The sequence below is a fragment of the Brachybacterium sp. Marseille-Q7125 genome (assembly GCF_023062615.1).
GTDB lineage: Bacteria > Actinomycetota > Actinomycetes > Actinomycetales > Dermabacteraceae > Brachybacterium.
This window is the reverse complement of record NZ_JALLAL010000008.1, coordinates 1-56,298: the sequence shown is the minus strand read 5'-3', so window position 1 is coordinate 56,298 and position 56,298 is coordinate 1. Positions and strand designations below refer to the sequence as shown.

Here is a 56,298-nt window from a genome sequence, read left to right as displayed (position 1 = left end):
TGGTGAACTCCTCGGAGTTGACGTACCGCACCACGATGTCCGGGTACAGCGACTTGGCGTAGTGGCCTACGGCGTGCAGCAGGTGGGTCTTGCCCAGTCCCGAGCCGCCGTAGATGAACAGCGGGTTGTACGCCTTCGCGGGGGTCTCGGCGACGGCGGAAGCCGCGGCCTGTGCGAAGCGGTTCGAGGAGCCGATGACGAAGGTGTCGAAGGTGTACTTGAAGTTCAGGCGCGAATCCTCACCCACCGGCGCGGGGGCGGGGGATGGCACCGGGGCAGAGGCCGCGGAGAAGGAGCGTGGCGGCAGCACCGGGGCGGTGGAGGGGACTGACGGGGCCGGTGCACCGGATTCGGCCGCTCTGTGGATATCCCGTTCCACTTTGTCCACAGGGTTGTCCACATCCTGTGCACGTGGCGCAGGTGGGGCCGCGGATACAGTCGGCGGGGCAGCATCTTCCTCATCATCGAACAGCAGCGATTCATCGACCGTCACCGCGAAGCGCATATCCTGGCCGGTCGCCTCGGACAGCGCCCCCTTCAGGGCGCCCGCATAGCGGTTCTCCAGCAGCTCCTTCAACGAGGTGGAAGGCACTGCGACCAGCGCGGTATCCGCCACCACGGCCATCAGCTCGGAGAGGGTCAGCAGGGCGTTCACGCGCTGGGAGACAGACTCGTCCTGGCGCAGGATCTGCAGGGCGCTGTCCCAGATCTCGGCGGCGCTCGGCTCGGCCATGAGGTCACTCCCTACGGGTCTGAGGTGGTCGGGATAGTTTTCCACAATCTTCCACAGAACAGCCAGTGATGTGGACCGCGGCTGTGGATGACCGGTCACACCAGCGCACCGCACCCCCCGGGGCACGATGAGAAACTGGCCACAACCGGCCGTTGAGCGCGCGGATCCGTTGACCCCTTGCGACCACCCCACCTAGACTCGGGCGGTCAGCGCTGCGGGTCATGTCCCTGATTCCCGTTCCCTCATTCCCGTTCCGGGGAACCTCGGCAGCCGCCCCGCCTCGGCGGGTGCGCCCGGACGTCCCGTTCGTGCAGCAGACCACAGACCACCGCGAGGGCACACCCGTGCCCACGACCGAGGAGAACCATGAGCAAGCGCACGTTCCAGCCGAACAACCGCCGCCGCGCCAAGAAGCACGGCTTCCGCGCCCGCATGCGCACCCGCGCCGGCCGCGCCATCCTGAACGCCCGCCGCGCCAAGGGCCGCTCCGAGCTCTCCGCCTGAGCCGGCCTGAGCCGCCGGGTCGTGGTGCGCCCATGAGTTGGTCCGCCCACCGGCTGCGCAGCAGCGAGCAGTTCCGCGCCGTCACCCGCGGTGGCGTGCGCAGCGCCCGATCCCACGTGGTTGTGCACCTCGGCCCCCTCCCAGAGGGGGACGGGCAGGCACCCCGCGTGGGATTCGTCGTGTCCAAGAAGATCGGCAACGCCGTGATCCGCAACCGCGTCACCCGTCGGCTGCGTGAGATCATCCGGCCACTGCTGGACGAGCTACCCGCCGGCACCGGCGTGGTGGCCCGGGCCCTGCCCGGCATCGACCAGCAGCCTTTCGATCAGCTGCGGGAGGACGTCCAGGGGGCCCTCGCCTCCGCGGAGCGCAAGCTGCAGCGCCGCACCGTCGGCCGCCGCTCCCCCCGAGCGGGCACTGCGTCCAGAGCGGGCACTGCCGCGGGGGCACCTCGCCCTGCCGCGGGGTCGGAGGCCACCCCCGGGACCACCCCGGCGCGGAAGGGGAGCCGATGAGCCTGCTGCGCACCCTGCTGCGCCTGCCGCGGCGGATCCTCATGCTGCCCGTGCGGGCCTACCAGGTGGGGATCAGCCCCTACACGCCGCCCGCCTGCCGCTATGACCCGGTGTGCTCCCAGTACGGGATGGATGCCCTGCGGATCCACGGCGCGCTCAAGGGCACGCTCCTGACCAGCTGGAGGATCCTGCGCTGCAACCCCTTCACCCGCGGCGGACTGGATCCCGTGCCCGCCCCGGGAATGTGGAGCAATCCACGCCGACTGCGTCATCCGGCGCACTAGCCCTACCCTTGTCCGAGACCCCGATGCTGAGCCGACACCTCGCATGAACGTCATGCGCATCCGTGCGGCAGGAAGACCAGGCCGATGAACCCCCTGTATCCGATCGAGTGGGCCGTGGCATGGCTCATGGTGAAGTTCCATGCGCTGCTGTCCGTGTTCATGGACCCCAATGCTGGCATCACCTGGGTGCTGTCCATCGTGGGCCTTACCGCCGTGGTGCGCACCCTGATCATCCCGCTGTTCGTGCGGCAGATCCGCGCCTCCCGGGCCATGCAGATGGTCTCCCCGGAGCTGCAGGCCGTGCAGAAGAAGTACAAGGGCAAGACGGACCAGGATTCCCGGCAGAAGATGGCCGAGGAGACCATGGCCATCTACAAGGAGGCCGGTGCTTCGCCGTTCTCCTCCTGCCTGCCGGTGCTGCTGCAGATGCCGATCTTCTTCGGCCTGTTCCGGGTGCTGTTCACCAAGCTCCCGCAGGCCGCGGGCGGTGACCCCTTCGGACCGCTCACCGTGGAGCTGGCCCGCAGCGCCAACACCTCCACGTTCTTCGGGAACGTCACCATCGCCGACAGCTTCCTGAGCCCCGGGGACGGCGGGATCTCCGCCCGCATCGTCGCCGGCATCATCATCGCCCTGATGTGCGCGGTCACCTTCATCACCCAGAAGGAGCTGACCATGCGGAACATGCCGCAGGCAGCCCTCGAGGGACCGATGGCCGGCACCCAGAAGATGATGCTGTACATGCTCCCGTTCATCTACGTGATCACGGGACCGGGCATGCCGATCGGTGTGCTCGTCTACTGGCTCACCACCAACGTGTGGACCTTCGTGCAGCAGTGGATCGTCATCCGGGCCACCCCCACCCCGGGCTCGGACGCCGAGAAGGCCCGCCACGAGCGGATCAACGCCAAGCGCGCCAAGAAGGGTCTGGAGCCGCTGGACTTCACCCCGCCCAAGAAGGTCGTGACCGAGCCGGTGGAGGACAAGCCCATCCGCATCCAGCCCCCGGCCAAGAACAAGGGCGGCAAGAAGCTCACCGACCAGGAGAAGCTCGAGCGCGCCCGCGCCGCCCGCGCCAAGGCGGTCGAAGAGCGTCGGGCAGCCCGCGAGGCCGCCGGCGAAGCCGATCCGCGTCCGCAGCGCGGCAGCAACGCCCTGAACAAGAGCGCACGGAAGAAGAAGCGCAAGAAGTGATCCCCGTGCCCGCCGGGAGCACAGTCGCCCCGGGGGCACACCCCGCACCCCGTAAGGACCTGCCATGAACGACACCACCATCGACAATCCCGAGGTCGACGAGCGCGACCAGGAGCAGCCCGCCGAGCTCGCTGACTCCGCAGCCTCTGCAGCGTCTGCTGAGCCAGCGGCGCCCGTTGAGTCCGCGCAGGAGCGCATGCGGCGTCTCGAGGAGGAGGGCGACATCGCCGCCGACTACCTCGAGGAGCTGCTGGACATCGCGGACCTCGACGGCGACATCGATATCGACGTGGACGGCGACCGCGCCTCCGTGGAGATCGCCAGCGCGGACCAGCTGGCCCGCCTGAACCGCCCCAAGGGCGAGCTGCTGGACGCCCTGCAGGAGCTGACGCGCCTGGCGGTCCAGACCCGCACCGGCAACCGCTCCCGCCTCATGCTGGACATCGGCGGATTCCGCGCCGAGCACAAGAAGTCGCTCGAGTCCCTCGCGGATGACGCGATCGCGGAGGCGAAGGAGACCGGGCAGCCGGTGCCGCTGAAGCCCATGAACCCCTTCGAGCGCAAGGTGGTCCACGACGTCGCCAAGCGCGAGGGGCTGCGCTCGGAGTCCGACGGCGACGGCAAGGGCCGTCACGTAGTCATCTACCCCTCCGCCTGATCGTGCAGATCGAGCTCCCCGAGAACCTGCAGCAGGTTGCCGAGCGTCTGCTCGGCGACCGCCTGCCGCTGGCCGAGCGTTTCGTCCACCTGCTCGCGCAGCAGGGGGTCGAGCGCGGATTGATCGGCCCGCGGGAGGTGGACCGGCTGTGGGAGCGCCACCTGGTCAACTGCGCGCTGCTGGCCGATGCGATCGGCCCTGAGGTGCGCACGCTGGCGGACGTCGGCTCCGGGGCGGGCCTACCCGGCGTGGTCATCGCGATCGCGAGGCCGGAGCTTGAGATCACTCTGATCGAGACGATGCAGCGGCGCACCACCTGGCTCGATGAGGTCAATGGCGAGCTGGGCCTGGGCTTGGAGGTGGTGCGCGCCCGCGCCGAGGAGCTGCACGGGATAAGGCAGTTCGATGCGGTGACCGCACGGGCCGTGGCGGCGCTGGACAAGCTGGTGCGCTGGACCCTGCCACTGGTGGCCCCCGGCGGCGAGCTGCTGGCCATGAAGGGCTCCTCCGCGGCGCAGGAGATCGAGAAGGCGCACAAGGTTCTCACGAAGCTCGGCGGTGAGGATCCGCGCATCACGACCCACGGGGACGGCGAGGTGGAGGTTCCCACTACAGTGGTCCACGTGCGTCGCCGTGCCGAGGCGACCCGGAAGGGAGATGGACGTGGCTGAGAAGCGCGACGACTCCTCCACCAGCCCCGGCGCGATGGAGGACACCCCGCTGATGCGGGAGCTGACGCGCGATCATGCCCGTCGGCGACAGCTCGAGGGACTGGACTTCGAGGCGCCGCAGCGGACCCGCATCATCACGGTCGCGAACCAGAAGGGCGGGGTCGGCAAGACGTCATCGGCCGTGAACATCGCGGCGGCGCTCGCGATGGGCGGGCTGCAGGTGCTGGTCATCGACGCAGACCCGCAGGGCAACGCCTCGACGGCGCTGAGCATTGAGCATCACGCCGAGGTTCCGGGAATGTACGAGGTCCTCGTGGACTCCACCCCGATCGCCGAGATCATGCAGGAGGTCCCGGACATGCCGGGCCTGCTGTGCGCTCCGGCCACGATCAACCTCTCCGGGGCGGAGATCGAGCTGGTCTCCCTCGTGGCGCGGGAGAACCGCCTGAAGAACGCGATCACCGAACTGCTCGAGCAGTGCGAGCATGAGGGACTGCCACGCCTGGACTACGTGATCGTGGACTGCCCGCCGTCCCTTGGCCTGCTGACGGTCAACGCGCTCGTCGCAGCCCGCGAAGTGCTGATTCCGATCCAGGCGGAGTACTACGCGCTGGAGGGCCTGTCCCTGCTGCTGAACAACATCGAGCTGATCCGTCGGCACCTGAACCCGGATCTGGTGGTCTCCACCATCATGCTCACCATGTACGACGCCCGCACGCGACTGGCGGCGCAGGTGGCGCAGGATGTGCGCGACCATTTCCCCGAGCAGACCCTGGAGACGACGATCCCGCGGTCGGTGCGGATCTCCGAGGCCCCCAGCTACGGGCAGACCGTGCTCACGTACGATCCGAGCTCAAGCGGTGCCCTCGCCTATCGCGCCGCTGCTCATGAGCTGAACTCCCGCACCGCCCCCTGAACCCCCTCGGCGATGCCGCGCACCGTCGCGCGGCTGCCGCTCACCCCGTCGGAAGGACATCGGCATGACGCAGAAGCGCGGACTCGGACGCGGCTTGGGCGCCCTCATCCCGGGTGCGGGCTCTCCCGCCCCGGCTCCGGAGCCGGAGCTGCGCACGCGCACGCGCCCGGCCGGGGAGAACTCCAGCTCCTCGCGCCCGGTGGACATGTTCTTCTCCGGTGAACAGGTCGAACGCTCCGAGGAGCGAGCTCAGCGGCGTTCCAGCAGCCGAGACCTCGCCAATGACATGGCGCGGGCCGCCGCCGAGCGACGAGGGCGGGGCACCGCGAAGACCACCGCGAAGGGGCGCCGCAGCAGCGGGGACACGGAGACGGCCGACGGGGCCGAGGACACGGCGAAGGCCAGCACCCGGGCGCCGCGCACGAGTGGCGGGACAAAGCGCACGACGACCACGAGCGCGGGGACGGGCACGGCTGCGAAGAGCGCGGCAGCGAAGAGCACTTCGGCAAAGAGCACGGGCAAGAGTGCGGCATCGAAGAGCGCCGGGACGAAGCGCTCCGGCACAACGACCTCAGCGGCGAAGGCCTCGGCCGGGGGGACGACCGACGACGCTCCCTCGACCAGCACGAAGACTGCTGCGCAGAAGACGGCCCCGCAGAAGCCTGCCGCGAGGAAGACCACCGCGAGGAAGCCCGCGGCGAAGAGCTCCCCGGGCAACTCCTCGACCCGGAAGCCCTCGAGCGCCAAGACGAGTGACGCGACCGCTGACCAGCAGGTGGATGAGCCGATGCCCGAGAGCATCGAGACTGTCGATCAGGTGCCGGAGACGGATCTCGCGGAGACCATCGGCGCAGCGCAGAGCCCCACTGACCCGGCGGTGACGGATGAGGGCACCGCGACCGCGGGCGCGTCAAGCGCTGTCACCGCAGAGCAGACCGATGAGGTACCCAGCGAGGCCCCGGCAGTTGATGAGCCGCGGGAACTGGTCAGTGTGCCGGGTGCGGAGTTCGCCGAGATCCCGATCCACGAGATCCGCGAGAACCCCCGTAACCCTCGCACCCTCTTCGATGAGGACGAGCTGGATGAGCTCGCCTACTCGCTGCGCGAAGTCGGGGTGCTGCAGCCTGTCGTGGTGCGCCCCATCCCCGTCACCGCGGATGGTGAATCCTTCGAGCTGGTGATGGGTGAGCGCCGCTGGCGGGCCGCCCGCCGGGCCGGTCTGCCCGCGATCCCCGCGATCATCCGCGAGACCAGCGATGATGACCTGCTGCGCGATGCGCTGCTGGAGAACCTGCACCGCAGCCAGCTGAACCCGCTGGAGGAAGCGAACGCCTACCAGCAGCTCCTGGATGACTTCGGCTGCACCCAGGACGAGCTCGGTGAACGCATCGGCCGCTCCCGTCCCCAGATCACCAACACGCTTCGCCTGCTGCGCCTGCCTGCACTGGTGCAGCGCCGGCTGGCCAGCGGAGCGATCAGCGCCGGGCACGCCCGTGCCCTGCTCTCGCTCGACAGCCCCGCGCTCATGGAAGAGCTCGCCCAGCGGATCGTCAGCGAGGGCCTGTCTGTGCGGGCCGTGGAACGCCTCGTGGCCCGCGGCGGCCGCGACACCACCTCCCGTCCCGTGCGACGCAGCACCTATGACCCGCACGTTGTGGATCTGACGAGCCGGCTGTCCAACCGCCTCGAGACCCCGGTGCGGATCGATGTGGGCAAGCGCAAGGGCCGGATCACGCTCGAGTTCACGAACCTCGACGACCTCGATCGTCTGGTGGAGAGCATGGGACTGGATATCCCGCTCCCCCAGGGGAGTGCTGACGACGACGCCGCCGCGCAGGAGTGAGACGCGTCCACGGGTGAGGACCCGTGACGTCATGACGTGACACGCGGTGTCGGTACGTCGTGTGGCACTGCAGGGGCTGCGGAGTGTTGGTGAACTGAGCCCGGTGATCCGAGGATCATCGGCGGTGGAAACCCATCACGTGATCTGACATTATCGTCAAAATATGTCAGGTAAATGTGTAGGCCCGGACCTCGTCGCAGCGGTGGTTTTCGTTTGACGCTGCTGTCTGCCTGAAGCTATACCCCGTGATGTGCTTATCCACTGATGTGCACAACACTGTGGATAAATCGATGCAGGCTACGGCGCCGACTCAGCTCTCGGCTCCCGACCTGGACCTGGATGAGGGTGGAGTCCTCCTCCGCTGGCCGCTGGTGAGCCTCTCGGACCTCGTGTGGGTCTGCTGTCAGATAGTTCTCTGCCGCGTGACAAAATGCCCGTGCGGGTGCGTGGGTGAGACCGCTGAATGCACGCGGCTCTGTCGACCTCGTGGGGTCGTGATCTGTACGGGGCGGTGTGTAGGGGAAGGTTCGAGCAACAGTTTCCCGTGAAACTCCGGCCGCTAGATGCGACGTAGAGCGGTGCATAAGGGGCTGAGCTGCAGGGAGCGCGTGCCCACTGTTTCCCGTGAAACCTAGAAGATCGCCGGCGGCCGCGCCTCAAGGCGCACCCCGATCACGGTTGTCGGGCGTTTTCGTATGCGGAGCCATCACCATGTTTCGCGTGAAACGATGCGTTGAAGACGAACGACCATGGAGGATGGGGCCGAACTCATAGCGACAATCCGCGCTCTCGCCTGGAGCTCCAGGCTGACTGAGTACGCGAAATGTTTCCCGTGAAACGCGGGAGTCGGAGGGCGTGCGCTCGTGGGCGAATGCTCTGCCGGGAAGGGGTTCATGGGCTGCCGGTGCGTGGCTTTGGCTATTCATGTTGGCGTTGACGATGGGTGATGACGCCACGTGGACATGTTCCACGGGAAACGTGCACCGTTCGGCATGCTGTACGCACTCCCCGGGGACCGCGGCGAACTGTTCAGCGTGACGATCCTCGGTCGCAAGTTGGAGCCGCTGAGCCCCGGTGCGTCATCTGCTCCTCCTGCGAAGCGAACCCAGGAGCAGCTCATGTTCCTGGTCCGTCTATCTGGCGTCACACGATCTCCATTTCACGCACCCTGTGAATTATCGACTCGCATGTACGCCCCATCCCCCGTGATGGCGGTGATGTATCGGTGCGTCAGCCGAAGAGCCCCTGCCCTATGTCGAGCGCATCTCGCGGATCCAACAGTTCACGCGTGTCACCCGTCCGATAGGTTTCACGGGAAACTCAGCGATTGGGCGGCTCGACGATCACTCCACGGACTGCATGCATGAGAGTGGTGCATCAGCAGCCCAGGCGTCGTCTGCACGTCGCCATTGTGTGAGGAAGCAGTCCCGGCCCGAGCCTCAAGTCTCCGCAGTCAATACGGTCTCGGTCGGGATGGGTTTCCACAGTGTTTCCCGTGAAACCCAGCAGCGGGAACAGTCGGCGACGCGGTACTGATGCGAGGGGCCATGAGGGTTCACACTGCGTGTCGGGTTCCCGCGCAAGAGGTCTGCGAGCGGGTTTGTCAGCGCTGTTTCATGTGAAACTGCGCCCCGAGGCCCTCGAGAGGATGATCCCCGCTCATCCCGTAGTGGCACGGACAGGAGTGCGCCGTAGCACAGACTCAACGGTGATCCGATATGGAGTACATGGTGCACGTGATTGGCACGAAGCCTCCAAGTCACGGAGCTTCACGGGAAACGTGCCGTGCGACGTGGCTTAACGGGTGGTCACGCCTCACTCGCGCGCTCAGTGAGGTGTGAGAAGCGTGGGCATGTGTAGACATCCTTGAGGGGCACGCGACGGGCACCGCGTGATGTGTGTGCCTGAGAGGTTGATCCACGAGAATGCCTTCTTGGCTGCGGCGATGTCAGGTGCTAGGAGGCTGTGAGTGTTTCCCGTGAAACGCCGTGCTGTGTAGCGAGACACGGCTGCGCATGCCCTGGGCGTTGGGCGGACGGGTATGTGCCTCTCACTCTCCTTGCGCTCTGAGGCGCTGAGAGGACGCCGTCGATGCAATGTTTCGCGTAAACTCACTGTGGAGTATGCCGCATCGGCCCTTTCTCGGGTTCCGAGAGTCGCGCAAGACATTGGCACTGCCGGTGATCGAGCGCCCGACGCCGCATACTGTGCTGCATGGCATGGTTTCGCGTGAAACCAGAAGAACCGCAAGGAGCCAGAGGGAATGTCGGCCCCTGGGCGTCACCCTTGGAACCGGCCTGCAGGTAGGCTCGCGCGGTGTTCATGCCTGACTGTCACCGGTCTCCGTGATGACTAAGAGCACCTGAAAGAGGGCAGGGGCGATGGGAGCCCCCGAGGAGAAAAGCCCGCAGCCTTCATTGATACAGAAATTGTTGGACCGTCAGGAAGATGTCTAGCCTCGGGTTTCACGGGGAACCGACCTCCTTATCACTCCCCAGACATGGGTCCTCTATGGACCACCGGCGGGTTGAGAGAGTCGGATCTCGAGCGCCGAGCCCTCTGCGGACAGCCCCGCTCGATAGTCCATAGCATCAGAGCAGGCGCCGGGCGAATACGGTGTCGCCCTCGGTGCACCTACCGATCCGGTGTCTCAGGCTCAAGGATGCCGACAGATCACCTCTATGCCACGATGACCTGCACTGATGATCGGTGTGAACGGGAGATGGACTGCGGGTGTACAACGAAACCCTGCGCCAGGCAGGTTTCCTGTGGAACGTGGTGAGACCGCAACAGGGTCGCGTTTCGTGTGAAACTTCTCCTCCCCCGGAGAGGGGAGATCGCGGTGCAGCTCTGGCTCCCGGCACCCGGCATGTGTGCGGTGACAGATGCTCACTCGGCGCATGCAACGATCGATACACCTGAGCGGCTGGCCGGCCGGACGTCTGGTGGTTCAGAGTTCTCGGACTCTCGGGAGCTGTCATGCACACTGTGTGCGCAGCAGTGTGGATAAGTGGCTCTCGTGTGCCCGTACCGACCACGTGAAACTGTGTATGAGCGAAGGACTTCCGCGTCACCAGATCGGCAGCACAGTATCCACACCTGTTCATCAGCACTGGTCAGGGTATTTGTGCGAGAGGTTCTTAGAACGAAACATCTCTCGCACTATCCACACCCGATTGTGGATAGCTGTGTGGACAGGCCCGTCCAGCACTGTGGATAACAGTGTGGAAGACGCTGTGGATGGAGCATCGCAGCACGTCGCAGGGACACGCGCTGTGGATTTGACAGCAGCCTCGCGCCCCGTCTGCCCGGGGCCCACAAAATCTCACCGCAGCGCTCAGGGCTGCAGTGCTAGGAGGGTGGCCTTACCCGGGCACGAACCGTGACGCGCCGTCGGCGCGGCACCGCGTGCGCCCCCCGCGCGATACCGCGGCCCCCCTCCGCGCGATACCGCGTGCGCCCATGACGGCCCCGGTGCGGACATCGGCCCCGGGGCTGCGCACCGTCTCATGACGAGCCCGGACCGAACTCCGCATCCACCGCATGCTTCGGCAGCGCCCCATCCCGTCGGTGGAGGACCTGCCAGGGTCCCTCCCACACGGCGTCCTCCCCGTTCCTCGCCGTGCCGGAAAGTTTGGGAATCGTCTGCGGACCTTCTCCCGCGGCGCACAGCAGCCACGTCGGCAGCACCTTGACCTGCAGCTGGTCGAGCACGGCGTCATCGGGATCCTCGATGAGTAGAGTGCGTCGGCCCTCTCCCCATCGCCGCGCAAGCTCCCGCAGCACCGTCGGGGCCGGACGTGACGGGCCCGCCCAGTCGGCGGAGACCAGAACGACGACCCGGTCGTCGGCCTCGGTTTCCGCCACAGACGCACTCACGCCTGCGGGGCCGCGGTCCCCTGAGCTTCCGCGGAATCCTCAGCATCCTGGTCCGCGAGCCACCGTTCCGCGTCGAGAGCGGCCTGGCAGCCGGTGCCCGCCGCGGTGATCGCCTGGCGGTACGTGTGATCCACGACGTCACCGGCCGCGAACACGCCCGGCACCGAGGTGTAGGTGCCCCGCCCCTGGCACACGATGTATCCCTCATCGTCGAGCTCGAGCTTTCCGCGCACCAGATCGGTGCGCGGCAGATGCCCGATCGCCTCGAAGACCGCGGAGGTGGGATGCTCGCGTTCCTCACCGGTCACGGTGTCCCGCAGCGTCACCGACTGCACCGACTCCGTGCCGTTGATCCGCGCGATCTCCGTGTTCCACAGGATCTGCAGCTTCGGATCGGCCTCCGCGCGGCGCGCCATGATCTTCGAAGCCCGCAGTTCATCCCGACGATGCACGAGCGTCACGGACTTCCCGAAGCGGGTCAGGAACGTCGCCTCCTCCACAGCGCTGTCACCGCCGCCCACCACGATGATGTCCTGATCCTTGAAGAAGAACCCGTCGCAGGTCGCGCACCAGCTCACCCCCTTGCCGGAGAGCTCCTCCTCGCCGTCCACTCCGAGCTTGCGGTACGCCGAGCCGGTGGTGAGGATCAGCGCCCGAGCCCGATGCACCGTGCCATCGGCCAGCGCCACCTGCTTGACCTCTCCCTCGAGCTCGAGCTCGACGGCATCGTCGTAGATCACCTCCGCACCGAAGCGCTCGGCCTGCTCCTGCATCTGGGTCATGAGCTCCGGGCCCTGAATCCCGCTCGGGAAACCCGGGAAGTTCTCCACATCGGTGGTGGTCATGAGCGCCCCACCCGCATCCAGAGCCCCGGCGATCACCAGCGGCTTCATCTCCGCCCGGGCTGTGTAGATGGCGGCGGTGTACCCGGCCGGACCGGAGCCGACGATGATCACCTCATGGATGGGGCCTGCCTGCTCCCCGGCGGCGACCGGCGCGGTCTGCGGCTCGGCGGGAGTCGCCGAGGTGCCGAGGATGTTCAGGGCCTGGATGGGCTGGGTCATGGAGGGATTGTCCTTCCGGGTCTAAGAACGATGGGTGGGTTCGGTGGGGGCGAGTGGTCAGACGCAGTAGGTGCTCACGGGATGGGAGGGCCAGAGGCTCGGGTGCCGAAGGTACGAATGCCACAGGATACGAGCGGTCAGGGGCGGGGGTCAGAGTGAGCCGATCATGACGTCACCGGACCAGATCAGGTCCTCGGTCGCTGGAGCATCGGCCCCAAAGGTGGTCTCTCCGCAGCCCGGCAGCACCACGGTGGCGGAGATGATGCCGCCCGCGGCCTGCAGGGTCTCGCGGTCGGTGGGGCCATGCACCAGCAGCCAGCTGGGTGTCTCGTCCCCACCCCAGGCGACCTCCTCCATGATCAGGATCGAATCATGCACGCCCAGCCGTTGCAGGCATCCGGGCGCATCGAACGTGGTCAGCGGCTGGATGGAGCCGGAATCCACCAGCCGCTGCACCTCCGTGCCCAGCGTTGTCTCAGTGACAACGGGCAGACCGGCCGAATTCTTCCCCGCGCCGTCCACGGAATCCACCGACGCTGCTGCCGAGCGTCCGGAGCCGGCCGTGGACTCCTGAAGCGCCCCGGCCAGCTGCACTCCCAGCAGCCCGGAGATCACCAGGGCCGCGAGCACCACGGGCAGTGGCACGCCCAGCAGCGTGCCCGGCCGGTGGCGCGGCGGACGCACCCCGCTCATTCGACGCGAATCTCCGCGATACGGGCGCGGAAGTTCCCCGCCTGGTCGCTGTCCGGCGGCAGCTCAGGAATCCACAGCGCGACCTGCTCGGTCTCGAGCGGCTCGGGCAGATCTAGTCGCACCTCGCCGTCACCGGCGAAGCTTCCGCTGGTCAGCACGTCACCGAGGCTGCCATCGTCGTTCACCGCCCGCAGCTCGAGGGTGCCGCCGGTGTTCTTGGCCGTCGTGACCGTGACCGCCTTCAGCTCGGAGGGCTCGGCCAGGTGGACGCGCACCCCCACTCCATCCTTGAGACCGCCGTAGTCCGGAGTCGCGTAGTACTTCGTGGACCAGAACGAGGCGGGATCCCCGTCGTGGATCCGATCCTGCTGGTCCGCATTGTCGACCTCGTCACCGCCCGGGGTGAACAGCTCGACGCTCGCCAGCTGTGCCGCGGGCAGCTCCTCCTCGGTCTCCTCGGCCGTGGGCTCAACCGGAGCCTCCCCGGTCTCCTCATCTGCCGTCGGCTCCTCACTGGGGGCTTCCGAGGTGGCTAGTGGATCCTCGATGATCGAGGGCAGGTCGCGGGTGACCGTCGTGATGGCGAGTACCAGCGCGAGCATCACGAGGATGACGCCACCGGCGATGATCCACTGCGACTGCAGCGACCGGCGCTCCTGATCCTGCGGGCCCAGCGCAAAGGTGTCCGGGTCATCCGCATCGGTGGCGACCCCCACGACGTCGCGCAGCAGGGACGAGCGACCGCCCGCCCACGCGGCTGACGGTGCCGTCTCCTCCAGCACCGACCGATCGCGTCCGTGCACCACGATCGGGCCCGACGGCTCCGGTGCGGCGGCCGGGGTGGGGCCATCCTCGTCCTCAGTGGGCGGCGTCGTCGGAGATGCCGTCGGCGTGGCGGCCGGGGAGGGCACGGCGGCGGCCGCGGCTGCCCCGTCTGCGGCGAGAGGGGTGGCCGATGGTGGCTGCTCGGGGGAAGGCTCTGGTGAGGTGGCCGACGGGGGCTCGTCGGTGGGAGCCGTGGCGACGGACGTCCCGGTGGTCTGCGCCGGGGCAGCCCCCGCGTCCGCTGTCGCATCCGGCTCCGCGTCCGTCGCCGGAGCGGGGTCCATGGCGGGAGCGGGCTGCTGCGGAGAGATCGACATCTGCCCCGGGAACGGGCTGCTGCTGCGCTTCTGTGTCAGATGCAGCTCCTGGACCAGGGCATTCGCGGCGCGAGAGGACTCTGCGGCGGCTGCCGCATCGGCCCCCTCCGCGGCCGGGCTCGGCGCAGCATCGGGCTCTGTTGCTGCTGCAGTCGGCGGAGCTGTGGCAGCCGTATCCTCTGCCGGATCCTGATCTGGCGGCGCCGCGTCGGTGGAGTGCTCGGCCACGGTCCCAGGCGCCGCGGTGCTGTCCGTCGATTTCTCCTGGGGGGAGCCGGTCGCATCTGGTGCGCCAGGCAATGCCGCAGCAGCGGCCGCGGCCCCGGCGAGCGTGGCTGCGCCAGCTGCCGCAGCGGGCACAGCGGGCGGCGGACCCGTCGGTGCCGAAGCGGGTCCCTGCGGCGCCGCGGCCTGCGGCGCTTCAGCTTCCTGCGGGGCCGTGGGCTCCTGGGGGGCCTCGGGCCCCTGCTCAGCCGGGGGCTCCGGCGGCGCCTCGGCAGCCGGCTGCGCTCCTGCCGCCGGCTCCGTGGGTCCCGCCACCGGCTGTGCCGCCGTCTCTTGCCGCGACCCGTAGGCCTCGAGCGTCACCGGGATCGACTGCCACGGCCGCAGCTCCTCGATGAGAGACCGCGTGGTCACCGGCATGTCATCAGAGGACTCATTGAGCACGGCATCGCACAGCAGATCCAGATCCGGCGGGATCTCCTGCGCGGTCACCGCAGAGGGCCGCGGCACCGTCCCGCCCTCCCCGCGGCGCGGGCTGCGGCCCGTCAGCGCCCGGTACAGGAGCGCCGCAAGCGCCGCCGTGTCCTGGAACGACGCCACCTCCCGGGACCGATCCAGACCCGGATGCGAGGCCGCCTCGGCCCCCACCCCCAGAACGACGACCTCCCCGGAGGCGGTGTCCACGAACACGCGATTGGAATCCAGGAACTGGTGACGCACCCCGCGTCGGCGAGCGACCTCGAGCCCCGCGGCCGCCTCGCCGATGATCGCGCGAGCCGTCTCCGGATGCAGCGCCCCCTTGCTCAGCAGCGCAGCCAGCGGCGGTGCCGGAGGCAACGGGTACTCCACCACCGTCAGCTCATCATCCGGTGCCTCGATCTCCCGCACCGGCAGCAGCCGCGCATCCTCCACCAGGTAGGCGCGCCGCACCGCGTCGGCTGTCTCCGCGGCGGCCTGGCCGCGCACGATGAACAGCACCACCGATTCGTCGGTATCCACCACCCGGGCCCGGCGCCACTCGGCACCCTCGGCCACCCGGGACAGGGGGATGCGGCCCTCCAGCGTCCATCGCGTAGACAGGGCATCCTGCTGCGAGTTCGTGTTCACCGACCATCCTTCTGTGCTGTGGCCGTCGAGGGTGGGAGTCGACGTCCGCCCATGCTACGAGGTCACCGTGGATCAGCGGCGCAGAAGCGCCCTGCCCCGTCGGCCCACCATGTTCACCAGGCGCCGCGCATCCGGCACCCGCAGCATCCACGCCACGAGGGTGAACACCGCCGTCATCACCACGGCCACCATTGCTCCCAGCACGACGGCGAGGATGCGGTGCTGCCACATCGGCCCCTCCAGCAGTCGCACCAGAACGGCCCCGACGGCCCAGGCCAGGACCGCGGCGCCACCCAGCTTCACGAACACCAGCGCACTCTGCGCCGTCCCGGAGGTGCCGGCGCCATGCCGGGCGGCCAGACGCCGCAGCAGCCACAGGCCCATGACCCAGGCGGCGATGTTCCCGAGCGTGGTGGCGCCCGCCGCGGCCATCGCGGCATGCCGGGGATCCACCAGGGTCAGGATCAGTGGAACCGAGAGCAGCGTGATCGCGGTGATCGGCACCTGGCACAGGAACGGCGTGCGCGCATCCTCGTAGGCGTAGAACACCCGCTTGACCAGGTACAGCCCCGCGAACGGTACGAGCCCCAGCATGTACGCCACCAACACGGTCCCGTTGGCGCGGGCCGCGATCTCCCCGGTGCCACCGCCGATCACCCACATGATCGGCGCGGCCAGCGCGACGAACACGGCTGTGGACAGCATCATCGGCACCGCCAGCAGACGATTCGTCTCGCGGTAGCGAGCCAGAGCGGCGCTGTGGTCGGCCTCCGCCGCGCTGCGGGAGATCGCCGGGAACGCGGCGGTCACCACGGCCACGGCGATGATCCCCTGCGGAATCATGAACGCCATGAACGCCCATTCCATCGTCAGCAGCGCCGGATAGTTCGCCGCCTGCTCCGGGGAATCCTGCAGACGCTCGGCAGCGGCCACCGCCCCTCCCGTCGCCCAGCGGGACGCCCAGACCCCCAGCTGCCCCAGGCCCAGCATGGCCAGGGCCCACAGGCCGATCCGGCCCAGCTTCCCCAGGCCCAGCCCGCGGAAGCCCCAGCGCGGCCGCAGCCGCAGATCCAGCTTCTTGACGTACCAGAACAGGAACAGCACCTGCGCGGCCGATCCCCCCACATTGATCGCCGCCATCGCCAGGACCATCGGTAGCGTCCACTGCGTCGGATCGCCCACCGTCCCCCAGGCGGCCAGGAACATGCCCGCCCCCAGGATGCCCACGAGATTGTTGAGCACCGGAGCCCACTGGTAAGGGCCGAAGGAATCATGCGCGTTCAGCAGCTGACCGCACATGACATACAGCGCCGAGAAGAAGATCTGCGGCATCATCCAGTAGCCCAGCTGCACGGCCAGCGCATACGTCACCGGGGGCAGCAGGCCGCTGGTGAGCGTCAGCAGCAGCGGCACCGCCAGCAGGCACACCAGCGTCAGCCCCAGCGACACCGCCGCCACGAGCGTCATCAGGCGCGAGATGTAGTCGCTGCCGCGGTCCGGCCGCTTCACCGCCCGCACGATCGCCGGCACCAGGATGGCGTTCAGGGTGCCGCCGCCCACCAGCAGCCAGATCGTGTTCGGCAGGGTGTTGGCGGCGCTGAAGGCATTGGCCGCCGCCGACATCGAGCCGCCCAGGATCGCACCGAACAGGAATGTCCGCACGAAGCCCAGCAGGCGTGAGACGAGCGAACCGGCCGCCATCAGGGCGCTGGCCCGCAGCAGCGTGGAGCGGCTGGAGGGTGTGCCCTGTCGCCGGTGGCGCGGCACATGCTGCACGCGGATCGTCCGGCTCATCGAGTCTCCTTCGAGTGGGTGTCAGGGGTGGAGCGGCCGGAGCGGGCCAGTTCCTCGGGATCCTCGGGTCCGGCCACCCCCGGCGCCCGGGTGGTCGACCCGACGCGGCGGGCTCGCAGCACCCCCACCACCACGAGCACCCCCATCGCGATGACCAGCAGCAACGTGGTCCAGTTCTCCCAGGAGGGATTCACGGTCAGCGGCGTGCTCACGGGCTCGCTGAGCGGCCGCCCATCGGCCGTGGCCACCACCGTGGTGAGGGTGACCGATCCGTTGGCGATCGCGTCGACCTCCACCATCACATCCACCTGACCGCCGGCGGGCACCACCACGGGATCCGGCGGGGCGATGCGCACGAGCGGTTTGTCCGAGGTCACCAGCGGGCGCACGGTGATGGGCGTGTCCAGCCGGTTTGTGATCGTGATCGGTACCCCGGCGGTATCGGAGATGACGTTGTAGCCGGACGCCGGAACGACCGCGATCTCCCCGCGCAGCGCGGCAACCTGCTCCGTCACGTCCTCGATGTGCTGGGCATGCCCCTGCGGATCGGTGCGCCATCGGCGGGCCAGGCCCTCCAGGATCTTCCGCCGCGGCTCCTCCAGGGCGGTCTGGTCCTCCATCACCTCGCCCAGCGCCACCAGCTCTTCCTCGGTCCGCGACAGGGTCTGCAGGCGCTGCGGATCCAGCGGGCTCGGATGAGATCGCTGATCGATGTGCTGCCAGCGCCCCTCAGGGGCGGGAGACGCGGCCGAAACATCGATGGGGCCCACATTGCCCAGAGCCAGCAGATTTTCCTCATCACCCAGCGGGCTCGTGGTCCAGGTCTCCTGCTGGGCTGCTTCCAGCAGGGCGTCGGTGCGCCCGGCGCGGATCCAGGGGGCCTCCTGCATCGCCTCGAGCACCTGCTCGGCTGCCTGCGTATCCAGGCCCGCCTCAGCGCTGGGGGCGATGACCAGGTGACGCGGGGAATCGGTGTACTCCGAGGCGATCGTCGCCGTCTCCGCCAGCAGCCGCTGGCGGATCTGCTCGGTGTCCGCCTCAGCGGTCAGTAGGGTGAACTCGGTGGACAGCTCGGGATCCGGGGCGATCACCGGGACGGACCCGGCCTCGGAGGTGTACTGGCCGATCGAGCTCGGGGTCGTGTTGCTCGCCGGATCCGCCCGCAGCGCCGCCGAAGGCAGCACGAGGGCCTTCGCGCCCGCACGAATCTGGGCATCGATCAGATCCGCCGTGGCGCTCGCGGCCGGCAGGCCGGTCGTCGGCCCCGTCAGATCTGCCTCCAGTTGGTCCCGGACTCGGGCATCAGCCTGCTGCACCGCCGCGGTGAGCGGGCCGGTTCCCGCCTGCTGCAACGACACGAGATCCGCCTGGGCGTAGGGCCGGGCGAGAATGGTGCGCCCCGGGGCTGCAGCGGTGAGCTCTTCGGCGGCCGTGACGGCAGCGGGATCCGGGGCGTAGGTCACGGTGCCGAGGGGGTCCGCGGTCTCCTGCGCGCCGCCGCCATCGCTGGGGGGCGTCGGATCCATCGCCCGGGCGGGAGCCTCCAGCAGCGCGGGATCCAGCCACCAGTCCACCTCGGGACGGATCGCCAGGGGGACATCATCGGCGCTGGTCACGGGCAGCAGCACCGACTGGGTGATCTCCTCTTCGGCGTCCGCGGGCCGCCACACCACGAAGCTGCGCAGCGCCGCGAGTGGACGGTCCTCGCTGACCACCGTGAGCGACACCCGGCGGGTGCCCCAGAAGTACGGTTCAGGGGAATAGCCCAGTTTCTTCGCCGACGTGCGCACCGTCAGCACCGTGGATTCGCCCGGCTGGATGGTGTGCGCCGCGGAGGTGGACACCGGCGCCCCCACCGCATCGGGCTGGGTGTCCTCCTGCCACTGCGCCAGCAGCGCCCGATCCGTCACCCGCGGGGTGCGGGTGCGCAGCTCAAGATCCACGTCGGTGAGCGGCTTCGAGGAGGTGTTCGTCACCTCCACCTGCGCCTCGAGCACCCCATCGGGGGCGAGTGACGTGGGAGAGAGCTCCACCAGGTCCAGGTGCACCGGGGCGCCCGGCTCCTGCCGGGGAGGTGCCGCCTGAGCTGTGCCGACCAGGCTCACCGGCAGGCCCGTCGGCACCGCCAGAACGAGCAGCAGGGCCGTCAGCAGCGCCGCGAGCACCGGGCGTACGGACGGCGTAGGGGACGGCATGGGGCCACTCTAAGCGGCGGCTACCGTAGGAGGCCGGAGGCCACACGAGACCTCCGCCTCCCCACCGCAGTCTCTCCCCGCAGCACCCCATCGGCCCCGACCTGAACGAGGACCCCGCATGACCGACCTGGCCACCGCCCGCACCCGTGCGGCCTCCATGTTCCAGGCCCTGCCGGAGGAGATCCATGCGCTGGGCCGGGAGTTCGAGGCCGCCGGGCATGAGCTGGCGCTCGTGGGCGGGCCCGTGCGCGATGCGGTGCTGGGGCGCAGCAGCGCCGACCTGGACTTCACCACCTCCGCGCGTCCCGATGACACCGAGGCGATCCTGCGGCGCTGGAACCGCGGCGGCGCGATCTGGGACATGGGCCGGGAGTTCGGCACCCTGGGCGCGTCCCGCGACGGCGTGAAGGTGGAGGTCACCACCTACCGCACCGAGAGCTACGACCCCGCCTCCCGCAAACCCGCCGTCCAGTACGGCGACACGCTCGAGGGGGACCTGTCCCGCCGCGACTTCACCGTCAACGCGATGGCGGTGCGCCTGCCATCCCTGCAGCTCGTGGATCCCTTCCATGGCCTCGAGGACCTCTCGCGCACCCTTCTGCGCACCCCCGTGGACCCCCGGCAGTCCTTCGATGACGACCCGCTGCGCATGATGCGCGCGGTGCGCTTCGTCTCCCAGCTGGGCTTTCGCATCGAGGACGCCACGGCCGATGCGATCGAGGAGCTCGCCGAACGGATCACCATCGTCTCCGCCGAACGGGTGCGCGAGGAGCTGGTGCGCCTCATGCTGGGCGCCCACCCCCGCGGCGGACTCGAGCTCATGACCGAGCTGGGGCTGGCCGCGCACGTGCTGCCCGAGCTGCCGGCCCTGCAGCTCGAGATCGACGAGCACCACCACCACAAAGACGTCTACGAGCACTCCCTGACGGTGCTGGACCAGGCGATCGACCTCGAATCCCCGGTCGGCTCCGGCGGGCCGTGCGAGCGCCCCGACCTGGTGCTGCGCCTGGCCGCGCTCATGCATGACATCGGCAAGCCCGCTACGCGGCGCTTCGAGCCCGGCGGGGTGGTGACCTTCCGCTTCCATGAGACCGTCGGTGCGAAGATGACCGCCAAGCGTATGAAGGCCCTGACCTTCGACAAGGACACCACCAAGAAGGTGGCGCGCCTGGTGGAGCTGCACCTGCGCTTCCATGGCTACGCCGATAACCCCTGGACCGACTCCGCGGTGCGCCGCTACGTCACCGACGCCGGGGACCTCCTGCAGCACCTGCACCGGCTCACCCGCGCCGACGTCACCACGCGCAACCGCCGCAAGGCCCGCATGCTCTCGCGTGCCTACGACGAGCTCGAAGCCCGGATCGACCACCTGGCCGAGCAGGAGGAGATCGGAAAGATCCGTCCCGACCTGGACGGCAACACCATCATGGAGCTGCTGGGGATCCCCCCGGGCCGCGAAGTGGGCGAGGCCTACAAGCATCTGCTCGAGCTGCGGATGGAGCATGGGCCGCTGGGCGCAGAGCGCGCCGAGCAGGAGCTGCGTGCCTGGTGGGAGGCCCGCTCCGCGCAGTGAGGACACTGCGCGAAATCTGCGCGGGACCAGGCAGGCGGCGGTGCCCTCGGCCCGGCGTGGCCCGATGTGAGCGGGGCCGCATGGAACGTGCACACCCTGTGTGTTTCGCCGCCCTAGCATTCCGCCCGTGTGCACAGCGTGCGCATACTGAGGGACTGGGCACCGCCGTGCCCGCCTCTCACCGACCCGTAGGAGCACAGCTGACATGAGCGATTCCCGCCGCTCGTCCGGAAGCGCGCGACGCGCCGCCGGCGTGCGCCGTGCCTCCGCACAGCGCTCCGGACAGTCCTCCCGCCCACGGGCCGCGCAGAGCCCCAAGGGGAGCAGCCGTACAGGCAAGCGCGCCGCCTCGGCCGGCGGCGCCGCCCGCGGAACCCGCGCCCAGAGCACCGGCAAACGCGCCGCGAGCACACGCTCCGCAGCGGCTCGCCGACAGAAGAAGAACTTCCTGAACTACCCGCGCGCCGGGGCGAAGAACCCCTGGCGCTGGATCCCCTCCCTGCGGATGATCGCCGGGGCGCTCGCGCTCATGGTCCTGGCGGGCCTGGGCTTCGCCGTGTGGCTGTACAACGACACCGATGTGCCCGCTCCGAGCGACTTCGCCCTCGCCCAGTCCAGCCGCGTCTACTACGCCGACGGCGAGACGGAGATGGGGCGCTTCAGCGAGATCAACCGCACCGAGATCCCCGCCGACGAGATCCCCGAGAACATCAAGCAGGCGGTCGTGGCCAGCGAGGACTCGACCTTCTACGAGAACCGCGGGATCTCCCCGCGCGGCATCGTGCGAGCCCTGATCAACAACCTCTCCGGCGGCGCCCGGCAGGGCGGCTCCACGATCACCCAGCAGTACGTGGAGCGGTACCACACCGGCACCAACACCTCCTACCTGGGCAAGATGCGCGAGATGGTGATGGCGCTGAAGATCGATCAGGAGCTGAGCAAGGAAGAGATCCTCGCCCGCTACCTGAACACGATCTACTTCGGCCGCGGCGCCTACGGTGTGCAGGAAGCCGCCCAGGCCTACTTCAACAAGGACGCGAAGGACCTCTCCGACGCCGAAGCCGCACTGCTGGTGGCCGTGATCCCGGCCCCGTCGGCCTATGACCCCGCCAACGATCAGGACAAGGCGGTCTCCCTGTGGGATCGCGTGATCACCCGCCAGGTGAACCTCGAGCAGATGACCCCCGCCGAGGGCGATGCCCTCGAATTCCCCGAGACCGCCAAGCCCAGCAGCGAGAACGAGCTGGGCGGCACCAAGGGCTACCTGCTCGTGGAGGTCCGCAAGGAGCTGCTGGAGCAGGGCTTCACCGAGGAGGAGATCGACACCGGCGGCTTCACCATTATCTCCACGATCGACAAGGAGATGCAGAAGCACAGCGTGGACGCCGTCAAGGATCTCCCGGATGACCGCCCCAAGAACAATCGCGTCGGCACCATGACCCTAGATCCCGCGACGGGGGCGATCCGGGCGATGTACGGCGGGCCGGACTACGTGAAGCAGGCGCAGAACGACGCCACGCAGTCGCGGATGCAGGCCGGGTCGATCTTCAAGACCTTCACCCTGATCGCCGCGCTGCAGGACGGCTACCCGCTGGACTCGCTCTGGCAGGGCAACTCCCCGCAGACCTTCGATGGCGGCTGGGAGGTCAACAACTTCGCCAACGCCTCCTACGGCACCGTCACCCTGGAGCGTGCGACCGCCAGCTCGATCAACACCGCTTACGCGCAGCTGAACCTCGAGATCGGCCCGCAGCGCACGCGGGATGTCGCCGTCGAGCTGGGTCTGCCCGAGGACACCCCGGGCCTGACCGAGGACGCGGCCAATGTGCTGGGCTCCGCCTCACCGACGGTCGGGGAGATGGCGGAGGTCTACGCCACCCTCGCCGCCGGAGGCGTGCACCGCGAGCGCTACATCGTCGAGTCGGTGACCCGGCCCGACGGCTCCTCCCGCTACGAGCACGAGAAGGAGGAGAAGCGCGCGATGGACCAGGACGTGGCGACGAATGCGACTGTGGCCCTGCAGGGGCCGCCGACCGTCGGCTCGGCCCGCAAGCTCGAGGGGATCATGGGCGGGCGTCCGGTGGCCGGCAAGACCGGCACCTCCGAGAAGATGCGCTCGGCCTGGTTCGTCGGCTTCACCCCGCAGCTGGTGACCGCCGTGGCCATGTTCCAGCCCGGCGAGGACGGCTCGGAGCAGTCGCTGACCCCCTTCGGCGGCGAGCAGTACATCACCGGCTCCACCTGGCCCACCAGCGTCTGGGGCCAGATCATGTCGCGCTCGCTCGAGGGCCAGGAGTTCATCGACTTTGCGCCCGCGGTCCCGCTGGACAACGAAATCCGCAGCCGCAGCCAGCCCTCCCCGCAGCCCCAGCCGGCCCAGGCTCCGCCTCCCGAGGAGGAGGAACCGAGCGAGGAGCCGACGGAGGAGCCCACCGAGGAGGAGCCGACCGAGGAGGAGCCGACCGAGGAGGAGCCCACGGAGGAGCCGGAGCCCACCGACGAGCCGGAGCCGGAGCCCACGGAGGAGCCCGAACCGGAGCCCACGGAGGAGCAGCCCTCCGATCCGCCGGGCAATGGCGATAAACCCGGCCGCGGCGGTGGCGGGCGGGGTAAGCCCACGGAGAAGCCGACGGCCGAGGAGCAGGCTGCCGGCATCGGCTGAGAGGACACAGAGACATGGCCGCCATGTGTGAGCAGTGCAAGGGCCGCATCCGCGGCCGCATCCACACCTCGATCACGGGGCGCTACCTGTGCGAGCGCTGCCATACGCAGCTGCAGGGCCGCACCGCCGGTGTGGTGGCCGGCGGCGGGGTGCGCGGCGGTATCGCCACCGGCGGCTGGTACGCCCGGGTCAAGCAGGCGATGAGCGGACGCGGCCGACGCCGCTGAGCTCCCGGTCAGAGCTCCTCGTCGAAGCCGACGTGCCCCTGCGCTGTCGCGTCGGCGCCCGTTTCGTCCCCGCGCCCGGCGGCCCACGCGCGCTGCCGTGTGATCCCGCCCGCCCGCCGTGGCCGATGTCCCACCGGCCCGGTAGGCTGAGCCGGTCCGTTCCGCACGTCGCCGACGCCGCGGGGCGGATGGCATGAACCCTCCTGCCACGGAGAGACCGTGGCCGCGAAAGACCACAGGAGGTGGGTACCAGAACATGCGCAAGTACGAAATGGTCGTCATCCTCGACCCGTCCGTCGATGAGCGGACCGTCGCAGGGACCTTCGAGAAGCTCGTCCAGGTGATCCCGAACGAGGGCGGCACCATCGACGAGGTCGACGTGTGGGGCAAGCGGAAGTTCGCCTACGAGATCGACAAGAAGTCCGAGGGCCTCTACATCGTCCTGCAGTTCACCGCGAAGTCGAGCACCGCCCAGGAGCTCGACCGTCAGCTGGGTCTGAACGAGTCCGTGATGCGCACCAAGCTGATGCGCCTGGACGACAAGTGACGTCAGGCCGCTGCTGACACCCCCACCTTCTGAGGAGCATTCATGGCGAACGACACCGTGATCACCGTGATCGGCAACCTGACCGCTGACCCCGAGCTGCGCTTCACGCAGTCCGGCATTGCGGTCGCGTCCTTCACCATCGCGTCCACCCCGCGCACCTTTGACCGCCAGTCCGGTGAGTGGAAGGACGGCGAGGCGCTGTTCCTGCGCTGCTCCATCTGGCGCGATGCCGCGGAGAACGTGGCCGAGTCGCTTGAGAAGGGGTCCCGCGTCGTCGCGCAGGGCCGCCTCAAGCAGCGCTCGTTCACCGACCGTGACGGCAACAACCGCACCACCATCGAACTGGACGTCGATGAGATCGGCCCGTCCCTGCGCTACGCCACCGCGAAGCCCAATAAGGTGCAGCGTGGCGGTGGCGGCGGTCGCGGCGGCTTCGGCGGCGGCCAGGGCGGTTACGGCGGCGGGAACGCCGGCGGTGGCCAGGGAGGCTACGGCGGTGGCGCCGGCGGCTACCAGAACAGCGGCCCGCAGGGCCAGCCCGACGCCGACCCGTGGGCCGGCGGCGGCAACCAGGGCGGATACGACGACCCGCCCTTCTGATCCCCCATTCCATTCCATCCCGGGTGCATGCCCGGGCTCCCCGTAGAAAGAAGGAGCACCACGATGGCCAAGCCTGTTCTTCGCAAGCCGAAGAAGAAGCAGAACCCGCTGAAGGCCGCCGGTCTGGAGACCGTCGACTACAAGGACGCCGCGCTGCTGCGCAAGTTCATTTCCGACCGCGGCAAGATCCGCGCCCGTCGGGTCACCGGCGTCACCGTCCAGGAGCAGCGCAAGATCGCGAAGGCCGTGAAGAACGCCCGCGAGATCGCCCTGCTGCCGTACTCGACCTCCGGTCGCTGAGCGAGGAAGGGAAGCACATGACCACCAAGCTCATCCTCACCCACGAGGTCACCGGCCTTGGCACCGCCGGTGATGTCGTCGACGTCAAGGACGGCTACGCGCGCAACTTCCTGCTGCCCCGCGGTCTCGCCACCCCGTGGACCAAGGGCGGCCAGCGCCAGCTGGACCAGATGCGCGCCGCCCGCGGCAAGCGTGCGATCGCGAGCCTCGAGGAGGCTCAGGCGCTCAAGGTGACCCTGGAGTCCAAGCCCCTCGTCATCGCTGAGCGCGCCGGCCTGAACGGCCGCCTGTTTGGTGCGGTCTCCTCCAAGGAGGTCGCCGAGGGTGTGAAGGAGATGTTCGACAAGGACATCGACCGTCGCACCGTGGAGTTCGCCAGCCCGATCCGCTCGCTGGGCGAGCACAAGGCGACCGTGCGCCTGCACGAGGACATCTTCGCGAACCTCGTGGTCCAGGTCGTGGCCGCCAAGGGCGCCGCGAAGGCCTGATCCGCCTTCCACGTGACGATGCGGGAGCATCCACCTCCGGGTGGGTGCTCCCGCGTCGTCCGTCGTGCCGTCAGCGGTGCTCGAGCGCCGGGAGGGCGGGTATGGTGCGCGGGGCCTCCTGATAGGCTCAGACCATGTTCGGACCACGCAGTGAGCAGGACCAGAAGCAGATCAGGGCGCTCCAGGCCCAGGTGCGGGACCTCGAGTCCCTCGTCCTCGAGCTCGGTGAGCGCGCCGGCCTCGATCGGATCGAGCTCGCACGGCTCCGCGAGGACCGTGCCGGCAGCATACGGTCCGAGTGCAAGCGTCTCGTCGCGGACGGCAAGTACATCGAGGCCATCAAGGTCTACCGCGAGCACACCGGCGCGGGCCTCAAGGACGCCAAGAACGCGATCGACGCGTACCGCGATCAGATCTGACGCGAGGGGCTGCGGCCTGCACGCGAACGCGCCGGCACCCCCGCCGCGCCGCGACCTCGTATCCTCGAGCGGGTGAACACCCCCGCTCCCACCTCCTCGACCCCCGCCACCGCCGGCCGATTCGGCCTGGCCCGGTCCCTGGGCCACGGCCAGATGGCGATGATCGCCATGGGCTCGGCGCTGGGCACCGGGCTGTTCCTCGGCTCCGGGGAAGCGATCGGCATCGCCGGCCCGGCCGTCATCGTGTCCTTCGCGATCGGCTCCCTCATCGCCGCGACGATCGCCCTGGCCATGGGAGAGATGGCGTCCCGGCACCCCGTCCGCGGCGGCTTCGGCACCCTCGCCGCGCACTACCTCTCCCCGTTCTGGGGCTACCTCTCGCGCTGGCTGTACTGGATCGTCACCGTGTGCGTGACCGGCGCGGAGGTCGTCGCCTGCGCGGCGTACCTGGCCTACTGGGTGCCCGGAGTACCGCTGTGGGCCGGGATCCTGCTGTTCGCCGCGGTGATCATCGGGATCAACCTGTCCTCCGTCGGCTCCTTCGGGATCGTGGAGTTCGTGCTGTCCTCGGTGAAGGTCATCGCCGTGGTCGTGTTCATCCTGGTGGGCGCGCTGCTGGTGCTCACCGGACTGCCCGGCACCCCCGCCGCCGGGTTCACCCACCTCACGGCCGACGGGGGCTTCGCCCCGATGGGCTGGTCCGCCGTGTGGGTCGCGCTGTCGGTGGTGATGTTCTCCTTCGGCGGCATCGAACTGCTGTCCATCACCGCGGCGGAGGCGAAGGACCCGGCCCGCTCCATCCGCACCGCCGCCCGGACCACCGTGGTGCGCCTGGCCATCTTCTACGTCGCCTGCATCACGATCGTGCTGTGCCTGGTGCCCTGGCGGACCGCCGCGACCACCGGCGAGGACCTTGCCACGAGCCCCTTCGTCATGGTGTTCGACCAACTGGGGGTGCCCGGCGCGGCGCACTTGACCAATGCCGTGGTGCTCATCGCCGCCCTGAGCGCCGCGAACGCGAACCTCTATGCCGGCAGCCGCATCATGCACTCCCTGGCCTCCGATGGCCTCGCGCCGCGGCCGATGGCCCTGACCACCCTGCGCGGGGTGCCGCTGGTGGGCATCGCCATCAGCTCGCTGGGTCTGTTGCTGGCCGCGACCCTCGCCTTCAGCGGCGTCGGCGGCGTGTTCGGCTACATGATGAGCCTCGTGGTGTTCTCAGTGCTGACGGTGTGGGCGCTGATCCTCATCACCTTCATCGCCTACCGCCGCCGCGGCACCGAGGGGGCCACGTTCCGCATGCCCGGCGGGGTTATCACCGCCGGGGTGGGGCTGCTGGGTCTCGCGGCGATCCTCGGCACCATCTTCGTGCGCCCCAGCATGATGATCGCCGCCGCCGTGGGGATCCCCGCGATCGCCGTGGCGACGCTGCTGTACGTGCTGGTGGTGCGCCACCGCATCGACCCGGCGGACATCGAGGCGGCCTTCGCCGAGGCCGACGGGATGCGCTGAGGCCGCGTCCGCCGGTCAGAGGCGGGCGATCGCGCGGAAGCTCGCGTCCAGCGCCTCGTCGGTAGCCTGCGGATCGATCGCGGTGATCGCGGCGAACAGGCAGTCCACCGCCATCAGCTGCGCGGTGCGGGAGGCCATGGCGCTGGGCCGCAGCGCGGACTCCCGCGAGGCCGTCACCAGCACCACCTCGGCCAGGTCGGCGAGCATCGAGGCGGGATGGTTGGTGATCGCGATGACCGTCGCACCGCGCTCGGCGGCGAGCTTCGCCGGCTCGATGACATCCACCGTCCCCCCGGAATCCGAGATTGCGATGACCACATCCGAGGGCCGCTCGAGGGCCAGCACGGTCAGGGCCTCATGCCGCTCACTCACCCGCGCAGCCGGCAGCCCCAGGCGCGTGAGCTTCTGGTACAGGTCCAGGCTCGCCACCCCACTGCCACCGATGCCCAGTAGCGTGATCCGCCGCGCCTCCACCACCGCCGCAGCCGCCCGCTGCAGCGCCGCCAGGTCGAGCGTCCCCGCGGTCTCCTGCACCGCCTGCACGTTCGCGCTGCGGATGCGGGCCACCACGCCCAGCAGCGGCTGCTCGGGATCCTCCGGGATCTCCTCCTCCTGCTGCGCCTCCATCATCCCGACGTCCTTGGCCAGCTGCAGCCTCAGCTGCGGGTAGCCGGAGAAGCCCAGGCGGCGGGAGAAGCGCACCACCGTCGGCGCCGATGTAGAGCAGCGATCGGCCAGCGCCGTGATCGTGTCGCGGGCCACCGCCCCGGGATCGGCCAAGATCGCATCGGCCACCCGACGCTCAGCCGGCCGCAGCTCCGGCAGCAGCCCGTTGATGCGGGTCAGGATGTTCATCCCGGCCTCCTCTCAGCCGTCGATGACCTCGCCCAGGCGACCACCGGCCGCCTCCAGCAGCTTCTCCGCCCCGGCCCGATCAGTGTCGCGCTCGAGCATCACCACGGCCGTCTTGACCCGGTCATCCGCGGCGCGCAGGGCCGCAGCGGCAGCGGACGCATCGGCTCCCGTGATCGTCGCGACCAGACGTTCCGCGCGCGCCCGCAGCTTCTCATTGGTCACCGACACGTCCACCATGAGATTGCCATGCACTCGGCCCAGGCGCACCATCACCGCGGTGGACAGCATGTTCAGCACCTGCTTGGTCGCCGAACCGGCTTTCAGACGGGTCGACCCGGTGAGCACCTCCGGACCGACCACGGCCTCGATCGCAATATCCACTTCGGTGGCTAGCACGCTGTCGGCATTGCACACCACGGCGGCGGTCAGCGCCCCGGCCTCCCGGGCCGCCCGCACCGCGCCGCGCACATACGGGGTGCGCCCGCTCGCGGTGATCCCGACGACGACATCCCGCGGGCCCACCGCCACCGCGGCGAGATCGGCCGCGCCGAGCTCAGGGTCATCCTCCGCCCCCTCGACGGCTACGAACATCGCCCCCTGGCCGCCGGCCATGAGGCCCTGCACCAGCTCGGGGTCGGTATGGAAGGTGGGCGGACATTCGGCGGCGTCGATCACGCCCAGCCGGCCCGAGGTGCCGGCGCCCACGTACAGCAGGCGCCCACCGGCCTGCAGCCGCTCCGCCGTCGCATCCACCAGGGCAGTGAGCTGCGGCAGCGCGCGGCGCACCGCGGCGGGAACCTCCGCCTCGGCGTCGTTCAGGGCCTCCAGCACGCCGATGGTGGAGCGGCGGTCCAGGTCTGCGAGCCGCTCATCCTGGCTCTCGGTGGACAGCTCCGCGAGCCGTTCATCCTCACGCGCCGTCTGACGCTCCCCGTCGGGTGCCCCCGTACGACCCGGGCCGCCGTCGACGTCGATCCGTGCCACCATCACGCGTGCCTCCCGCCGGCCGCACCCTCCCGGCGGCGCCGCGGGTTCGGGGCGGCGGCCAGCAGGCGCTGCGTGTACTCATGCTGCGGATCATCGATCACCGCGGCGCTCGTGCCACGCTCGACCACCACACCGCGGTGCATCACCAGGGTGTCGTCGGAGTAAGTGCGGGCCGAGCCCAGATCGTGCGTGATGTACAGGATCGCGAGGTCCTCGGTGCGGCGCAGGCCGTCCATGAGGTCCAGGATCTCCTTGCGGATCGTCACATCGAGCATCGACACCGGCTCATCGGCCACCAGCACCTCCGGCTCCGCCGCCAGAGCACGGGCGAAGGAGATGCGCTGGCGCTCGCCGCCGGAAAGCTCATGCGGGTAGCGGTGCAGATACCGTTCCGGCGGATCGAGGTTCACCTTGCGCAGCAGGTCGAGGGACTTCTCCTCCACCTCATCGGCGCCCTTGGCCTTGCCGTGGATGGTCAGGGCCCGGCCCAGCGTGTAGGAGATCCGATGCACCGGGTTCAGGGAGGAGAAGGGGTCCTGCAGGGTCATCTGCACGGTCTTCGTGTACTGCCGGAACCGGGCGCCCTTCATGCCGGTGACGTCCTTGCCGTGCAGCAGGATCTGCCCGGAGGTGACCGGGATGAGCTGCGCGATCATGCGGCCCATGGTGGACTTGCCGGAGCCGGATTGGCCCACCAGGGCGGTGACCCGGCCCTGATGCAGATCCACCGAGACGTCGTCCACGGCACGGAAGGTGGTGCGGGCGAGGCCCTTCCGGGGACCGCGGAAGTCCTTGACGATGTTCTGCGCCCGCAGGATCGGAGTGGCCGACGGGGTGGTGTCCGGCGCGGAGGTCGGGACGTTCACAGCTGTGCTCCTAGGTTGGACAGCGACTGCAGCAGCATCCGCGTGTAGGGGTGGCCCGGGGCGGTGTACACGTCCATCGCCGGCCCGTACTCCACGAGCTTCCCGCGCTGCATGATGGCGATCGAATCGGAGATCTCCAGCAGCAGCGACAGGTCGTGCGTGGTGAAGATGATTGCGAAGCCGAAGGTCTCCCGCAGGGCCATGATCTGGTCCAGCACCTCGCGCTGCACCAGCAGGTCCAGGGCCGTCGTCGGCTCATCCATGATGATCACGTCCGGGTCCAGCACCAGGGCGATCGCGATCGCCACCCGCTGCTTCATTCCGCCGGAGAGCTCATGCGGGTAGGAGGTGATGCGGTCGGGGTCGATCCCCACCTTCACCAGCCGGTCCCGGGCGATCGCCCGGCGCTCGGAGGCGCTGAGATCGGGACGATGCTTGGCGATCACGTCATCGAACTGGGCGCCGACGGTGATCACCGGGTTCAGGGCGTTCATGGCGCTCTGGAACACGATGGCAATCTCGGTCCAGCGCATGGCCCGCAGCGACTCGGGGTCCAGGGCCAGCATGTCCACGTCCCCGCCGCCGGACTCCTCATCGCGGTGGTAGGTCACCGAGCCGCTGACCACCTTCGCGGGATTGCGCAGCAGGCGGGTGATGGCGTTGGTGAGGGTGGATTTGCCGGAGCCGGACTCACCGGCCAGGCCCAGCAGCTCCCCGCGATGCAGGGTGATGGACACATCGTCCACCGCGCGAGTGGTGCCCTCCGCGGAGGGGTAGTCCACCACGAGGTTCTCCACCGTGATGATCGGCTCGCCGGGCACCTGCACCGGGCGGATCGACGGAGCGATGTGCTGGTCGACCTCCTCGGCGTCCACGGGAGCCTCCCCGGCCGGGGCGGTCTCCACCGAGATCTCGGCGCCGCCGGCGGTGCTGGAGACCTCGGTGCTGCCGCCGCCCGCCGCGGCCAGCAGACCGGGCCGGGCGGACTTCGCCCGGGAGCGCTCGGTGCGCAGGCGCGGGTTGGCGTACTCGTCGATGCCGAAGTTGATCAGCGCCAGCCCGGCGCCGATCGCGGAGATCGCGAAGCCCGGCGGGATGAACCACCACCAGGCGCCGATGCGCAGTGCCTGCGCATTCTGCGCGAAGTACAGCATGGAGCCCCAGCTGGTGGTGGTCAGCGAGCCGATGCCCAGGAAGGACAGCCCGGCCTCGGCGAGGATCGCGCCGATCACCGAGAAGATGAAGCCGCTGACGGCGATGGGCAGGGCATTGGGCAGGATCTCCGCGAAGATGATCCGCAGCCGCGATTCGCCGGTGGCACGCGCCGCCTCGACGAAGTCGCGGTTGCGCAGCGAGAGGGTCTGAGCGCGCAGCACACGGGCCGCACCCGCCCACGACGTGATGGTGATGACGATCGCGACGGAGACCATGCCCTGGGTGGGCAGCCAGCCGGTGAGCACCACCAGCAGCGGCAGCCCCGGGATCACCAGGAACACCGAGGTGAGGATGTACAGGATGTCATCCACGGTGCCGCGCAGGTAGCCGCCGATCAGGCCGACCACCACGGAGATGATCTGCGAGAACACCCCGGCGAACAGGCCCACCAGCAGGGAGACCCGGGCGCCGTGCACGAACTGGGAGAAGACGTCCTGCCCCAGCTGGGTGGTGCCGAACCAGTGCTTGGCGGATGGGCCGGAGAGGATCTCGGGACCGGAGGCGCGCGGACCGTAGGGGGTGATCATCGGCCCGAAGATCGCGATCAGCACGAAGATGATGACGATCACGAGCCCGGCCCGGACCTTGCCCGAGGTGGGGATGAAACGGGAGATACGGCTCATCTCAGGCCTCCACTCGAGTGCGCGGATCCAGGAACACGTACACCACGTCCGCGAGGAGGTTCGCGAGGATCACGGTGAAGGAGATCATGAGGAACAGGCCCTGCATGAGGGGGAAGTCCTGGCCCTGCACAGCCTGGAACAGGATGTACCCGATCCCGGGGTAGTTGAAGATGACCTCGGTGAGCATCGAGCCGCTCACCACGGCGCCCAGCGACATGGCGAAACCGGTGATGGACGGCAGGATCGCGTTGCGCGCCCCGTAGGTGAACAGCACCGTGCGCGGGCGCAGGCCCTTCGCCTCGGCCATCGTCACGTAGTCCTCGCCCAGCACGGTCACGGTCATGTTGCGCATGCCGATGACGCTGCCGGCGAAGGAGCTGAGGATGATCGTGATCGCCGGCAGCAGCGAGTGGTAGAGCACCGAGAGGATGTACTCCGGGTACCAGCCGCGCACCAGGAAGCGGTCCGCGCCGCCCGCCACCGGGAACCAGCCCAGGTTCACGGAGAACACGAGCACCAGCAGCAGCGCCATCCAGAAGTACGGCACGGCGTTGAGGAAGGTCAGGGCCGGCAGGGTGTAGTCCGAGAGCCGGCCGCGCCGCCAGGCGAGGATGACGCCCAGGCCCGTGCCCAGCAGGAAGCTCAGCACAGTGGTGGTGCCCACCAGGCCCAGGGTCCACGGCAGGGCGCTCAGCGCGATCTCGCTGACCGGCACCGGGAAGTACGTGATGGAGCGCCCGAAGTCACCGGTGAGGATCTGTCCCATGTACTGGATGTACTGCACCAGCAGCGGTTCGTCGGAGATGCCGTAGGCGGCGGTGAGAGCCGCGACGGCGTCGGGGGAGATCTGTCCCTCCATCCGCTCCATGAGCAGGGTGACGGGGTCACCGGGCATGAGGCGCGGGATGAGGAAGTTCAAGGTGATCGCTGCCCACAGGATGAACGTGTAGAGCAGGACCTTCCGCAACAGATACTTCACTGCGGGTCCTCCGGGTGCGGGAGTCGGAATGGGGCGTTTCGAAGAAAGCGGTGACAGCGGGGACGGGGGCCGACGGGTCGGGAGCCCCGCGGGGAGGCTCCCGACCCGTCGGCTGTGATCAGCCCTCGTTCGGGGTGAGCTTCTGGACGATCAGCAGCCGGTCCGGGGTCTGGAACGGTGCGCCCAGGGCGTAGGGGTCATCGTCGTTCGGGAAGCCGGTCCAGTTCTCGGTGTTGTAGTGGAACCAGTTCGGCGCCGGGTAGAGCGGAATGTTCGGCATCTGCTCGACCATGATCTGCTGCAGGTCGCCGATGGCCTCGGCGCGGGCGTCCTCATCGGCGGCGACCGAGTACGCCTCGAAGGCGGCGTCGGCGTCCTCGTCGTAGTACCGGCCGAAGTTCTGGGTGACCGCGCCGGAGTCCACCTTGTACTCCGAGCTCATCATGTAGCGGTACATGTCGAAGGGGGTGTTCCCGGCGCCGAAGGCACCCAGGTTGAGCACGAACTGGCCGGTGCCGCGCTTTTCGATGTACGACTCGAGGGACACACCCTGCGGGGTGAGCTTGACGCCCACCTTCTCGAACTGCTCGCCCAGGAGCGTGGCGACGTCGATGAGGTCCACCCAGTCCGAGGGCAGCTCGACGGTGAAGTCGAGCTTGTCACCGTTCGGGGCCACGCGGATCCCGTCGGAACCCTTTTCGTAGCCGGCCTCATCGAGGATGCGGTTGGCCTCTTCGGGGTCGTAGGTGAACTCCGCATCCGTGTACTCCGCGGAGATCGCGTCCTCAAAGGTGGGCTTGGGCAGCGCGGTGGGATGCGCGGGCTTGACGTAGTCCTGCATCGCGACCTCGCAGATCTGCTGGCGGTTGATCGCGTAGGACAGGCCCTTCTTGAGCTCCACGTCATCCCACAGCTCGTTCTCGCTGTTGGGGATCAGAGAGACGACACCGGCACCGGGCAGCCAGGTGCCGCGGTTCTCGGGATCGGCCTTGTGGTAGATGTCCTCGACATTGGCGACGAAGCCGCCAGCCCAGTCGATATCGCCCGCGGCGAGGGTGTTGACGAAGGTCTCACCGGTGATGGCGGGGAACTGCAGCTCGGGGACCTGGAAGCCCTCCTCGTTCCAGTAGTCCTCGCGCTTGGTGAGGGTGTACAGCTGCTCGCCGAACTGGCCCAGCACGTAGGGGCCGGTGCCGATGGGCTCCTCGATGACCGCCTCGATGGGGTCGAGGTCCTTCCAGATGTGCTCGGGCAGCATCTGGATATTGCCGATGGCCTCGCGGTAGGCCAGCTGCGGGGTCTCGAAGGTGACCTCGGCGGTGAGCTCGTCCACGGCCTTAGCGTCCTTGATGGGGCGGGCGGTGGTATTGGTAGCGGGCTCGTCGCGCATCATCAGGAAGTTGAACACGACGTCATCGGCATCGAAGGCCTCGCCGTCGCTCCAGGTGACACCCTCGCGCAGGGTGAAGGTGATGACGGTGCCGTCCTCGTTGTACTCCATGGACTCCGCGAGCCACGGCATCTGGTTGCCCAGCTGGATCGGGGTGGAGATCATGAGCGGCTCGTAGACGAAGGAGCGCGAGCCGTTCAGCGAGGTGGGGCTGAAGGGGTTGAAGTTCTGCTGGAAGGTGTTGGCGCCGACGGGGTAGAGCGTCAGCGGCGGCAGCTGGCGGTTGTCGCCGCCGCCCCCGGTGCCGCCCCCGCCGCCACCGGATCCGCCGCTGCAGGCGGCGAGACCCGCGGTGGTCACTGCGCCGGCGGCTCCGGCGGCGATCGCACGTCGTCGTGAGATGAGCATGGTGGTCCTTTCCGAGGGGCTGGTCCCCGGGGCGGGGACGGAAGTGGGGAACTGCGGTGGTCCGCCGACGTCGCCGTGCTGCGGTGCACGGCCGGGTGCTGAGGTGTCACCCATCACAGCGTGGGCTCGATAGTAATTTTCTTACGCGACGGGTAGTGCCGTAAAACACTTACTGAGACCGCTTCGTGACCTGCAGTACCGACGGTGCCGGCCGACGGTTCCGGTCAGCGCCGTGGTCACAGGGCGCGACGCATGGTGGTGAAGCGCCGATACACCTCGAAACCAACTTTCCTGTAGAGGATCCCGGCGGGGGAGTGCTCCCCGGTCCAGAGGAACCACGAGGTGTGCGCGCCCTCGGCCTGCTGGGCGCGCAGGGTGGCGTTGAGCAGGGTGCGCCCGAGCCCTCGGCCGCGCTGCTCCTCATCCACCCCGTAGGGACCGAACCGCTCGATCGAATCCCGATACGAGCCGTAGGTGGACACCCCCACCACGTGACCGTCGGGCGCGCGGATGATCAGCACGTGGCGGCCGTCGTCCTGCTCGGGGGCGGCTGCGCGCAGGATCGTCGCCCAGTCCGGGGCCAGACGCGTCGCGGCGAAGGCGATCGTCTCGGGCATATCGTCGGCGCTTGCGAGGCTGAGGCGGTATCCCGCGGCCTCCTGCTGCGCGCGCAGCTCCCGGTCCTGCTCGGGGATCTGCCAGCCATCCAGGCTGATGCGCATCGCCACGGACTCGCCCTGCGCGGTGAAGCCGTGGGCGAGCAGCAGCTCATGCATCTGGGGCCAGGCGGTGCGGTCTACCCCGGGCCAGAAGTACCCCTGCGGATACCCGCCGATGGTCACCTGCCGGGCGCCCCGCTCCCGCAGATGCTCGAGCGCTCCATCCACCAGGCGACCGGCGAGGTCCCCGGCATCGGGCAGAGCGGGATCCACTGCCCCCACCGTGAGGTACCCCTGCTCCGGCTGAGCGGGAATGCCGCCCTCGGCGCAGGTCGCGTAGAGGAACCCCAAAAGCGTGCCATCCCCGGACTCGGCCAGCTGGAGTCCGCCGGGCCGATGGTTGGGCTCCAGCAGCACGCGGTCGCGCAGCAGACGCGGCGAGACGGGATCGGTGGGCAGGCAGCGGCCCAGCAGCTCTGCCATCGCCTCCAGATCACCGGGGCGCAGCGGGCGGGACGAGATCCTCGGGGTGGTCATGGCAGCGTCTCCAGCATCGGGGTGGGGTCGGCGGCGAGGGCCACGGCGCGCGGCAGGCCCGCGAGACAGCCCCGCAGGGTCATCTGCGCCGTGTAGTAGTCGATGTAGCGGAAGCCGTAGGTCTCCCCGCGCGCGAAGGCCTGCCCGGAGATCGCCGCGGACCAGGCCTGGAACGCGTCCTCGGAGATCTCCGCCGCGCAGGTGGGGGTGAAGCCCTCGGCGTCCTCCCAGTTCTCGGTGAACAGCAGCTCGGCGATGCCGTGGCGCTCCCCGAGCTCTGGCGCGAAGCCCGGCAGGCCGCTCAGCAGTCGAGCCCGCTGGGCGGCGTGGGAGGCGCAGGTGTGATCGGTGTGGATGCTGCGCGGCCAATGCGCGATCAGCAGCTCCGGACGGATCTCGCGCAGCAGCGGCACGAGCTCGCGGGCCGCCTGCTCCACGTCGGTCAGCTCCCCATCGGCCACCTCTCCCACCAGGTGGAACTCGGCGCCGATGCCGCGGGCGAATTCCTGCGCTTCTGCGATCTTCTGCGCCCGGTACTCCTGCTGCCCCAGGCGCGGATGGCCGCGCTCCCCGGCCGTGAGGGCCACGAGCACGGACCGCCCGCCGTCCAGGACGTTCTGGGCCAGCAGCGGTCCCGCCGCGAGGTCCATGTCCCCGATATGACCGCCGACGGCGAGGATCGTGCGCGCCCTCACCGCAGATCCTCCTGCGGGGACGGAGCGGGCGGCGAGTCGGCGAGGACCTGGGCGAGGTCCTTCCCGGCGTCGATGCCGTGGCGCAGGGCCGGCGAGCCCCACAGCAGGTCGATGAAGGGCGGATGCCCCTCGGGCCGGGGCGGCACCAGATCGGTCTGCTCGCGCCAAATGGGCTGCTCGGGGTACAGGCGATGCGCCGCATCGATCACCGCGAAGCCCACGGCGAGAGGATCCAGCGCCGCGGGATCGATGACGTGGATCTGCACGCCGTGCAGCGTGAGCCCGGAGTGTTTGGAGAACATCGGCCGCAGCATCGCCTTGCGGATCTCCACCCCGGGCAGCTGGCGTTCCCGCAGGGCGGCGGCCAGGCGGGCATCGGTCCAGGGGGCGCCGATCAGCTCGAAAGGACGCGTGGTGCCGCGGCCCTCCGAGAGCGAGGTCCCCTCGATGAGGCCGAGCCCCGGGTACAGGACCGCGGTGGTGGGGGTGGGGATGTTCGGCGAGGGCATCACCCAGCGCTCTGGCGCGAGCGGATCATCGTCGGCCCCGGGGCGGGCCTCGAGCACGCTCACGAGGTCTGCGCATGCGCGGCGGCGGGCGAACCAGGTGCCGAGCTCCCCGATGGTCAGGCCGTGACGCAGCGGGATGTCCACCCGGCCGATGAAGCTCGAGCAGCTCTCCTCCAGGCCCGGGCCCTGGACCGTGGGGCCCAGGGGGTTGGGACGGTCGGCGATGATCAGCGGGATGCCGACGTCCTGCGCGGCGCACAGCACGTCGTGCATCGTCCACATGTAGGTGTAGAAGCGGGTGCCGATGTCCTGCAGGTCCAGCAGGATCTGCTCGGCCGCGGAGCGGCGGATCAGCTCGGCGATCGCGGGGGGATCCAGGCGGTAGGTGTCCAGCAGCGGCACGCCGGTGCGCTCATCGCGGCCATCGCCGTCGCTGTCCCCGGCCTGGGCGGCACCCCAGTAGCCGTGCTCCGGGGTCAGCACGCCCACCAGCGGGATCCCGGCGGCGACCAGGCCGTCGAGGCCGCGCGTGAGATCGGCGGCCACCGAGGTGTAGTTCGCGCACAGCAGGGTGGGGCGGTCCGGGATCAGGGCGGGATCGGCCAGCAGGCGATCCAGGCCGGTCCCCTTGGTGACAACCACGGGCAGACTCCTCATCGAGATGCGGATCACAATGTGTGGATACAATTTACATACCCGCCATCGTGGATGCAAAGGATTGTCGTCCGGGTGGGTTGAGGTCGAGAGGAGCCCTGCATGAACGACCCCCGACGCCGCGCCGAGCATCGCGCGCTCGCGTTGTCCGTCCTGGTGCCCGGCATGAATGGCACCACCGTCCCCACCTGGCTGCGCACCGCGATCGCCGACGGGCTGGCCGGTGTGCTGCTGTTCGCCCCCAACACCCCGGACCTGGAGACCACCCGCGCGCTCAGCGCCGAGCTGCATGCGGCCGGTCCCGTCCTCGTGATGGCCGATGAGGAGAGCGGTGACGTCTCCCGCCTGCAGGCCGCCGGCGGCTCCTCCCTGGCCGGTGCCGCGGCGCTCGGCGCGGCCGATGATGTGGAGCTCACGCGTGAGAGCGGTCGGATGCTGGGGCGCCTGCAGCGGGCCGTCGGCATCGACATGGACCTCGCCCCCGTGCTCGATGTGGCCTCCGAGCCGCACAACCCCGTCATCGGGGTGCGCTCCTTCGGACCCAGCGCCGAGGTGGTCTCCCGGCACGGCGCCGCCATGGTGCAGGGGCTCGCCGAGGGCGGGGTGCTCACCTGCGGCAAGCACTTCCCCGGCCACGGGGACACCCTCGTGGACAGCCACCTGTCCCTGCCCACCCTGGATATCCCCGTCGACACCCTGCGTGAGCGCGACCTGCCGCCGTTCGCTGCCGCCGCAGCAGCGGGCATGGACTCCGTGATGACCGGGCATCTGCTGATCCCCGCGCTCGGCTCCCGGCCCGGGACCCTTGAGCCCGCGGTCACTGCGCTCGTACGGGAGCTGCCGGGCGGGGAAGACCTCGCGATCATCACCGATGCTCTGGACATGGGGGCGGTGTCCGCCGCGGGTCTCGGGGAGGTGTGCATCCAGGCGCTCGAGGCGGGCGCGGACCTGCTGTGCCTGGGGCACACGATGGGCCGGGATGATGAGGCGCAGTTCGAGCTCGCCGTCGCGGGGATCGTCCAGGCCCTCGATGCCGGCCGGCTCAGCCCGGAACAGCTGGCGGAGCCGCAGCGCCGCATCGCCCGACTGCGGGAACGGGCCGCCGCGCACCGCGAGCAGGCGCCGCGCGAGGATCTCCAGGAGATCGTCACGGAGCTTGAGCAGCTCGGGGCGCGGGCCGCGCGCGCCGCGGTGATCGCGCGCGGTGCGGTGCAGCGCACCGGGCAGCCCGTGCTGCTGGATGTGCGGCGCCGCGTCAACCAGGCCGCCGGGCGCTTCACCCGCAGCTTCGAGCTCGCTGTGCAGAGCCGGGACGAGCAGGCCCTCATCGGCCCTGACCTGGATCTTGCCGAGCTGCCGGAGGGTGCCGCTGTGATGGTGGTGTGCCGCGCTCCGGTAACCGATGCGGAGGAGGGGGAGCGGCTGCGCGCCGTGCTCGCCGCGAGGCCCGATGCCGTCGTGATTCACACCGGCACCCGCGACAGCGCCCCCGCGCATGATGCGCTCGTGCTCACCAGCGGCGCCGGGCGGGCGAACGCTGAGGCGGCGATCGCCCTGATCCTCGATGGGCCGCGCGAAGAGGGCGCAGCATGAACCGCCGCCCTATCCGGGACGCTGACGGTGCCACCGTCGGCACCCTCTACCTTCCGCCGGAGACCTCGGCCGACGGGGTGCTCGTCATCGCCTCGCATGGGCACAGTGCGGACCACGACTTCCTCGAGCATGAGCGGCACCGTCAGGACCTCGAGCTGTGGCTCGCGCAGGGCTGGCATGCGGCCACGCATCGGCAGGGCGGGGAGGCTTCCTGGGGCAATGCACAGGCCCTCGAGGGTGCGCGCGAGGCCTATACGGCGGCGGCAGCTCTCACTCCGGTGCGGCGTGTCGTGGCCTTCGGGTTCTCCATGGGCGGGCTCGCATCGTTGAACATCGCCGCGCACCGGGTGCTGCCGGATCTGCTGGGCGTCGTGACCGTCAACGGCGTGGTGGATACGCACACGTTCACGCCCGAGCACGGGGTGTGGGAGGCATACGGTGCGAGCTCCTGGGACGACCTCGCGGAGCGGCAGAGCGGATCTGACCCCGCGCGCGATGACCCGCAGCGCCTGGCCGGGATCCCGATCCTGCAGCTCGCGGGCCGGGCGGATCTCTCGGTGGAGCCTGCCCGGCACACCGAGGTGCTGGCTGCGCGGGCGGCGACACCCGAGCTGCTGACCACGGTGCTCGGAGCCTGGGGCCACGTGGACGGGCCGTTCAGCCCGGAGCTCATCGTGGCGTGGATCCGGGCGCGGCTGTGAGGGGGCCCAGATGACGTGGTGTTCGTTACTGTCCTCGGATCTGGTTTGGGCCAGTGCTCATCGCGGAGTACTCTGAGGGAACCTTCGGCCTCGGCGCCTATGACCCGGTGCCGGAGATACGCGCAAGTGGCGGAATTGGTAGACGCGCACGGTTCAGGTCCGTGTGCCTTCGCGGGCGTGGGGGTTCAAGTCCCCCCTTGCGCACCCGGTGAAATCCCCTGTGACCAGCACGGTCGCAGGGGATTTCGCATGAGCGGACTGCTCAGAACTCGATGACGAGCTTCACGAGCAGCCACAGCAGCGACGGCCCGAGCCCGAACACGCCCATGAACGCGGACCACACGGGCCGGTGCGTGTCCCGCGCAATGTTGCGCATCGCCACCAGCGCCACCAGGCCCGCCGCGCCCAGCACGATGTTGCCGAGCTGGAGAACGGCCGCCCATTCCGGCAGCAGCGAGGTCGACTTGGCCTGCCAGCGACGGCTCATAGGAACTCCAGCGGGTCGAACTCGTCGATGTCGATGATCCGCACCCGCGGCAGGCGGCTGGTGAAGGCCTGCACGTCGTACTCGAGGTCATGCACCTCGATGCCGGGCACGTCCTTGAGCTCGTTCGCCATGAACTCCTTGAAGCCCACGAGCGCGAGACGCCGCGCGGGCGCCTCGGCCAGGCGCTGCATTTGCGGCACAAAATCCTTGTCGTGGCTGACGAGCATCACGTCGGCGTCCATGTCGACGATCGCCTCGGCGGTCCGCTGGATCGCGATGTCCACCACCTTGCCGGCGCCGCGCAGCGGCACGGGCTTGTACCCGATCGCCAGCAGCGCCTGCACGAAGTTCGAGGGCAGTGACTCGTCCACAGCCAGGAAGAACAGGCCCTTTGTGGGCTGGCCCCAGGCCTGCTGCGCGTGATCCAGCAGCTTGTTCCAGCGCGGGCGCTCCTCCGGCTGCGGGCGGCGGCCCAGCACCGAGATGCCGAGCGTCGCATCGATGTTCTCGCCGTCGACCAGGAGGTACGTGGTGCGTTCCGTCATGGGGTGAGCTTACGGGTCGACGGGGTGCCATCGGCCTGCACCGTCATCGTCGTCGCGCCAGCGCCAATGCTGAGAGGGGCCGATGGGTTTGCCGGGCGCTTCTCGCAGCCAGAGCGTGGACCCCGGATTCCAGCCGGCGATGACGCTGGCGACCCCGTCGGCCACGTCGATCAGCGTCGTGGCGGCGGTGAGATAGCCGAGCACCGTGAGGTGTACGGCGCCCCATCGCCGCGAGACAGCCTCCCAGTCGGGAATCACCCAGGTGCCGTCGCGGCCGGTCACCCGGTACCAGTCGTGCCGACGTGAGGCGGTGACCTCGAGCGGATGCTCGCGGCACAGCTTCGCCCAGTCCTCAGCGCCGGTGATCTCGAGGACCTCCGTCGGCCCCTGCACGGGCGTGGTCGTGCACTTCTCCCAGCCCAGTTCATCTTCGATGAGGTCGAGCGCGCGCGGCACCTCGTCATAGGTGACTGGCTGGTCGAGCGGAATCGACCACCAGGAGCCGCTCCACGCGGCCGTAGGGTCCTGGGGCCGCTCCCTGCGCGCCTGCTGCTCCGCATCACGGGTGGAGCGCACCCAGGCGGCGAGATCAGTCCGCGCCGCGGGGATGGGCGGCTCCCACTCCAGCAGATGCTGCACTGAGGGGGCCGGAGCGGTCCACGCGATCGTCGACACCCGCTCGGCGAGAGGGGCGAGCGCCTCCTGCACGCTGGGCATGCTTGCGACCACGTCCTCTCCGTCGGGCTCCTGCCAGTACATCGCGGAGTCCACGGAAGCCCCCAGCGCCTCGTGCACGAGATCCGGGGAGAGCGGATCCTCCGGCAGGGCGCGGAGCAGCGCGGTGAGCTCCTCGATGCTCGCCGCCTTCCGCGGCTCCACATCGCCCCAGGTCACGAGCACGCAGGACGTGTCGCGGCCGGGATTGTGCGCGTACGCGAGGTCGAACAGGGCCTCTCTCACCGCATCGGAGAGTCGGACGGCGAGCTCGAGCAGAAGCCGTCGGCCGCGCGGACCGGTCAGCAGCGCCTTCATGTCCACCCCCTCTCGATCGGTCGACCACCGCGCTCAGCGGGCGCAGCGCCTTCTCGGGTCCCGCCCCACGCTTTCTCGGGTCCCGCCCCACGCCTTCTCGGGTGCTGCCCCACGCCTTCTCGGGTCCTGCGTACCAGTATCGGTACGCAGGACCCGAGAACGCGATGTGAGGATGGGCGCGAATACGGGGATGAGGGCCGACGCGCTCAGTCCAGCCGCACCTCGCGCCCCAGTTCCGCGGACTCGTACACGGCGGCAAGGATGCGGGTGATCTCCACGCCGTGCTCGAGCGGGGCGATGCTCTCCTCGCGGCCCTGTGCGGCGGCGACGAAGTTCGCCACCTGGTTGCGGAAGCCGAGCCCGAAGTCGAAGGTCGGCGAGGCGATCTGCGGGTCGATGTTCACCACGGAGTCGTGCATCTCGGTGGCCAGGCGCAGTCGCGGCTCCACCTCCGCCCCGCCCTTGTCCCCGTACACGGACACGGCGATCGAATCCTCGAGCGCGTGCAGCGAGTACGAGCAGTCCAGCAGCATGCTCGCTCCGTTCTCGAAGCGGATCATGGCGCTCGCGAGGTCCTCGACCGTGTTCTTCGTGGGGTCGTAGTCCGCGGCGGTGTACCGCGGCATGGAGGTGATGTTCGCGCGGTTGCCGAGCTTCTCAACGGTGCTGCCGGAGACCGCCACCGCCTTCGGCGCGCCCATCAGATACCAGGCGAGGTCCAGCACGTGGATGCCGATGTCCAGCAGCGGGCCGCCGCCAGCGATCTCCTTGTCCGCGAACCAGCCGCCGGGGTTGCCCATGCGGCGGATCAGCGAGGCCTTGGCGTAGTACAGCTCGCCCAGATCCCCCGCGTCGATGAAGGACTTCAGCACCTGGCAGTTCGGGGCGTGGCGGCGCACGAACCCCACCTGCACCAGTCGGTCCGTGCCCTCGGCGGCCCGCTGGATCGCCTCCGCTTCCTCCACGGTGCGGGCCAGCGGTTTCTCCACCAGCACGTGCTTGCCGGCCTCGATCGCGGCGATCGCCCAGGAGGCGTGCGAGTCGTTCCACGTGCACACCGAGACGCCTTCCACCTCAGGATCGGCGAGCAGCTGATGCGGATCGGCGTAGGCGCGCGCGGCCCCGTACTCGTCGGCCACCTGCTGGGCGCGCTCGAGGTTCATGTCCGCGACCGCGGTGATCTGCACGCCCGGGGTGTCGCGGTAGGCGCCCAGGTGCGCGCCGGCGATGGTGCCGGCGCCGATGACGCCCACCCGGAACGGGGCGTCGGGCGGGAGGTTCGGGGCGTCGGACGCGGTGTCAGGGGTGGTGGTCATGGCGGTCAGTTCCTTTCCAGAAGATCTGTGGCGGCCGCGAGGGACCGCTCGCAGGCCAGCAGGCAGTCCTCCCAGCCTTCGAATTCGATGGTCACCGGGCCGCTAAAGCCCGCGTCGCGGATCGCCCGGGCGATGCTGCGCAGGTCCAGATCCCCGCAGCCCAGCACGGCGCCGCGCAGCTTCCGTCCGGCGCGGGAGGAGAACCAGCCGGCGCCGACGGGCGCATCGGCCGGGCGGATGTAGAAGTCCTTGAGGTGCACCGTCATCGCGTACGGCAGGTTCTCCTGCACCGAGGCGAGCGGGTCCGCGTCCACGCACACGAAGTTCCCCACATCCAACGTTGTGCGGAAATTCGGTTCGCCCACCGCGTGGATGATCCGACGCACCCGGTCCGCGGACTGCACGAAGAACCCGTGGTTCTCCAGGCTGGTCGTGATGCCCTTCGCGGCCGCGTACTGCGCGATCTCCTGGGCCCCGGCGACGATGTGCGGCAGTACTCGCTCGAACTGGACCGTGTCGTCGCCCTCGACGACGCCGTGGGGGACGACGTCATGCCGCATCCGAGTGATCCCGAGCGTCGCAGCGAGGTCCACGTAGCGCTGTACCCGCTCCACCTGGGCTGCGTCCCCGGTGGAGAGGTCCGCGCCCACGGCCAGACTGCTGAGGGGCACACCGGCGGCCTCGGCCTTGGCGCGCAGCGCCGCCAGGCGCTCATCGGACCACCCGAGCGACGGGATGGGCGAATCCGCAGCGTCGGAGAGAACAGCGAGCTCGAGGTGCTCGCCCGCGCTGGCTGCCACCCAGTCGATGACGTCCTCGAGGGTCATCGCCCCGGTGGAGAGTCTTTGGTGGAAGCTATAGGAGCTGAAACCGATGCTGATATCGCTGCTCATGCGGTGATCCCTTCTGACCAGGGGGCGGGAAGGTTCCTGACCCCCAGCGTGTGCTCGGAGAACTGGGTGTAGGCGGAGTTCAGGGCGCCGACGAGCGCACCGTCGGCCGTGAGCCGTGCGGCCACCACCTCGGGCGCACGGTCGGTGACCAGCAGGCGCGCGAGAGCCTCGCGCAGCGGATGAAGCAGCGTCTCCCCGGCGCGGGAGAGCCCGCCGCCGATGACGAGCCGATCCGGGTCCACAGTCAGCAGCACGGTCGCGAGCCGCGGCGCGATCTGCGCACAGAACTCCGCGATCTCCTGCTGCGCGGCCGTATCCCCGCGGGCGGCTGCCTCGAGCAGGGGCTGTGCCTCATCGCCCGTGGACCAGGTGAGCCGCCCCCGCTCGGAGGTCGCGGTCCAGCGCATGCCCCGCTGGGAACCGAGCTCGCCGGCCAGGCGGTGCGCGCCCTGCAGGATCTGCCCCTCGAGCACGACAGCGACCGAGATGCGGTGGCCGATCTGCACCAGCACCAGGCTGCCGGCGGCCTCACCCCGGTGATGCTCCGCGAGCGCCGCGAGCTTGATGTCGTTCTCCACCAGGGCGGGGACCGCGAACTCGGCGGCGAGGTCACGGCCCTGCAGGGTGGGCAGCACGATGCTGCGCGCCACCGTCCCATCGGGGTGCATGATCCCCGGCACGGCGATGCCCACGGCGCCCGGGGAGAGCCCGGTCCGCGCGACCACCTCGGGCAGTGGCACGTCAGCGCTCTCCTCGGTCAGGGCGAGCGGGTGCCCGGCGGCGTCGGTGACCAGGCAGCGAGTACGCCGCGCCCCGAGGTCCAGGGCCGCGAACGTGGCGGCCGACGGGTCGAAGGCGACGCGGCGGGCAGGCCGGCCGGCGGTGCCCGAAGCGGTGGCCGGGGCGGGGGCCGCGACGGGCCCGAGGTCGGTGAGGACCGCGTCGATCGTGGGGCGGGAGAGGTTCGTGCGGGCGGCGAGCTCGGCGAGGGTCAGTGGCTGCTCGGCGTCGCGCAGCGCCAGCAGGCAGTCGCGGGCGTTCGCCCGTCGGACCGCAGAGGCCGTGACCATGGGAATCCTTCATCCTCGGGCACCCTCGCGGTGCCGACAGCCCCATTGTGCAATGGGGTTACAAAATGCTGGGTGTCAGTCTGTGCGTTTGCCGAGGCCGCGTCAAGTGACAGGATCGAGGCATGCTGCAGCAGACCTACGCCGAGGCCCTCCCGGAGCTGTCCGTGCCGTTCAGGGCCGAGCGTCCCCCGTGCCCGGAGGTGGTGTTCTTCGACGAGGATCTGGGGCGCGAGCTGGACATCGGCCCCGATGATGTGGACCTGTTGACCGGCCAGATCGACGGCACGTTCGCGCAGGCCTACGCCGGCCACCAGTTCGGCAGCCCCGTCCCCGTGCTCGGGGATGGCCGGGCGGTGCTGCTCGGCGAGGTGGTGGGGGCCGATGGGGAGCGTCAGGACCTGCATCTCAAGGGCGCTGGCCGCACCCCCTTCGCCCGTGGCGGTGACGGGAAGGCGCCGCTGGGGCCGATGCTGCGCGAGGCCGTGATCGGCCGCTGGCTGCACGCGATCGGGGTGCCGAGCGCTCGCATCCTCGCCGTGCTGCGCACCGGAGAGGAGATCGCCCCGCGCCAAGGGATGCAGCCCGAGGTGGGGGCGATGGCGGTGCGCGTGGCCGCGAGCCACCTGCGCGTGGGCACGTTCCAGTACGCGGCCTGGCATCACGATGAGGAGGTGCTGGGGCGGCTTGTGGACTACGCGATCGCACGCCATCACCCTGCGGCTGAGGGGGCGCTCGGCCTGCTGGAGGCGGTGGCCCGGGTACAGGCGAAGCTGGTGGCCGGGTGGATGGTCGCCGGGTTTGTGCACGGCGTGATGAACACCGACAACATGACCATCTCCGGGCAGAGCATCGACCACGGGCCGTGCGCGATCCTCGAGAAGCACGACGCCCGCGCCGTGTTCAGCTCGATCGACGTGCAGGGCCGCTACGCCTACGGCAGCCAGGCGGGGATCGCGCTGTGGAACCTGTGCCGCTTCGCTGAGGCCCTGCACCTTGAGGCCGCGGATGCGGTGCCGCTGCTCGAGCAGTTCGAGGGCTGGTTCGAGGCGGAGCGGGCAGCGCTGGTAGGTGATGCGGACCTGACCGGCATCGACGGCGCCGACCACGTCTCGTTCCTCCATGAGCGCGGCATCGGCCCGGTGTATGCGCCGCGCAATGAGCAGCTCGAGCGCGCGCTCGCCGCCGCGACCGTGGGGAACCTGGAGCCGGTGCACGAGATGCTCGAGGTGATGCGCGCCCCGTACGAGCGCCGGCCCGGCCTCGAGTACCTCGAGGAGCCGGGCGGGGAGGGCTTCGTCAGCTTCTGCGGGACGTGAGGGCCGCGAGGATCGCCTCGTCCACGGCGCGGCGGGCCGCGAGGTGGCCATGCTCGTCGTAGGAGAAGCGGGAGTAGCTGAGCGTCCCGTCCTCATCCACGAGCGCCGCGGCCGTCTGGCGATCCGTGAGCTCCGCGAGCCAGGTCAATGCCCGATGATCGGCCATGGCCTGCGCGAACACGCGGTGCCGGATCGAATACCACGGCGTCCCCTCCGGCCCGGGGTAGACCATGAAGGCGTCGCCGCCGTGGAACGCCCCGCCGGCGCAGGTCTCCTCGAACGGATCGATCGGCCGCAGGGAGAACTGCGCCCACCAGAAGTTGTAGCCCCAGTGCAGGAACCCGGGCGCCCCTGCCACGAACAGCTGTCGGCCGATCACGCGGTTGCGCACCGACGGCAGGGCGATGAAGCGATTCGCAACATCCCGCCCCTGCGCCACGCAGTAGTACACCCAGGGACGCTGCCCCGCCGCGAGGAACGGCTCCACGTGGTCGGTCGCGACGATGGGGGTGTCCACCACACCCTGCTCGGCGAATTCGAAGGAGCTCAGCGCATCCACCACCAGTGCGCCCTCTAGCAGATCCGCGACCTGCGCCTTCGCTGCCCGGTAGGCGTCCAGATGCTCGGCGGACGGTTCATCGGAGATGTGCCACAGCACCTGCCCGTCCCAGTGCGCGGCCAGGTGCTCGCGCAGCGTCGGGATCAGCATCTCGAGCAGACGCCGGTACTCGGGGTCGGTCGCGTCGGTGTGCCAGCCGAAGCGGTGCTGGGGCCCATCGGCCGTTTCCACCTGGATCGCGGGGGCGTGCCGCGCACCCCACTGCGTGAACAGGTGCGCGATCTCCAAGCCCGTGAAGCCCAGGCGCGCACAGATCTCCAGCCAGCGGTCCAGCTTCGTGAGATCCAGCTGGTACTCGCCATCCACCTCGCGGATGCCTACGAGCTGCACGAACGGACGGGTGTGCCCCTCGGCGGTGTCCAGCGGCGGCGTCCACGTCGGGGTGAGGACGCTCGTGACATCCATCGCCCGGGCGGAGGCGAGGAAGGATTCGATGAGCGCCCAGTGCTCCTCGGAGAAGATATCCACACCGTAGTACTCCGCGAGGGAGTCCACGTGGAACCAGTGCGTGTTCGTGATCGTGAGCGGCGGCAGCTCGGCGTCATGCACCTGCACGACGGCGCGCTGCTCCTTGCCGTTCACGCGGATCACGAGCTCATGCGTGCCTGCGGGGGCGCCGGTCACCTCGATCCACAGTGCTTCCCAGCGTCCCGGGGTGAGGCCGCCGACGGTCCCGTCCGTGACCGGCTCCAGCAGGTCCGGGTACTCGCCGGGCTCGGTCACCAGGTAGTGCGCGTCGGCGTTCTCCGGGGCCGGGCTCGAGACCGGCACCCGGCGCACCGCGGCGAGGTGCGTGTGCTCAGCAAGGGGGCCGACGACCTGCACGTCCACGCTCTCACCCTCCGGCAGCAGAGCGAGCTGCAGGGCGAGCTGCTCATTCCGGAAACCGGAGACATGTGCACCCCCGGTCGGCTGCGCGGCACGGGGCATGTCCTCGCCGAACACCTTCTCCAGGGCATCGGTCAGCACGATCTGCACAGGGGGCTCCTCAACGTCGTCGCGGGTGAGGTCCCATCCTCACAGAAATTCGATGGACGGCGCGCGGGAGGAGGTCCTAGCGTCAGCGGCGCAGTGGAAAGGAGGTGATCCGAGAAGTGATTGCTGATCGGACCTGTGAGGTGGTCGCCGCCTGAGGCGACCACCGCAGAACCCCCGGGGGTCGGCCTGGTCCGGCCGACCAGCGCGCCGCGCGACCCGGGGGTTCTGTTCTGCCCGGGGCTGCGAGCGCGGCAGACACCGGGCTCACGATCACTCCGGGGGCGGAAGCTCGATGACGCTCGTGACCAGCAGCCACCCCACCGCGATCCCGAAACTCGTGACGATCGCCGCGATGGCCTCCACCCGCAGCGGGATGCCGTTCGCCGCGGCGAGCTCCTTGTACGGCACGAACCCCATCGCCCGGTAGTACGCGAGCGCGCCCTCGCTGCCCGCTCCGATGGTGGCATCGATGTGCTGCAGACCAGCTTTCTGCGCCGCCTCGAGGACGCAGACCCGGCCACTCCATCCCCTATGGAAAGCAGGCTATCCGTTATCTGCGGTTACGTATACGCTACTGTCCATAGCGATGGGAGTTGAGATGGCGGGCTATCACATCGAGCGGGAGATGCAGGAGCTGGGTGAGCATGTGCGCGGGTGGCGCATGGTGCTGGGCCTGACCGCGCAGCAGGTCTCCGAGCGGGCAGGAATCAGTCGCGTCACCCTGCGGCGGATCGAAGCCGGGGAAAGCGGGGTCAGCTTCGGCAACGTCGCCCAGGTGCTGCGTGCGATCGGGGTGCTCGACCAGATCGTCGACGCGGCTGATCCGCTGCGCAGCGACATCGGCCGCCTCAGGGCGGGGAAGCTGCAGAAGAAGCGGGCACGATGACCACGCTCGAGGTGCTGTGGGACAGCTTCGGGTCTGCTGCCGAGCCGATCCTGGTGGGGCAGGCGCACATCACGCGCAGCCGAGGGCGCATCTCCACCACCTTTCTCTACGACCCGGGATACCTCGCCGCTGACGGGATGAGCATCGATCCCGCCCTCCCTCTGGTCTCCGGGGCTCAGCACCAGGGGTCACTCGTGCGAGCCTTCGGAGACAGCGCTCCGGATCGCTGGGGCCGAAACCTCATCGAGAAGGCGGAGAGAGCGCGAGCGCGTGAACACGGCTCAGTACCTCGCCGACTCGATGACCTCGACTTCCTGCTGGGCGTCAGCGACGACACGCGCCAGGGCGCACTGCGGTTTCGTATCGCAGGTGGCACGGAGTTTCTCGGAGCTCCGGCGCAGGTCCCCCCGGTGATCTCGCTGCCCGAGCTCCTGGATGCCGCCGATGCGCTCGCCGCGGACGACGATGCCTCTTCGGCGGTGAAGCAGCTTCTGGACACCGGGACGACGGGCCTCGGCGGTGCACGCCCCAAGGCCTCCGTCCGGCTCGAGGATGGCGCCCTCGCTATCGCCAAGTTCCCTCATCCCGGGGATCGCTGGGATGTCATGGCCTGGGAGGCGACCGCCCTCGATCTGTTGGAGTCGGCGGGGATCAGGACGCCACGACGTCGGCTCACCCGGGTAGGGGATCGGTCCGTGCTGCTGCTGCGCCGCTTCGATCGTGATGCTGACCAACGACGCATCGGATACATCAGCGCCATGACCATGCTCGGGGCAGACGACGGTGAACACCGGGACTATGCAGATATCGCAGACGGCATCCGAGATCTCTCCCGGTCGCCGAAGGATGATCATCACGAGCTGTTCGACCGCGTCGTGATGAACGTCGGGATCGGAAACACGGATGATCATCTGCGCAACCACGGGTTTCTCGCCGGACCGGGGGGATGGGCGCTGAGCCCGGTCTTCGACGTGAACCCGACTCCCGATGCGTGGCGGGAGCGCGCAACGTCAATCATGGGTGCGGACACGATGGCCGACGAGGCTGACGCGCTGCTCGCGCTGTGCGAGGAGTGCTCGCTACAACCTGAACAGGCTCGGGAACGCATGGTCTGGATCAGCGACGTGCTGGCCGGATGGCGTGAGGCGGCCCGCCGGAACGGCATCCGTGAGCAGGAGATCACGCTCATGGCCGAGGGAATCGAACTGCGGCGGACAGCGCTGCGGCGAACTATGGGGTGAGGCTGACGATCGGACGTCGGCCTCGAGACGGAGATGCTTGCTAAGCGTAAATTTCTCGAGAGCTCTCAGCACCGATGGCAGTCCGGGGAGCGCTCGAGGGTACAGAGTCTCAGAGCCCGTGCACCACGTAGTCCCGCTCGATGTGAGCCGTGGCCAGCCCCCATTCGCTCGTGCGGACGCGCTCCTGGTGCTTCTGGAACGCGGCGGCATCGAGGAACACCTCGTCGACGCTCCACACCCGGGGATCCTCCGTCGGCTCGACGGTGAAAGGGCCGCCCCGCGCTCCCCGACCGGGCCTGCGGGTGAGTGCGGGCGCCGAGAACTGAGGCCGACGGGCCGGCCGGGACGAGGGGCAGCGCAGCCGCCCTCATACCGCGGCCGTGCCGGTATGCGGCGGTCGGTGTTCAGCGATGGCCATATAGAGCATGCCGTGGCGATATAGCCACCGCTTGTCATATATGGCCGCTCGCGGACCAGGGCCTCCGCTACATGGCCTGCTGGCGGGCACGTCTGGGCCTGCCTGCCCCTCCGTCACCGGGGCGTGCCCGCCGCCAGCTCGTCATCCGGCCCGTCGGCCGCGGCGTCATCGCCCTCGACCCACTCGAAGAGGTCCCCCGGCTGGCACTGCAGCACCCGGCACATCGCCTCGAGGGTCGACAGCCGCACCGCCTTGGCCCGGCCGTTCTTGAGCACGGCGATGTTGGCAGGCGTGATGCCCACGCGCTCGGCGAACTCCCCGACGCTCATCTTCCGGCGGGCGAGCTGCACGTCGATCCGGCTGACGATGGGCATCGCTCAGATCACCGCGTCCATCTCGGTCTGGAGGTTCGTGGCCTGCACTAGCAGGCCGCGCAGGACGACGATCAGCAGGATGACCACCATCCCCACCAGCAGGCCGAGTAGCTCTGACAGCAGGATCCACGGGGCGGAGACGTTCACGAGGGTCTGCCAGACGCACGTGATTAGCGCGATGAGCCACCCCGCGCCGATGCCGCCGATGATGGCGTCCACCCAGCGCAGTGCGCCGCGGTCGAAGATCCGGTCGCGCGCGACCCTTCCCAGCAGCGCCCAAGTCGCGACGAGGACGACCTGGAGGCAGGCGAGGACAGCGATCAGTGGGATCGCGAGCGACCACCTCGCCCAGGCGAACTCCGGGTAGGCCTCGGCCATCCACCCGGACACCACCGGGATGATGAGGGCCTGTGCGAGTAGCAGCCCGAGGCCCATGCCGACGACGGCGACCTGCAACGTGCGAGCGATTGCGCGGTTCATGCATCGAGTTTCATGCGGAATCTATCGAATGGCAATAGGTTTGAGGGTGGGATTCCGGGCACGGTGCCGGTCGGCTGGGGTTGGGGCGGGCCCGTCAGCGCGCGAGGTGCACGCGGGTGCCGGCGGCGCGGACCTCGTCGAGCATGGAGGCGGGGGCGTCGGGTGTGGTGACGAGGTCGTCCATGTCCTCGAGCGCGCCGAATCGGAAGCTCGAGGTGCGGGAGAGCTTGTCCCCGGTCACCGCGAGCATGACCCGGGCTGATGCCGCGAGGATCGCGCGCTTGATCTGTGCGTCCTCTGACGAGATGGAGGTGAGGCCGTGGGACGGGGAGGCCGAGCAGGCCCCCATGATCCCCAGATCTGCCCGGAAACCGTCCAGCGCGTCCAGGCACGCGGCCCCTCCGTAGTGCAGGCTCTCCCCGCGGACGCTGCCGCCGGGGGTGACGATGTCCGTCGAGCCACCAGTCCCGAGCGCCATCGCGGCCCGCAGCGTGAGGCACATCGCCGTGAGGGGGCGCCCGGTGAGCGCATCGGCGACCGCTGTGACGGTCGATCCGTTGTCGAGCACGAGCGCCATGTCGTCGCGCACGAGAGCGGCGACCGCACGGGCGATCGCAGCCTTGGCGGGCGCGTTCTCCGCGGCCCGGAGCGCATAAGGCATGGGCATGCCGCGCAGGTCCACCGCGACAGCCCCGCCGTGCACCCGTCGCAGGAGGCCGCGTCCCTGGAGGTCGGTGAGGTCGCGGCGGATGGTGACGGGGGAGGCTCCGATGAGGCGTGCGAGCTGGTCCACGCCGATCGGCATCGATCACCGCGGCGACCCGTCGGCCGCGTCGCGTCAGATAGATGGGATGACGCCCAACGCGCGCCGCATCGACGACGTCGGCGAGACGTGCGCGGGCGGTGGACACGCTGAGCTCAGTCATACGTCCCTTGTGGGACAACAGCGCGCTGTTGTACATGTGTGACTGCCCCCGCCGACGTGGCGTTCAGCGGTCCCGGCTCAGCACCCCCGCTTCACCCCTCCTACCCTGGTCCCATGACCTCCCCCGAGTACACCCTGCTCTCCGAGACCATCGACGAGTCCGCGATCGTCGCCTCCGGCCCCGAGGATGCGCCGATCGTGCTGCTGCTGCATGGCCTCGGCAGCCATGAGCGGGACCTGACCAGCATGGTTCCGCACCTGCCGCGGGCCTTCCGGTACGTGTCCCTGCGGGCGATCTACGCCTACGGCCCCGGCTACGCCTGGTTCGAGTTGGGCACCACCGACGTCGACGCCGCGACCACCGCACTCGAGCAGTGGATCGACGGCAAGAACGTCATCGGCGCGATCGGCTTCTCGCAGGGCGGCCTCATGGCACTGCAGCTGCTGCGGCGGGGCCACCTGCGCTTCGTCGCGAACCTCTCCGGCTGGCCGCTGCCCGTCCCGCAGCCCAAGGACGCCGCGCTCGCCGAGAATCCGCTGCCCGTGTTCTGGGGCCACGGCGGCCAGGACCCCTTCTACGACGAGGCCTCCACCGCCGCGATCCGCGAGTTCCTCACCGCCCACACTGACCTCACCGAAGTGGACCGGCCGATGATGGGCCACGCCGTCGACCAGGTCGAATTCGCGGAGCTCCTGGCATTCATACAGGCCAGGGCGGATGAATCGGACAGATAGCTGAAAGCCCGCGGGAGAGCCCCGTGCGCCGGATGGTAGAGGTAACCATCCCTCACCCTTCACGGAGCAACCGTGCGAACTCTCACCGCGTCCCCGTCGCTACCACTGTCCCGATACCGTCTCCTCCTCGTGCTGCTGGCCGCACTCGGCGCTTTGCTCCTGCTCAGCGCCTGTGCCGAGGTGGACGACGAGACTGTCGTCGAGTCCGATGGCTCGGGCGTTCAGACTCTCACCATCACCGTCCCCGAGTCCGATATGGAGGAGGTCGAGGGCTGTGCCGCCAAGATCGAGAGCATCATCAAGGAAAACAACCCCGGTCTGACCTACGAGGGGATGGAGAAGAACGGTACCGACACCGTCTACACCATGACCTTGGAGTACTCGGACGCGAAGGACGACGCCGCCAAGGCGCAGCCTGTCCTCGAAGCCGGTGAGCTGACCCCGGCCGGGGATGCCGGCACCACCGGGGTGATCGCCTTCCCGGAGGCCTCCGCCGACGAGATCGGCCCGTGGACGGATGCCGCTCTGGCGACGGAAGGCTCCACCTTCACCTACGAGGTCGCACCCAGCTCTGACGATCCCTTCGTCGTGGAGACCCGGGTGGTGGACTCCATCGACTGCGCCGTGGCCTGCGGTGAGGCAGGGAGGGTGAACCAGTCCCTGCTGCTGGGCGAGAGCACCTCCCGTTCTGCGGAGGACGGGCTGGTCACGTACACCGTCACCGCCGCGGGCCACGGCGCCGACGAGCTTGGCGCCGCGCTGCAGAAGATCGGTTTCAGCGGCATGGAGGAGGTCCCTGTCGCCTCGGTGTCCGACATGGGGAACGGCAACCACTCGGTCTATCTCGAGATCGGAGCCGACGACGAGCTCTTCGCCAAGCTGGGCGCAGGCGGGTCCGAGCCGCAGGTCGCTGCGGAGCAGACGGCCACGACCGCGGCGACCGGGTCGATTGCCGCGGCACCGCCCGCCATCGGGGAGACGTCTGCGGAGGCGGCGCCGCCGGCGCAGGCTCAGACTCCTCCTACCGGTGAGCGCCCTGCCGAGGGTCCTGAGGGTCCGCCGCCCGCAGCGGAAGCCTGATCACCGCCACGGCATCAAGGCCGGGATCGCCCTCGGGGATCAGCCGCACCGGCTCGTTTCCGGGGGCGATCGCGATCTCCCGCACCGCCGCAGACACCTCCGGGCTGAGCGTCACCGGCCCGGCCGCGGGATCCAGCAGGAGCACGTTCAGCGCGTTCTCGGACAGCGTGAACCGCACGTTCTCCGGCGGGGTGCGCACGGCCGCGTGGAACCAGGGCCGGGTGCCGCGGATCGCATCGCCGTGCCGCTCCATCCACGCCCCAAGCTGCTCGAGCGCCGCGACCTGCAGCTCCGGCACGGACCCGTCGGCCCGTGGCCCCACGTTCAGCAGCAGGTTGCCGTTCTTGGAGACCACATCGGCCAGCAGCCGGATCACCCCGGCGCCGTCGAGCGAATGCTCCGATGACTCATCGGCGTTGTACCCGAAGGAGAGCCCCAGGCCGCGGGTGGACTCGAACACCTCCTCCTGCACTGCGGTGATGTCGTCGTATTCGCGGGTGAGCACGCCGTTCACGGGAGAGCCCCAGCGGTCGTTGATCAGCCCGTCCGGCACGGCCGCGAGGTGCTCGTGCAGCAGCTGCGGCAGGGAATCGGGGCCCTCATGCTTGCCGGCATCCGGCCATTCGATGTCGTTCCACAGTATCGCGGGGGAGTAGCCGGCGATCAGCTCCCGCAGCTGCGCGGCGGCGAACGACGCGAAGGACGAGTCGTTGCGCCGCAGAGCGAACAGCTCCTCATTCGAGGTCATCGGTGGGAAATCGCTCACGTGCCAGTCGAGCGCCCCGGAGTAGTACAGCCCCAGCCGCAGCCCCGAGGCTGCGGCCGCGTCACGGAACTCGGCCAGAAGATCCCGGCCCGGGCCGCGCCGGGCCGCCGTGAACGGCGTGGTGGAACTGTCCCACAGGCAGAACCCGTCGTGGTGCTTCGAGGTGGGCACGATGTACCCCGCCCCGGCCCGCCGCGCCAGGTCCACGATGCCCGCCACGGCCCCATCGGCCGGATGCCACTCATCGGCGAAATCCTCGTAGGAATGCCCGAGCCCGTAGATCCGCTCATGCCGCTCGCGCGTAGGGCTACCCTCGATCCGCACCGTGTTCGCGTACCACTCGGCGTACTGGTGGCGGGCGTATGCGTTCTCCGCCGTGACAGCGCGGCGATCCAGCACATCGGCCCATGCCGGTACCGAGTACAGCCCCCAGTGCACGAAGATCCCGAGCTTCGCATCCCGGTACCAGTTCGGGATCACCGGATCCGGGTAGGCGGAGGCGGGGGCAGCATCAGCAGGGCCCTGGCGGCCGTCGAAGCGGATCATGCCAGAATCATCCCATGTCTGACTCCGCCGCCACCGCTGCTGACGCCCCCAGCCCCCCGTCTCTTATACACCACTCCGAGCCCACGAGACTAGGCAAGATCTCGCACGCCGTCTTCAGCTTGAAAAAAAACTTATATTGCTCCGGTATAGGGGATATACTTTATCAGAATAACGT

General features: G+C 69.3%; 53 protein-coding genes, 1 tRNA gene and 1 pseudogene (1 of these 55 only partly in view). 25 read left to right on the top strand and 30 right to left on the bottom strand.

What is annotated here, in order from left to right; all coding sequences use genetic code 11:
* A protein-coding gene (gene dnaA, locus MU407_RS03765; protein WP_102235577.1) for a chromosomal replication initiator protein DnaA crosses the window boundary here: on the bottom strand, positions 1–733 show its 5' end (the start). It extends 815 nt beyond the left edge of the window; only the first 733 of its 1,548 coding nucleotides appear in the window; its start codon is at positions 731–733; the stop codon falls past the left edge of the window.
* A 366-nt stretch (positions 734–1,099) separates the two neighbouring features.
* On the opposite strand from dnaA, the gene rpmH reads away from it, so the two are divergent.
* From rpmH to MU407_RS03725, 8 genes are all read left to right on the top strand, one after another.
* Positions 1,100–1,237: a 50S ribosomal protein L34 gene (gene rpmH, locus MU407_RS03760; RefSeq protein WP_102235578.1), complete on the top strand. Its 138-nt coding sequence runs from the start codon at positions 1,100–1,102 to the stop codon at positions 1,235–1,237.
* 32 nt (positions 1,238–1,269) lie between these two features.
* Entirely contained in the window at positions 1,270–1,752 is a 483-nt protein-coding gene (rnpA, locus tag MU407_RS03755) for a ribonuclease P protein component (RefSeq protein ID WP_246955465.1), read from the top strand.
* Entirely contained in the window at positions 1,749–2,036 is a 288-nt protein-coding gene (yidD, locus tag MU407_RS03750) for a membrane protein insertion efficiency factor YidD (RefSeq protein WP_102235579.1), read from the top strand. The genes rnpA and yidD overlap by 4 nt, the downstream gene beginning before the upstream one ends.
* A gap of 84 nt (positions 2,037–2,120) precedes the next feature.
* A complete protein-coding gene (gene yidC, locus MU407_RS03745; protein WP_246955463.1) occupies positions 2,121–3,230 on the top strand; it encodes a membrane protein insertase YidC in 1,110 nt (369 codons plus the stop codon).
* A 196-nt stretch (positions 3,231–3,426) separates the two neighbouring features.
* On the top strand, positions 3,427–3,888 hold the full coding sequence (locus tag MU407_RS03740) for a R3H domain-containing nucleic acid-binding protein (RefSeq protein WP_233190661.1): 462 nt from the start codon (positions 3,427–3,429) through the stop codon (positions 3,886–3,888).
* Between the two features lie 2 nt (positions 3,889–3,890).
* Positions 3,891–4,559: a 16S rRNA (guanine(527)-N(7))-methyltransferase RsmG gene (gene rsmG, locus MU407_RS03735; RefSeq protein WP_246955461.1), complete on the top strand. Its 669-nt coding sequence runs from the start codon at positions 3,891–3,893 to the stop codon at positions 4,557–4,559.
* Positions 4,546–5,475, top strand: coding sequence for a ParA family protein (locus MU407_RS03730; protein ID WP_246955459.1), 930 nt, complete (start codon positions 4,546–4,548; stop codon positions 5,473–5,475). The genes rsmG and MU407_RS03730 overlap by 14 nt, the downstream gene beginning before the upstream one ends.
* A 64-nt stretch (positions 5,476–5,539) precedes the next feature.
* A complete protein-coding gene (locus MU407_RS03725; protein ID WP_246955457.1) occupies positions 5,540–7,318 on the top strand; it encodes a ParB/RepB/Spo0J family partition protein in 1,779 nt (592 codons plus the stop codon).
* A 3,507-nt stretch (positions 7,319–10,825) separates the two neighbouring features.
* Here the strand turns inward: MU407_RS03725 and MU407_RS03720 are convergent.
* The 6 genes from MU407_RS03720 to MU407_RS03695 form a co-directional block, all read right to left on the bottom strand.
* Positions 10,826–11,185, bottom strand: a complete 360-nt coding sequence (locus tag MU407_RS03720) for a hypothetical protein (protein WP_246955455.1) — start codon at positions 11,183–11,185, stop codon at positions 10,826–10,828.
* Between the two features lie 8 nt (positions 11,186–11,193).
* A complete protein-coding gene (trxB, locus tag MU407_RS03715) occupies positions 11,194–12,261 on the bottom strand; it encodes a thioredoxin-disulfide reductase (RefSeq protein ID WP_246955453.1) in 1,068 nt (355 codons plus the stop codon).
* 150 nt (positions 12,262–12,411) lie between these two features.
* Positions 12,412–12,954: a hypothetical protein gene (locus MU407_RS03710; RefSeq protein WP_246955451.1), complete on the bottom strand. Its 543-nt coding sequence runs from the start codon at positions 12,952–12,954 to the stop codon at positions 12,412–12,414.
* Positions 12,951–15,428, bottom strand: a complete 2,478-nt coding sequence (locus MU407_RS03705) for a hypothetical protein (RefSeq protein ID WP_246955449.1) — start codon at positions 15,426–15,428, stop codon at positions 12,951–12,953. The genes MU407_RS03710 and MU407_RS03705 overlap by 4 nt, the downstream gene beginning before the upstream one ends.
* A gap of 72 nt (positions 15,429–15,500) precedes the next feature.
* On the bottom strand, positions 15,501–17,222 hold the full coding sequence (locus MU407_RS03700; RefSeq protein ID WP_246955447.1) for a lipid II flippase MurJ: 1,722 nt from the start codon (positions 17,220–17,222) through the stop codon (positions 15,501–15,503).
* Complete coding sequence (locus MU407_RS03695; protein ID WP_246955445.1) at positions 17,219–19,417, bottom strand: DUF6049 family protein; 2,199 nt, start codon at positions 19,415–19,417, stop codon at positions 17,219–17,221. Before MU407_RS03695 ends, MU407_RS03700 begins: the two co-directional genes overlap by 4 nt.
* 157 nt (positions 19,418–19,574) lie before the next feature.
* Between MU407_RS03695 and MU407_RS03690 the strand changes: the two genes are divergently transcribed.
* The 9 genes from MU407_RS03690 to MU407_RS03650 all read left to right on the top strand — a co-directional run bounded on the left by MU407_RS03690 (position 19,575) and on the right by MU407_RS03650 (position 27,745).
* A complete protein-coding gene (locus MU407_RS03690) occupies positions 19,575–20,990 on the top strand; it encodes a CCA tRNA nucleotidyltransferase (protein WP_246955479.1) in 1,416 nt (471 codons plus the stop codon).
* Between the two features lie 205 nt (positions 20,991–21,195).
* Positions 21,196–23,652, top strand: a complete 2,457-nt coding sequence (locus MU407_RS03685; RefSeq protein WP_246955443.1) for a transglycosylase domain-containing protein — start codon at positions 21,196–21,198, stop codon at positions 23,650–23,652.
* Positions 23,653–23,666: 14 nt separating this feature from the next.
* Positions 23,667–23,879, top strand: coding sequence for a hypothetical protein (locus tag MU407_RS03680; RefSeq protein WP_246955441.1), 213 nt, complete (start codon positions 23,667–23,669; stop codon positions 23,877–23,879).
* Positions 23,880–24,135: 256 nt separating this feature from the next.
* The gene (gene rpsF / locus MU407_RS03675; protein WP_102235592.1) at positions 24,136–24,426 is read left to right on the top strand and encodes a 30S ribosomal protein S6; all 291 of its coding nucleotides are present in this window, start codon (positions 24,136–24,138) and stop codon (positions 24,424–24,426) included.
* Positions 24,427–24,468: 42 nt separating this feature from the next.
* Entirely contained in the window at positions 24,469–25,026 is a 558-nt protein-coding gene (locus MU407_RS03670; protein ID WP_102235593.1) for a single-stranded DNA-binding protein, read from the top strand.
* Between the two features lie 63 nt (positions 25,027–25,089).
* On the top strand, positions 25,090–25,326 hold the full coding sequence (gene rpsR / locus MU407_RS03665; protein WP_015777137.1) for a 30S ribosomal protein S18: 237 nt from the start codon (positions 25,090–25,092) through the stop codon (positions 25,324–25,326).
* A gap of 17 nt (positions 25,327–25,343) precedes the next feature.
* A complete protein-coding gene (gene rplI, locus MU407_RS03660; RefSeq protein WP_246955439.1) occupies positions 25,344–25,814 on the top strand; it encodes a 50S ribosomal protein L9 in 471 nt (156 codons plus the stop codon).
* A gap of 134 nt (positions 25,815–25,948) precedes the next feature.
* Positions 25,949–26,233 carry a hypothetical protein gene (locus MU407_RS03655; protein WP_246955437.1) on the top strand — a complete coding sequence of 95 codons (285 nt, stop codon included), beginning with the start codon at positions 25,949–25,951 and terminating at the stop codon, positions 26,231–26,233.
* A 72-nt stretch (positions 26,234–26,305) separates the two neighbouring features.
* Positions 26,306–27,745, top strand: a complete 1,440-nt coding sequence (locus MU407_RS03650) for an amino acid permease (RefSeq protein ID WP_246955435.1) — start codon at positions 26,306–26,308, stop codon at positions 27,743–27,745.
* Between the two features lie 15 nt (positions 27,746–27,760).
* On the opposite strand, the gene MU407_RS03645 is transcribed toward MU407_RS03650, so the two are convergent.
* The 9 genes from MU407_RS03645 to MU407_RS03605 form a co-directional block, all read right to left on the bottom strand.
* Entirely contained in the window at positions 27,761–28,600 is an 840-nt protein-coding gene (locus tag MU407_RS03645) for a MurR/RpiR family transcriptional regulator (RefSeq protein ID WP_102235596.1), read from the bottom strand.
* 12 nt (positions 28,601–28,612) lie between these two features.
* Positions 28,613–29,587, bottom strand: coding sequence for an N-acetylmuramic acid 6-phosphate etherase (gene murQ, locus MU407_RS03640; protein WP_246955477.1), 975 nt, complete (start codon positions 29,585–29,587; stop codon positions 28,613–28,615).
* On the bottom strand, positions 29,587–30,453 hold the full coding sequence (locus tag MU407_RS03635; protein ID WP_102235597.1) for an ATP-binding cassette domain-containing protein: 867 nt from the start codon (positions 30,451–30,453) through the stop codon (positions 29,587–29,589). The genes murQ and MU407_RS03635 overlap by 1 nt, the downstream gene beginning before the upstream one ends.
* Positions 30,450–32,291 (bottom strand): dipeptide/oligopeptide/nickel ABC transporter permease/ATP-binding protein, encoded by a 1,842-nt coding sequence (locus MU407_RS03630; RefSeq protein ID WP_246955433.1) that lies wholly within the window; start codon positions 32,289–32,291, stop codon positions 30,450–30,452. The genes MU407_RS03635 and MU407_RS03630 overlap by 4 nt, the downstream gene beginning before the upstream one ends.
* 1 nt (position 32,292) lies before the next feature.
* On the bottom strand, positions 32,293–33,270 hold the full coding sequence (locus tag MU407_RS03625) for an ABC transporter permease (protein WP_102235599.1): 978 nt from the start codon (positions 33,268–33,270) through the stop codon (positions 32,293–32,295).
* A gap of 118 nt (positions 33,271–33,388) precedes the next feature.
* Positions 33,389–35,068: an ABC transporter substrate-binding protein gene (locus MU407_RS03620; RefSeq protein WP_246955431.1), complete on the bottom strand. Its 1,680-nt coding sequence runs from the start codon at positions 35,066–35,068 to the stop codon at positions 33,389–33,391.
* 236 nt (positions 35,069–35,304) lie between these two features.
* Positions 35,305–36,264, bottom strand: coding sequence for a GNAT family N-acetyltransferase (locus tag MU407_RS03615; RefSeq protein ID WP_102235601.1), 960 nt, complete (start codon positions 36,262–36,264; stop codon positions 35,305–35,307).
* Positions 36,261–36,959, bottom strand: coding sequence for a PIG-L family deacetylase (locus MU407_RS03610; RefSeq protein ID WP_102235602.1), 699 nt, complete (start codon positions 36,957–36,959; stop codon positions 36,261–36,263). The genes MU407_RS03615 and MU407_RS03610 overlap by 4 nt, the downstream gene beginning before the upstream one ends.
* Positions 36,956–38,110, bottom strand: coding sequence for a DUF1343 domain-containing protein (locus tag MU407_RS03605; protein WP_246955429.1), 1,155 nt, complete (start codon positions 38,108–38,110; stop codon positions 36,956–36,958). The genes MU407_RS03610 and MU407_RS03605 overlap by 4 nt, the downstream gene beginning before the upstream one ends.
* A gap of 114 nt (positions 38,111–38,224) precedes the next feature.
* Between MU407_RS03605 and MU407_RS03600 the strand changes: the two genes are divergently transcribed.
* The 3 genes from MU407_RS03600 to MU407_RS03590 all read left to right on the top strand — a co-directional run bounded on the left by MU407_RS03600 (position 38,225) and on the right by MU407_RS03590 (position 40,620).
* Entirely contained in the window at positions 38,225–39,715 is a 1,491-nt protein-coding gene (locus MU407_RS03600) for a glycoside hydrolase family 3 N-terminal domain-containing protein (protein ID WP_246955427.1), read from the top strand.
* Positions 39,712–40,416, top strand: coding sequence for a hypothetical protein (locus MU407_RS03595; RefSeq protein ID WP_246955425.1), 705 nt, complete (start codon positions 39,712–39,714; stop codon positions 40,414–40,416). The genes MU407_RS03600 and MU407_RS03595 overlap by 4 nt, the downstream gene beginning before the upstream one ends.
* Before the next feature lie 120 nt (positions 40,417–40,536).
* Positions 40,537–40,620, top strand: a tRNA-Leu gene (locus MU407_RS03590).
* Positions 40,621–40,678: 58 nt separating this feature from the next.
* Here MU407_RS03590 and MU407_RS03585 read toward each other — a convergent pair.
* The 6 genes from MU407_RS03585 to MU407_RS03560 all read right to left on the bottom strand — a co-directional run bounded on the left by MU407_RS03585 (position 40,679) and on the right by MU407_RS03560 (position 45,759).
* The gene (locus MU407_RS03585) at positions 40,679–40,903 is read right to left on the bottom strand and encodes a hypothetical protein (RefSeq protein WP_246955423.1); all 225 of its coding nucleotides are present in this window, start codon (positions 40,901–40,903) and stop codon (positions 40,679–40,681) included.
* Complete coding sequence (locus MU407_RS03580) at positions 40,900–41,448, bottom strand: NYN domain-containing protein (protein WP_102235606.1); 549 nt, start codon at positions 41,446–41,448, stop codon at positions 40,900–40,902. Before MU407_RS03580 ends, MU407_RS03585 begins: the two co-directional genes overlap by 4 nt.
* A 9-nt stretch (positions 41,449–41,457) precedes the next feature.
* A complete protein-coding gene (locus MU407_RS03575) occupies positions 41,458–42,480 on the bottom strand; it encodes a hypothetical protein (protein WP_246955421.1) in 1,023 nt (340 codons plus the stop codon).
* 206 nt (positions 42,481–42,686) lie between these two features.
* Positions 42,687–43,796, bottom strand: coding sequence for a Gfo/Idh/MocA family oxidoreductase (locus MU407_RS03570; protein WP_246955419.1), 1,110 nt, complete (start codon positions 43,794–43,796; stop codon positions 42,687–42,689).
* 5 nt (positions 43,797–43,801) lie between these two features.
* Complete coding sequence (locus MU407_RS03565; protein WP_246955416.1) at positions 43,802–44,689, bottom strand: sugar phosphate isomerase/epimerase family protein; 888 nt, start codon at positions 44,687–44,689, stop codon at positions 43,802–43,804.
* Positions 44,686–45,759 (bottom strand): ROK family protein, encoded by a 1,074-nt coding sequence (locus tag MU407_RS03560; protein WP_246955414.1) that lies wholly within the window; start codon positions 45,757–45,759, stop codon positions 44,686–44,688. The genes MU407_RS03565 and MU407_RS03560 overlap by 4 nt, the downstream gene beginning before the upstream one ends.
* Before the next feature lie 122 nt (positions 45,760–45,881).
* Between MU407_RS03560 and MU407_RS03555 the strand changes: the two genes are divergently transcribed.
* The gene (locus MU407_RS03555) at positions 45,882–47,075 is read left to right on the top strand and encodes a protein adenylyltransferase SelO family protein (RefSeq protein WP_246955412.1); all 1,194 of its coding nucleotides are present in this window, start codon (positions 45,882–45,884) and stop codon (positions 47,073–47,075) included.
* Here MU407_RS03555 and MU407_RS03550 read toward each other — a convergent pair.
* Together MU407_RS03550 and MU407_RS03545 are read right to left on the bottom strand one after the other, a co-directional pair.
* Positions 47,056–48,672, bottom strand: coding sequence for a DUF4091 domain-containing protein (locus tag MU407_RS03550; protein ID WP_246955410.1), 1,617 nt, complete (start codon positions 48,670–48,672; stop codon positions 47,056–47,058). The genes MU407_RS03555 and MU407_RS03550 overlap by 20 nt on opposite strands.
* A 270-nt stretch (positions 48,673–48,942) precedes the next feature.
* Positions 48,943–49,089 (bottom strand): hypothetical protein, encoded by a 147-nt coding sequence (locus MU407_RS03545; RefSeq protein ID WP_246955408.1) that lies wholly within the window; start codon positions 49,087–49,089, stop codon positions 48,943–48,945.
* Positions 49,090–49,270: 181 nt separating this feature from the next.
* Here MU407_RS03545 and MU407_RS03540 point away from each other — a divergent pair, with 181 nt between their 5' ends.
* Together MU407_RS03540 and MU407_RS03535 are read left to right on the top strand one after the other, a co-directional pair.
* The gene (locus MU407_RS03540) at positions 49,271–49,558 is read left to right on the top strand and encodes a helix-turn-helix transcriptional regulator (RefSeq protein WP_102235613.1); all 288 of its coding nucleotides are present in this window, start codon (positions 49,271–49,273) and stop codon (positions 49,556–49,558) included.
* The gene (locus tag MU407_RS03535) at positions 49,555–50,799 is read left to right on the top strand and encodes a type II toxin-antitoxin system HipA family toxin (protein WP_246955406.1); all 1,245 of its coding nucleotides are present in this window, start codon (positions 49,555–49,557) and stop codon (positions 50,797–50,799) included. The genes MU407_RS03540 and MU407_RS03535 overlap by 4 nt, the downstream gene beginning before the upstream one ends.
* A gap of 109 nt (positions 50,800–50,908) precedes the next feature.
* Here MU407_RS03535 and MU407_RS14310 read toward each other — a convergent pair whose 3' ends face one another.
* From MU407_RS14310 to MU407_RS03515, 5 genes and pseudogenes are all read right to left on the bottom strand, one after another.
* A complete protein-coding gene (locus tag MU407_RS14310) occupies positions 50,909–51,037 on the bottom strand; it encodes a hypothetical protein (protein WP_281507608.1) in 129 nt (42 codons plus the stop codon).
* A 293-nt stretch (positions 51,038–51,330) separates the two neighbouring features.
* Positions 51,331–51,591, bottom strand: coding sequence for a helix-turn-helix transcriptional regulator (locus MU407_RS03530; protein ID WP_102235615.1), 261 nt, complete (start codon positions 51,589–51,591; stop codon positions 51,331–51,333).
* A 3-nt stretch (positions 51,592–51,594) separates the two neighbouring features.
* The gene (locus MU407_RS03525) at positions 51,595–52,071 is read right to left on the bottom strand and encodes a DUF2975 domain-containing protein (protein WP_102235616.1); all 477 of its coding nucleotides are present in this window, start codon (positions 52,069–52,071) and stop codon (positions 51,595–51,597) included.
* Between the two features lie 94 nt (positions 52,072–52,165).
* A complete protein-coding gene (locus MU407_RS03520) occupies positions 52,166–52,876 on the bottom strand; it encodes a DeoR/GlpR family DNA-binding transcription regulator (RefSeq protein WP_246955404.1) in 711 nt (236 codons plus the stop codon).
* A 47-nt stretch (positions 52,877–52,923) separates the two neighbouring features.
* Positions 52,924–52,997: pseudogene (locus MU407_RS03515) on the bottom strand (hypothetical protein); the annotation flags it as partial.
* A gap of 113 nt (positions 52,998–53,110) precedes the next feature.
* Here MU407_RS03515 and MU407_RS03510 point away from each other — a divergent pair.
* Entirely contained in the window at positions 53,111–53,731 is a 621-nt protein-coding gene (locus MU407_RS03510; RefSeq protein WP_102235617.1) for a dienelactone hydrolase family protein, read from the top strand.
* 72 nt (positions 53,732–53,803) lie between these two features.
* Positions 53,804–54,811 (top strand): hypothetical protein, encoded by a 1,008-nt coding sequence (locus tag MU407_RS03505; protein ID WP_246955403.1) that lies wholly within the window; start codon positions 53,804–53,806, stop codon positions 54,809–54,811.
* Here MU407_RS03505 and MU407_RS03500 read toward each other — a convergent pair.
* Positions 54,753–56,123, bottom strand: a complete 1,371-nt coding sequence (locus MU407_RS03500) for an alpha-L-fucosidase (protein ID WP_246955401.1) — start codon at positions 56,121–56,123, stop codon at positions 54,753–54,755. The genes MU407_RS03505 and MU407_RS03500 overlap by 59 nt on opposite strands.
* Between the last annotated feature and the right edge of the window lie 175 nt (positions 56,124–56,298).

Excerpts from the sequence above, each read along its gene's own strand:
- rpmH (WP_102235578.1), top strand. The coding sequence starts at position 1,100 with ATGAGCAAGCGCACGTTCCAGCCGAACAACCGCCGCCGCGCCAAGAAG.
- rnpA (WP_246955465.1), top strand. The coding sequence starts at position 1,270 with ATGAGTTGGTCCGCCCACCGGCTGCGCAGCAGCGAGCAGTTCCGCGCC.
- yidD (WP_102235579.1), top strand. The coding sequence starts at position 1,749 with ATGAGCCTGCTGCGCACCCTGCTGCGCCTGCCGCGGCGGATCCTCATG.
- yidC (WP_246955463.1), top strand. The coding sequence starts at position 2,121 with ATGAACCCCCTGTATCCGATCGAGTGGGCCGTGGCATGGCTCATGGTG.
- MU407_RS03740 (WP_233190661.1), top strand. The coding sequence starts at position 3,427 with ATGCGGCGTCTCGAGGAGGAGGGCGACATCGCCGCCGACTACCTCGAG.
- MU407_RS03730 (WP_246955459.1), top strand. The coding sequence starts at position 4,546 with ATGGACGTGGCTGAGAAGCGCGACGACTCCTCCACCAGCCCCGGCGCG.
- MU407_RS03725 (WP_246955457.1), top strand. The coding sequence starts at position 5,540 with ATGACGCAGAAGCGCGGACTCGGACGCGGCTTGGGCGCCCTCATCCCG.
- trxB (WP_246955453.1), bottom strand. The coding sequence starts at position 12,261 with ATGACCCAGCCCATCCAGGCCCTGAACATCCTCGGCACCTCGGCGACT.
- MU407_RS03710 (WP_246955451.1), bottom strand. The coding sequence starts at position 12,954 with ATGAGCGGGGTGCGTCCGCCGCGCCACCGGCCGGGCACGCTGCTGGGC.
- MU407_RS03700 (WP_246955447.1), bottom strand. The coding sequence starts at position 17,222 with ATGAGCCGGACGATCCGCGTGCAGCATGTGCCGCGCCACCGGCGACAG.
- MU407_RS03695 (WP_246955445.1), bottom strand. The coding sequence starts at position 19,417 with ATGCCGTCCCCTACGCCGTCCGTACGCCCGGTGCTCGCGGCGCTGCTG.
- MU407_RS03690 (WP_246955479.1), top strand. The coding sequence starts at position 19,575 with ATGTTCCAGGCCCTGCCGGAGGAGATCCATGCGCTGGGCCGGGAGTTC.
- MU407_RS03685 (WP_246955443.1), top strand. The coding sequence starts at position 21,196 with ATGAGCGATTCCCGCCGCTCGTCCGGAAGCGCGCGACGCGCCGCCGGC.
- MU407_RS03680 (WP_246955441.1), top strand. The coding sequence starts at position 23,667 with ATGGCCGCCATGTGTGAGCAGTGCAAGGGCCGCATCCGCGGCCGCATC.
- rpsF (WP_102235592.1), top strand. The coding sequence starts at position 24,136 with ATGCGCAAGTACGAAATGGTCGTCATCCTCGACCCGTCCGTCGATGAG.
- MU407_RS03670 (WP_102235593.1), top strand. The coding sequence starts at position 24,469 with ATGGCGAACGACACCGTGATCACCGTGATCGGCAACCTGACCGCTGAC.
- rpsR (WP_015777137.1), top strand. The coding sequence starts at position 25,090 with ATGGCCAAGCCTGTTCTTCGCAAGCCGAAGAAGAAGCAGAACCCGCTG.
- rplI (WP_246955439.1), top strand. The coding sequence starts at position 25,344 with ATGACCACCAAGCTCATCCTCACCCACGAGGTCACCGGCCTTGGCACC.
- MU407_RS03655 (WP_246955437.1), top strand. The coding sequence starts at position 25,949 with ATGTTCGGACCACGCAGTGAGCAGGACCAGAAGCAGATCAGGGCGCTC.
- MU407_RS03645 (WP_102235596.1), bottom strand. The coding sequence starts at position 28,600 with ATGAACATCCTGACCCGCATCAACGGGCTGCTGCCGGAGCTGCGGCCG.
- murQ (WP_246955477.1), bottom strand. The coding sequence starts at position 29,587 with ATGGTGGCACGGATCGACGTCGACGGCGGCCCGGGTCGTACGGGGGCA.
- MU407_RS03630 (WP_246955433.1), bottom strand. The coding sequence starts at position 32,291 with ATGAGCCGTATCTCCCGTTTCATCCCCACCTCGGGCAAGGTCCGGGCC.
- MU407_RS03620 (WP_246955431.1), bottom strand. The coding sequence starts at position 35,068 with ATGCTCATCTCACGACGACGTGCGATCGCCGCCGGAGCCGCCGGCGCA.
- MU407_RS03615 (WP_102235601.1), bottom strand. The coding sequence starts at position 36,264 with ATGACCACCCCGAGGATCTCGTCCCGCCCGCTGCGCCCCGGTGATCTG.
- MU407_RS03600 (WP_246955427.1), top strand. The coding sequence starts at position 38,225 with ATGAACGACCCCCGACGCCGCGCCGAGCATCGCGCGCTCGCGTTGTCC.
- MU407_RS03595 (WP_246955425.1), top strand. The coding sequence starts at position 39,712 with ATGAACCGCCGCCCTATCCGGGACGCTGACGGTGCCACCGTCGGCACC.
- MU407_RS03585 (WP_246955423.1), bottom strand. The coding sequence starts at position 40,903 with ATGAGCCGTCGCTGGCAGGCCAAGTCGACCTCGCTGCTGCCGGAATGG.
- MU407_RS03580 (WP_102235606.1), bottom strand. The coding sequence starts at position 41,448 with ATGACGGAACGCACCACGTACCTCCTGGTCGACGGCGAGAACATCGAT.
- MU407_RS03575 (WP_246955421.1), bottom strand. The coding sequence starts at position 42,480 with ATGAAGGCGCTGCTGACCGGTCCGCGCGGCCGACGGCTTCTGCTCGAG.
- MU407_RS03570 (WP_246955419.1), bottom strand. The coding sequence starts at position 43,796 with ATGACCACCACCCCTGACACCGCGTCCGACGCCCCGAACCTCCCGCCC.
- MU407_RS03565 (WP_246955416.1), bottom strand. The coding sequence starts at position 44,689 with ATGAGCAGCGATATCAGCATCGGTTTCAGCTCCTATAGCTTCCACCAA.
- MU407_RS03560 (WP_246955414.1), bottom strand. The coding sequence starts at position 45,759 with ATGGTCACGGCCTCTGCGGTCCGACGGGCGAACGCCCGCGACTGCCTG.
- MU407_RS03555 (WP_246955412.1), top strand. The coding sequence starts at position 45,882 with ATGCTGCAGCAGACCTACGCCGAGGCCCTCCCGGAGCTGTCCGTGCCG.
- MU407_RS03545 (WP_246955408.1), bottom strand. The coding sequence starts at position 49,089 with ATGGGGTTCGTGCCGTACAAGGAGCTCGCCGCGGCGAACGGCATCCCG.
- MU407_RS03540 (WP_102235613.1), top strand. The coding sequence starts at position 49,271 with ATGGCGGGCTATCACATCGAGCGGGAGATGCAGGAGCTGGGTGAGCAT.
- MU407_RS03535 (WP_246955406.1), top strand. The coding sequence starts at position 49,555 with ATGACCACGCTCGAGGTGCTGTGGGACAGCTTCGGGTCTGCTGCCGAG.
- MU407_RS03530 (WP_102235615.1), bottom strand. The coding sequence starts at position 51,591 with ATGCCCATCGTCAGCCGGATCGACGTGCAGCTCGCCCGCCGGAAGATG.
- MU407_RS03525 (WP_102235616.1), bottom strand. The coding sequence starts at position 52,071 with ATGAACCGCGCAATCGCTCGCACGTTGCAGGTCGCCGTCGTCGGCATG.
- MU407_RS03520 (WP_246955404.1), bottom strand. The coding sequence starts at position 52,876 with ATGCCGATCGGCGTGGACCAGCTCGCACGCCTCATCGGAGCCTCCCCC.
- MU407_RS03510 (WP_102235617.1), top strand. The coding sequence starts at position 53,111 with ATGACCTCCCCCGAGTACACCCTGCTCTCCGAGACCATCGACGAGTCC.
- MU407_RS03500 (WP_246955401.1), bottom strand. The coding sequence starts at position 56,123 with ATGATCCGCTTCGACGGCCGCCAGGGCCCTGCTGATGCTGCCCCCGCC.